The sequence below is a fragment of the Rhodanobacter sp. AS-Z3 genome (genome assembly GCF_029224025.1).
GTDB lineage: Bacteria > Pseudomonadota > Gammaproteobacteria > Xanthomonadales > Rhodanobacteraceae > Rhodanobacter.
In genome coordinates, this window is sequence record NZ_CP119392.1 from 395,001 (window position 1) to 452,671 (window position 57,671).

The following is a 57,671-nucleotide window of genomic DNA, read 5'->3' on the forward strand; positions in this document are numbered from 1 at the left end:
TTGGCGATGTCTGCGGCGGCGGGGAGGCGAATAATAGATGCTGTGGCGTTTTTGGCAAGCCCTTCTTCAAGAAAATTTTGCAGATATGGCGCAAGCCAATGATTGGGCAAGAAATTCTTCTTTCATCAGCCCGGCACTGTCAGCCACGACGGATGGACATACAGCGCGAGATCAGGCCTGGATCAGTCGAACTCGCGCAAAGTTGCGCTTGCCTACCTGCAACACGCCTTCGAATCCTGCATGAAACACGCGCTGCGCGTCCTCGACCACGTCGGCATCGATGCGCACCGCTCGCTCTTTTAGCTTTCGGCTTGCTTCAGAGTTGCTGGCCGTCAGCCCTGCAGCGGTAAGCAGCGCTGCCAGGCGAAGACCTTCGACCGGCACGGTCAGCTCGGTCTGCGGCAACAACGAAGTGTCGCCCTCGCCGCGAACCACGGCATGCCACCCGGCAATCGCCCGTTCGGCGGCGGCAGCGTCGTGGAAGCGCCCGGCCAATTCGCGCGCAAGACGAAGCTTGGCATCGCGGGGATTGAGCGCGCCACTGGCCACGTCCTGCTTCAGTGTATTGAGTTCATCCAGCGACACCTCGAAGCTGAGCAACTCGAACCAGCGCCACATCAAGTCATCGCCGATCTTCATGGTCTTGGTGACGATGTCGATGGCCGGCTCATTGATGCCGATGTAGTTGCCCAGCGACTTGGACATCTTGTTGACGCCATCCAGGCCTTCCAGCAGCGGCATGGTCAATACAATCTGCGGCGGCTGGCCATGGTGCTCCTGCAGCGCACGCCCCATCAGCAGGTTGAACTTCTGGTCGGTGCCACCCAGCTCCACGTCCGCCTTCAAGGCCACTGAGTCATAGCCCTGAACCAGTGGGTAGAGGAATTCGTGGATCGCGATCGGTTGTTGTGCGGCATAGCGCTTGGTGAAGTCATCGCGCTCCAGCATGCGGGCGACCGTGTGTTGGGCGGCCAGCCTGATCATGTCGGCGGCCGTCATCTTGCCGAACCACTCGGAATTGAAGCGCAACTCGGTCTTTTCGCGGTCTAGCACCTTGTAAACCTGTTCCGCGTAAGTTTCGGCATTGGCCAGCACATCTTCGCGGGTAAGCGGTTTGCGGGTGACGTTCTTGCCGGTAGGGTCACCAATCATTCCGGTGAAGTCACCGATCAGGAAGATCACCTGGTGCCCAAGGTCCTGAAACTGACGCATCTTGTTCAACAGCACGGTATGCCCGATATGCAGATCCGGTGCGGTCGGGTCGAAGCCGGCCTTGATGCGCAGGGGGCGACCGCGCTTCAGGCGCTCGACCAAGTCTTCCCGCTTGATGATTTCGTCGGCACCCCGCGAAATGGTGGCCAGCGCCCGGTCAAGCTCGCTCATGAAGTTGTTCTCTGCATTTGTGGATGAGACGCGCACGACATTGTGACGGTGCCGTCAACGTTAATTGTGTGTTAACAAGGAATGTGTTGCAAACCCTTGATGGGAAAGGCGTTGACGCCCTTTACACATCGCCGTTATGGTACGCGCAGTTTGTACTTTGTAACGTGGGTGATACAGCATGGCAGAAGAAAAGCAGGGTGCGCGGCAAAACCGCAAGCAGGCGATCTGCCGCAAGGCACAGCGCCGGCACTCCAACTTCTACGAACGGTGCGCCCATTGGTCGTTCAATCGTTCGGGCGAGATCGAGCCGATCCGCTGGCATCGCGAGCGTCTGGTGCTTGCTGGCACGGCCTTGCTGATCACGGCATTGTCCGGCTTCATCATGCCGGCTTGGGCCAGCGCGATGCGGCCCACGCCCACGCCGGAAATGCACTCGCTGCTCCCCCTTGCACTGCCGAAGGTGGCGCCATCCAGCATCGCCACCCCAACGGTGGATGACTGGCAAGTGGTGCGCGTGCAGCCGGGCCAGACGCTGTCCGACATCTTCAATGCCCGAGGCTTGGGCATGACTGATTTGCAGCGCATCCTGGACACCGCCGGCACGGCGAAGTCCGCCTTGCACAGCATTCGACCTGGTCAGGAGTTCGACTTCCTGCTGGGTAGTGACGGCAGCCTGAAAGGGTTTCGCTTCGATCAGGATCAAGCCAGCCGCGCCATTGTTCGCCTTGATGGCGATCAGCCGACACTGACGATTCAACACCGCGACATGGACCTGCGCGAACAGGTGGCGCACGGCGTGATCCGCAGCAGCCTGTATGCCGCTGGCGATCAGGCCGGTCTGGACGCGGCAATGATCGGCAAGCTCGCCGATCTGTTCAAATACGACATCGATTTCGTGCAGGACCTGCGCGAAGGCGACAGCTTCACGATGATTTACGATGACATCTACCGCGATGGTCAGCGCTACGGCCAAGGCAACATCATCGCTGCCGAATTCATCAACCAGGGCACGCGCTACACCGCGTATCGCTTCAAGAAGGCCGATGGCAGCTACGGCTGGTACAGCGAGGACGGCCGTCCGATTCAGAAGTCGTTCCTGCGCATACCGGTCGACTTCACCCGAATATCCTCGACATTCAGCACCGCACGCATGCATCCCGTTCTTGGCCGCATGCGCGCGCACAAGGGCGTGGACTATGCCGCACCGTCGGGCACTCCGATTCACGCAGCCGGCGACGGCGTGATCAAGTATCACGGCTGGGAGCGCGGCTACGGCAATTTTGTGCTGATCCAGCACAACAACACCATCAGTACTGCCTACGGCCACATGTCGCGCTTCGTGAAGGGTCAGCATGTCGGCGAACACGTGCGTCAGGGCGAAGTAATCGGCTACGTCGGCATGACTGGCCTGGCTACCGGCCCACACCTGCACTACGAGTTCCGCGTCAACGGGGTACAGCGCAACCCGCAGACGGTGACCCTGCCCAAGCCCGAGCCGTTGCCTGCCGTGCAAATGGCGCGGTTCAAGGCCGAGGTGGTCAAACCGCAAATGGCGAGACTGACTGCGCTGGACACACGCATCAAGCTGGCTCGTGCCAGCGCGCCCGCCAACAACGACAACTGAGCCATCACGAACCGTGGATGACGACGCCTCTGCGGTTTATATCGGGTTGATTTCCGGTACCAGCGCAGACAGCATCGATAGCGTACTGGTGAGCTTCCCGCGCGGGACGCCGCAGCTGCTGGCCAGCCATTCACACCCGTGGCCCAGCGCCTTGCGCGAACGCTTGCTGGCTTTGGCGCAGGGTGACACGGCAATCACGCTGGATACGTTTGGACGTCTGGACGTGGAAATCGGCCACGGCTTCGCCGACGCAGCATGCGCCCTGCTTGAAATCAGCGGCACCCCAGCGGCAGCCGTCCGCGCGATCGGCTCGCATGGCCAGACGCTGCGGCATCGCCCGACTGGCGACTATCCGTTCACGCTGCAACTGGGCGACCCCAGCGTCATCGCCGAGCGCTGCAGCATCGACGTGGTTGCGGACTTTCGCCGTGCCGATATTGCCGCAGGCGGGCAGGGCGCACCGCTGCTGCCGGCATTGCACGCGATGTTGCTGGCGAGGCCGGGCCATACGCGCGTGGTGTTGAACCTTGGCGGCATCGCCAACATCACCGTGCTCGGAGCCGATGGCAGCGTCCTTGGTTTCGACACCGGACCGGCCAATGGCTTGCTCGACGCCTGGTGCCTGCGCCAGCGTGGTGAATCGTTTGATCGCGATGGTGCTTACGCGACCAGCGGATATTGCGACGACGAGCTGCTCAATGCGCTGCTCGACGACGACTACTTTGCGCTGGCGCCGCCGAAGAGTACCGGCCGTGAGTACTTCCATCTGGAATGGCTGGCCACCCATTCCCGATTGGCGACGCTGGCCCCCAACGACGTGCAGGCGACCCTGCTTGAATTGACCGCGCGCAGCATCGCGCGGGCCATCGCGCGACATGCCACGGACGTCGACGAAGTGCTGGCGTGCGGTGGTGGTGTACACAATGGCGCACTGATGCGGCGCCTCACCGAGCTGCTGGCACCAAGCGTCGTGATGAGCACCTCGCGTTACGGCATCGATCCAGATTTTCTGGAAGCCACGGCGTTTGCATGGCTGGCGCGCCAGCGCCTGCTGGGACTTCCGGGAAACCTTCCATCAGTGACCGGCGCGCGTGGTTACCGCGTACTGGGTGCGATCTATTCCTCGCCAGCGGCAGGCTCGTCGTAACGAATTCGCTCTGGAGCAAACTGGGTCGCGCGGGTATGCACCAACGCATTCAGGGCCTCCTGGAAAACGCCCTGCTCGGCCGCCTCCCAATGTCCCTCGAGCATCGCCACGGTCTCGGGGTCGCGCTGGCTTTCGCTGAACTGGTGTGCGACCGAGAGACCCAGCCCACGGCGCAAAGCCTGCAACATCACATCATTGGTGGAACAGTGCCGATGCCTGGCCAAGGCATGAATACGCTCGGCAAGCAGTCCATCAATGTGCTGCACGATCATGTCCGGCACAAGCATCACTCCCTTTGCACAGGCCCTGTACCGCTGATACTCGCACGGTCAGCGTGGGACGATCACAACGAAAGCGCGAATTCGTGGGCTACTTCGCAATTTGGCTGTACGTGCCTGTCAGCGCCTGCTGGCTCAGCCGCCTTGTTCCGTAGCAAGCCGGACGCGCTCCTCGCCGCGAAAATGCCGCCATAGCCAGGCAAACAACATCATCGACGGCAGCACCGCCAGCACGGTAATCACGAAGTAGCCGCCGTAACCGGCAGCAGTCGCGATGCCACCGGCGAAGAACCCAAGCAACTTGCCGGGCAGATTGACCAGCGAACTGAGCAGGGCGTACTGGGTTGCCGTGTGCTTCCGGTTGACCAAGGATGACAGGAACGCCACGGTCGGCGGCCCCAGCATGCCCAGGGTCAGATTTTCCCCGGAAATCACCAGGGTCAGCATCAGCAGGTTGCCCGGATGCGCGATCAGCAGCAGGTACAAAAGGTTGCTGCAGCCACACAAAACGATGGTCACTCCCAACGGTCGCCACGCGCCCCAGCGGGCGACCGCCGCACCACCGATGAACACGCCGACGATACCGATCCAGATACCGTAGATTTTGGTGATCGTGCCGATCTCGGTCTTGGAGAAACCCATGTCGCGGTAGAACGGACTCATGATGCCGCCGATGGTCGCTTGCTCCGGCATCTTGAACAGCAGCAGAAACAACAAGGTCACGCCAGCCAGCACCCAGCCGTAGCGGCGAAAGAAGTCCGCAAACGGATCGATCACGCTTTCTCGCATGGCGTCACGCCAACCGTTGGCGCGTACTCTCAGCACGTCAGGCTCACGTGCCATCAGTGTTGTCACCACCGGCACCACCATCGATGCTGCCATCAGCGCGTACACCGTTGACCATGACAAGTGATCGGCCAGGATCAGCGCCACCGCACCGGCCAGCAACAGGCCGATCCGATAGCCCAGCGAGTAGGTTGCCACCAATGCACCCTGTGCCTCGATGGGCGCAATCTCGATTCGGTAGGCGTCCACGGCGATATCCTGCGTGGCACCGAAAAAGGCCACGACCAGGGTTGCCGCCACGAACGGGACGAGCATCGCCGGCGTCAGCAGTGCCATCGCCAGCAATCCGAGTACCACACCCAACTGCGCCATCAGCAACCAGCTGCGCCGCTGACCCAACCGCGAAAAGCCGGGGAGTCGCGCATGGTCCAGCAGCGGCGCCCAGACAAACTTGAACGCGTAGGTCATGCCGGCGCTGGCGATCATCGTGATGTCAGCCAGCTTGATGCCGTTTTCCTTCAGCCAGTAAGCCAGCGTGCCGGCCACAAGCAGAAACGGCAGGCCGGACGAAAAACCAAGCAGGAACATTGTCCATGCGGCAGGCTGCGCGAACGCACGCCATACCGACGGTTTGGCCGGCTGCGCCGATGCGCGATCAGTCGGCATAATCGACGATATACGGGGCATGGTCGGAGAAGCGCTGGTCGCGATAAACCGAACAGGCGCGCAAGCGATCGCGCAAGGATGGCGTCACGACCTGGTAGTCGATCCGCCAACCGACGTTGTTGGCGCGTGCCTGTCCACGATTCGACCACCAGGTGTATTCCACCGCTTCGGGCTTGATCGCGCGGAAGCTGTCGACCCAGCCGTGCTGGTGGAACAGCAGATCCAGCCACGCACGCTCTTCCGGCAGGCAGCCGGAGTTCTTCTGGTTGGACGACCAGTTCTTGATGTCGTTCTTCGTGTGCACGATGTTCCAGTCACCGCAGATCACGTAGTCGCGGCCGCTGTTCAGCCACTTCTCGAAAATCGGCGTGATCCAGTCCATCGCCTTGAATTTGAACTGCTGGCGCTCGTCACCGGACGAACCCGACGGAAAGTACAGCGACACCACGCTGAGGTTGCCAAAGCGCGCCTCGATGTAACGACCTTCATTGTCGAATTCGTCCCAACCCAACTCGGTCAGCACCTGATCCGGCTCACGCTTGGCGTAGATCGCCACGCCGCTGTAACCCTTCTTGCTGGTGGCGTCGCGGTAGAAGCAGTGATGCCCGTCGGGACGAAACATGGGGTCCCCAAGCTGGGTTTCCTGCGCCTTGGTTTCCTGCAGGCAAACCACGTCTGCATCCTGTGTCCGCAGCCAGTCGAACACGCCCTTGGTGGCGGCCGAGCGGATGCCGTTGGCGTTGAGGCTGATGATGCGCATGCTGGCTCCCGAAGCGAATGGCGCATCATAACAACCCCTACCGTGCCAGCCCCGAATGCGGCAGCGCGCGCTGCCCGGTCGACGCCGGGTTGTACCATGTCGCCCGCTGCACCTGCGTGCAGCACGTTGCCTTGAACCTGCCCCGCACGAGATGACCATGCACGCTTACCAACGCGACTTCATCGAACTCACCTTGCAACGTGAAGTGCTTCGCTTCGGCGAGTTCACCCTGAAGTCGGGGCGACTGAGCCCGTACTTCTTCAACATGGGCCGCATCGACTCGGGGGCCGCACTGGCCCAGCTCGGCCGCGCCTACGCGGCCGCCCTGGTCAACGCCGGTCTTGAAATAGACATGCTGTTCGGCCCGGCCTACAAGGGCATCGCACTGGCCGCCGCCACCGCGATCGCGCTGGCCGAGCAGCATCAGCGCGACCTGCCCTGGGCTTATAACCGCAAGGAGGCCAAGGAGCATGGCGAGGGCGGGGTGCTGGTCGGTGCACCGCTCAAGGGGCGCGTGCTGATTGTCGACGACGTGATGACCGCAGGCACCGCGGTACGCGAATCACTGGCCCTCATCCACGCGCACGGCGCCACGCCTGCCGGCGTGCTGATCGCACTGGATCGTCAGGAGCGCGGGCAGGGCGAACGCTCGGCCGCCCAGGAAGTGGCCGCCGACCATGGCATCCCGGTTATTGCGATCACCGGCCTCGATGACGTGCTGGCCTACGCCGGTGAGCAACCGCAACTGGCAGCTGAACACGCACGACTGCTGGCCTACCGGCAGCGCTACGGGGTTCAGCCATGAGTTCGCCCGGCCTCGATAGACTGTGCTGGCATCAACCACTGCAGCCTCTGCACCCCGCCGGGGCGATCGGCTAGCCAGTGCCGTCGGCACCGCTATACTGGCTGGAACGAGGAAAACTCATGCGTAAACCATTGCTCATCATTGCTGCCGTCGCGCTGACTGCGAGCCTTTCGGCATACGCGCAGAACACCAGCAGTTTCCGCTACAAATGGTACGACGGTCAGGGGCTCGCTCATTTCAGCGACAGCCTCAGCGCGGATGCGATGAAGTACGGCTACGAACTGGTCAACGACCGCGGGCTGGTGGTGCAGCGTGTCTCGCGCCAACTGAGCGCGGAGGAACGTGTCGCCGCGAACAAACTTGCGGCCGCGCAGGAGGCGAAGGATCGAGCAGCGCAGGAACGCGCCAACGCCGATGCCCAGATGCTGGCAGCGTATCCCGATGATGCGTCATACCAGATCTCGCTGCAGCAGGCACTGGACAGCTACGACCAGCAGATCCACACCACGCAAATCAATTTACGCACCCAGGAAAAGGCGCTGACCGACTTGCTTGGTCGCGCCGCTGATATCGAGAACAACAAAGAGTCGGTACCGAAATTGCTGGTCGACAACATCGCCAGCCAACGCAATGTGGTCGCCGCACTGCGCAACACCTTGCACCGGCAGCAGGACGCGCGTGGGCAGTCGGTGCAGGAGCAGATTCAGCTGATGGCACACTACCGCGAGGTCAAGGCGGCCCGGGAAAAGCAGCAATCCGCCGAGCAGTAACGCTGACCGTCACGGCCTGCGCGTCCGTGGCCCGAGATGAACCTCGAGGGCGCATCCCGCGCCCCCGGTGCAAAGGCCGTCGCGATCAGAACGGCAGCTTGATGCTGGCGTCCACCGCCAGCAGTTGTTTGCGAAATACCCCCTGAATACGAGCAAGCGCCTCGGCGTTGTCCGCCTCGAAGCGCAGCACCAGCACCGGCGTGGTATTGGACGCGCGGACCAGGCCCCAACCGTCAGGCCAGTCTGCCCGCAGACCATCGATGGTGATCAGCGAGGCGTCTTCAAAGACCGCCCGTTGGCGCAACTTGTCCATGAACTGATAGTGCTCACCCTCGGCCAGCTCGATCTTCAGTTCGGGTGTCGACACGCTCTTGGGCAAGGTCGCGAAAATTTCTTCCGGCTCCCGCCCATGCTGGTCGCCCGCGAGAATTTCCAGCAGCCGTGCGGCCGCGTAGATACCGTCGTCGAAACCGTACCAACGCTCCTTGAAGAAGAAGTGACCGCTCATTTCACCGGCCAGCTCGGCATTGGTCTCACGCATTTTTGCCTTGATCAGCGAATGACCGGTGCGCCACATCAACGGACTGCCGCCGGCATCCAGCACCTGACCCTTCAGGTGGCTGGTGCACTTCACATCGTAGATCACCGTGGCGCCAGGCTGGCGTGACAGCACGTCGCGGGCGAACAGCATCAGCAGGCGATCCGGATAAATGATCTCGCCTGATTTGGACACCACGCCCAGACGGTCGCCATCGCCATCGAACGCCAGGCCCAGGTCTGCGCCGGTCTGCCTCACCGAAAGAATGAGGTCTTCGAGATTGGCCGGGTCCGACGGATCCGGGTGATGGTTCGGAAAGGTGCCATCCACCTCGCAGTACAGCGGAATCACGTCGCAACCGACACCTTCCAGCACCTGCGGCGCAATCGCGCCAGGGATGCCGTTGCCGCAATCGACGACGATCTTCAGGCGGCGCTCGGCCAGTACGTCGGAAACGATCTTCTCGATGTAATCCGGTGCCACGTCGACCTGACGCAGGCCACCCGTGCCGCCACTACGCAGCGCACCGCTGGCAATGCGCTGGTAGAGATCCTGGATCGCGCCCTCGGACAAGGTTTCGCCGCCCACCACGATCTTGAAACCGTTGTAATCCGGCGGGTTGTGGCTGCCGGTGACGGCAACCGCACAACCGGTATTGAAACGGTAGGCGGCGTAATACACCACCGGCGTCGGCACCGCGCCAATATCAATCACGTCGATGCCCGCGGCGCGCAGACCTTCCGCCAGTGCACCGGACAGCTCCGGTCCGGATAGTCGGCCATCACGACCGACCACGATTTCACGCAGGCCTTTTTCGCTCATCAACGAACCGATGGATTGACCGAGCAGGCGCGCCACCTCCCGGCTCAAGGTCTTGCCAACCACACCACGGATGTCATACGCACGGAAAATGGCAGGGTCCACACCTATCGAGGCAGCCGCCGGCGGTGCCACCGGTGCCGGGGCAGGCGGTGCACGAACCGGCGCCACCACATCGGCGACGACCATCTCTTCCACCGGCTGCTCGTCATCAGCAATCACCGGGGAGCGCTGACGTTGCAAGCGGATCCAGTACAGGAAGCCGCCGCCCCCCAGACCCAACAGCGCCAGCAGCGCACTCAGCACCGGCGAGCGGGGCAACACGATGAAAGCGCGCGGAAGGCCAACACCCACACTGAACGCGCTACCGGCAACGGGTTTGCCGGAAAGCTCGGTCTCAGCGGAATTGGAGCCGTTGGAAAACAGCTGGATATAGCCGCTGTCATCACCTTGACGAAGTTCCAGGCGTCCACCGGCCGGTGAAATGGCATCAAAACGCTGCTTCATGGGCGCAAACGGCAACTCGACCCAAGCCCACGCCTGCGTCTGCTGGGGCAGACCCAGCGGGATCACCATGCTCAGGCGTCGGTCACCGCTGCCATAGGAAACGCTTTGCGCCGGCGGAAGGCCATCGGCACTTTGTGCCGCCATCAGTTGCGCGGCCTTGGCGTAACCGAATTCGCGGTAGTTCGCGCGCAAGACCTCAGCCAGATCGCCGCTGTACAACTCCAGTTTCTTCGCTTGCGGCAACTGCTGACGCAACGCGGTGGCCGATTGCGCCGGGTCGCTCATGACCGTGGCCGGGTCCACCTTGGCCAGCACCTCTTCGACCGAGTGGCGCTGCCTGGCGATTTCCTCGGACATGGCACGAACCGCCTGGTCCTGCGCCTGGTGGACGCGATCGATGGAATTACCTTCGTCGGCAATCAGCCAGGTCTGCCACACGCAGAACACGCCCAGCAGAAGCAGCACGGTGGCGCCAGCCAGTGGCAGCAAGGTCGACCAGTCGACCGTCAGGTTTTTCAGCCGCTCTTTTGAAGTATTCAACGCCATATCCCGCTCCCGCGGCTGAAACTTTCAGGTCGGCTCGATCCGTTCGAGCCGGCTTTTTGTCTTATTGGATGCCCGTGGAGCCGAACCCGCCTTCACCCCGCTGGCTAGGCGCAAAGTCCGCGACGATATTCAGTTGCGCCTGCACCACCGGTACCAGCAACAACTGGGCGATCCGGTCTCCCACCCCGATGGTGTACGACTCGCGCCCGCGATTCCAGCACGAAATCATCAAAGGTCCCTGATAGTCGGCATCGATCACCCCTACCAGGTTGCCCATGACCAATCCGTGTTTGTGGCCAAGGCCCGAGCGCGGCACGATCAACGCGCACCAATGCGGATCGCTGATATGAATGGCGATACCGCTGGGTACCAGCGCCGTTTCACCGGGCGCCAAGGTCAGCGGTTGTTCCAGTGCAGCACGCAAATCCATGCCAGCGCTGCCTTCGGTTGCCGGCTCGGGCAACGGAATGCTGTCGCCCATGCGGGGGTCGAGGATCTTCATGGCCACGTTGATTTTCATGCGCGAGCGGCCCGGTAACGTTCGGCCACGCACGCGATCAGCGCACGTGCCAGCTCGATCTTGGATGCACGCGGCAGTTCAACCGAGCCGTCGGCCCAATACAGCGTCAATGCGTTGTCGGCCGCTTCGAAACCCAGACCGTCGCCCACCTGATTCGCAGCAATCATGTCCAACCCCTTGCGCTGCAATTTGCCTTGCGCATATGTCGCCACATCATGCGTTTCCGCCGCAAATCCGACCAGGAACGGATGCCTGGCTTGCGCCGAAAGGCTGGCCAGAATGTCGGGATTTTCGCCCAGATGCAGCACCAGGTCGCCACCCTCGCGCTTCTTCAGCTTCAACGCGGACACTTCCTGCGGACGATAATCACCGACTGCCGCCGCACCGATATAGATGTCCGCTTGCGCCGCCGCCTCGATGACGGCTGCGTGCATCTGCGTGGCACTGCGCACGTCTACCCGGGCATTCACGCCGGCTGGCGTGGCAAGGCTGACCGGACCTGCGATCAAGCTCACCTCGGCGCCCGCCTCAACGGCTGCAGCCGCCACGGCGAAGCCCATTTTTCCGGAACTGCGATTGCCAATGAAACGTACCGGATCGATATCCTCATAGGTCGGTCCGGCACTGACCACCAACTTCAAGCCGGCCATCGACCGCGTCCCGAAAGATGCCACCAGCGCATCGCGCAGCTCGTAAGGCTCCAGCATGCGACCACTACCCACATCACCGCAGGCCTGATCGCCCACCGCCGGCCCCAGTAGCTGGGCACCGCGCTGGCGAAGGGTGGCCATATTTGCCTGCACCGCAGGATGCGCCCACATCTGCTGATTCATCGCCGGGGCCAGGTACAACGGTGCCGCGCTGGCCAGGCACAAGGTAGTCAACAAGTCATCGGCCATGCCTTGCGCCAACCGTGCCAGCAGGTCGGCACTGGCCGGTGCCACCACGATCCGCTCGGCCCAGCGGGCCAGCTCGATATGACCCATCGCCGCCTCGGCCTGGGCATCCCACAAACTCACCCGCACCGGCTGGCCAGACAAGGCCTGGAAGGTGGTGGGGCTGACGAAGTGGGTGGCTCCCTCGGTCATCACCACGCGCACCTCGGCGCCAAGGTCACGCAGGCGGCGAACCAGCTCGCAGGATTTGTAGGCAGCGATGCCGCCGGACACTCCCAGCAGTATGCGGCGTTGGGCAAGACTCATATGTAGGGCGGGCCTGACAGTCGGGCAGTGGCCTAGCTTACCGGATTCATCCCGGTCCACCGCTGCCTGGGCCAGGCCGGCTCCGGCAACGTCATGGCATGAGCATCCGCGACTGGCCCGAAGGCGAACGTCCCCGCGAAAAACTGCTGGCGCGCGGCAGCGCGGCGCTGTCCGATGCGGAACTGCTGGCGGTCTTGCTGGGCAGCGGCAGCCGTGGCAAGGATGCACTCGCATTGGGCCGCGAACTGCTGGCCAACGCGGGTAGCCTTGGCGCCTTGCTGAGCCGCCCGGAGCAGCAGATCCGCGCGGGTGGCCTCGGCCCGGCCAAGCGTTCACGCATTGCCGCGGCACTGGAACTGGCCCGGCGCAGTCTGGCCGAGCAACTGCTCGACAAGCCCAGTCTGGGAAATCCGCGCGACAGCGGCGACTACCTGCGCGCACGGCTGCGCCACCTGCCTTACGAGGTGTTCGGCTGCCTCTATCTGGACAATCGCCACCGTGTGCTGGCTTTCGAGGAACTGTTCCGTGGCACCGTCGACGGCGCCAGCGTGCACCCGCGCGAGGTGGTGCGCGCCTGCCTGCAACACAACGCCTGCGCGGTGATCTTCGCCCACAACCATCCATCCGGGGTGGCCGAACCCAGCGCGGCCGATCGTGCGATCACCCATGAACTGCGCGACGCGCTGCGACTGGTCGGGGTCCGCGTGCTGGATCATCTGGTGATCGGCAGTGGTGAGCCCGTGTCGATGGCAGCTCGAGGGCTGATCTGAAACCGGCGCCGGCCCAGCCACGCCACAACGAAACATCACGGTCGCCCGCATCGCGCTGGCGGACAGTTCGGCCCTGCCGACGATGGTGACTTCGTCCCTGTCGCAGCGCGGCGCGCCGGCCTACTACGGCCCCGGCGTTTCACAGCTGCCGCCAAGTCACCGAAACTTATGCACAAAGTGATGAAAGCGGCACTTGCCGGACACTTTCAGCAGGACAGGTGAAGTAGTGCCTACAACGCGTTGATATTCAACGAAATACTAAAGCTGCCATTGCATCAAGCGTGGGCGGCCGGCGATATCAGAGCGCGCCGGATCAGTTTCCCCACAGAGTTATCCACAGACTTGTTCGCTGCGTCGCGGCAAAAGCACGACCGCTATCGCCCGGTGGCAAGCTTCACCCCATACGGACGCGTTTCGCCGGCAGGGTGGTCTGTTAGGATTGGCGGTTCCATCACGAAACCGACCCCACCCGTGAAAGAACAGCTGCGCGAACTGGTGCTGCAGGCGATCAAGTCCCTGCAAGCTGATGCCACCCTGCCCACCGACCTGGAGCTGCCCGGCTTCGTGATCGAGCGTGCGCGCAGTCGCGAACATGGCGATTTCGCCTGCAACGTGGCGATGCTGTTGGCCAAACCCGCGCGCGCCAAACCGCGCGAACTGGCCGAGAAGCTGGTGGCTGCGTTGCCGGTCAATGAACTGGTGGCGAAGGTCGAGATCGCCGGCCCCGGTTTCATCAACTTTTTCCTCGCCGCTGGTGCGTATCACGCCGAAGTGCGCCGGATCATGAGCGAAGGCGAGGCTTACGGTCGCAACAGCAGTGGCGCTGGCAAGACCGTAGGCGTTGAGTTCGTCTCGGCCAACCCGACCGGTCCGCTGCATGTCGGCCATGGCCGCGCCGCGGCGATCGGTGACTGTCTCAGCCGGCTGCTCGATGCCAGCGGCTGGAACGTCAAGCGCGAGTTCTATTACAACGACGCCGGCGTGCAGATCGCGAACCTGGCGATCTCGGTACAGGCGCGGGCGCGCGGGATCACCCCCGATGACAGCGGCTGGCCAGAGAACGGCTACCGTGGCGACTATATCGCCGACGTGGCACGCGCCTATCTCGACCGGGAATCGGTAGTCGCCGACGGCGAAACCGTGGTCGGTGCCGGTGACGTGGACGATCTGGACGCGATCCGCCGCTTCGCCGTGGCCAGCCTGCGCCGCGAACAGGACCTCGACCTGCAGGCGTTTGGCGTCGGCTTCGACACCTACTTCCTGGAATCGTCGCTGTACAGCGACGGCAAGGTCGAGGAGACGGTGCGCGAACTGATTGCCCACGGCCATACCTACGAGGAAGGCGGCGCGCTGTGGTTGCGCAGCACGGACTTCGGGGATGACAAAGACCGTGTGATGCGCAAGTCCGACGGCAGCTACACCTACTTCCTGCCCGACGTGGCCTACCACCTGAGCAAGTGGCAGCGCGGCTATCAGCGCGCGATTACTGAACTGGGCTCGGACCATCACGGCTCGCTGGCCCGGGTGAAGGCCGGCCTGCAGGCGCTGGACGTGGGTATTCCCAAGGGCTGGCCGGAATACGTACTGCACCAGATGGTGACGGTGATGCGCGGCGGCGAAGAGGTGAAAATCTCCAAGCGCGCCGGCAGCTATGTCACCTTGCGGGACCTGATCGACGAGGTCGGACGCGACGCCACGCGTTACTTCCTGATCTCGCGCAAGAGCGACTCGCAGCTGGTATTCGACATCGACCTGGCCCGCTCGCAGTCGAACGACAACCCGGTTTATTACATTCAATACGCGCACGCCCGCGTCTGCAGCGTGCTGCGCCAGGCACCGGAGAAGGGCTTCACCGTTGACCTTGCCGATGGCCTGGCTCAGCTGGACCGGCTGGATACCGAGCACGAGCAGATCCTGCTGACCGAGTTGTCGAAGTATCCCGAGCTGGTGGAAGCCGCCGCAGCCAACCTGGAGCCGCATCTGGTCGCCGCGTGGTTGCGCGAGCTGGCCAATGCGTTTCACACCTACTACAACTCCTACCAATTCCTGGTCGACGATGCCGCGCTGCGCAACGCGCGTCTGGCGCTGGTGGTGGCGACCCGACAGGTGTTGAAGAATGGCCTGGATTTGTTGGGCCTGAACGCCCCGGAGAAGATGTAATGGCAGCACGCAAGGGCAAGAGTCGGCAGGCGGTACGCAACGGCAGCAAAGGGTTTCCCGGCTGGGGCTACGCCATCATCGGCCTGCTGGTCGGCGTGATTCTGATGGCCGTGATGATGCGCGGCAGCCTGCTTACCAGCCTGCGCAAGGCCGACGGTCCGCAAGCCAATCCACAGGCCACCGCCGAGCACGGCAGTGCCCCGGGCGTGCTTGAATCGGGCGCCGCCGATGCTGCACCGAAGAAACCGCAGTTCGACTTCTACTCGGTCCTGTCAGAGAAGGAAGTACGCATTCCCGACGCCGAAATCAGCGCCCAGGCGCGCGTCGAGCAGCAGCAGAAACAGACGGCGCAGTTGCAGGCACAGCAGGCGCAACAGACAGCACAGGCTGCCGCGCAGGCGAATGCGCCACAGGTCGTCACCCAGAACATCACTGCCGCGCCCGCCAGCGCCGTCACCCCGTCCGGCGGCGGCAGCGGCTACTTGTTGCAGGTGGGCGCGTTCCCGAATGCGTCGGACGCAGAAACATTGAAGGCGAAGCTGGCGCTACAGGGATTTGTGGCCAATGTGCAGTCGGTGAATATCGGTGGACAAACCTACCATCGCGTCCGCCTTGGCCCGTTCCGCTCAGCCACCGACCTGGAATCCACCAAGCAACGACTGGCCGGCGCCGGCATCAACGCCATCGCGCTGAAAGAAGGCCACTGAGCTCTCTCCACCCCTCAACGAAGTTCTGCACATGACAATCAAGACAGCATGGATCACCGGCGCCACCTCGGGCTTTGGCGCCGCTGCGGTGGAACGCTTCGTGGCGGGCGGCTGGCAGGTGATTGCCAGTGGTCGGCGCGCCGAGCGGCTGCAGGCGCTGGTGGATCGGCACGGTGCCGAACGCGTGCATGCCGTCGCCTTCGATATGCGTGATGAGGCAGCCATGCGTGCCGCGCACGCCGCACTGCCGGCCGCCTTTGCCAACATCGACCTGCTGGTCAACAACGCCGGCCTGGCACTGGGCACCGCGCCGGCGCAGCAGGCGGATCTGGCGCAGTGGAAACAGATGATCGACGTCAATGTCACTGCGCTGGTGACGCTGACTCACCTGCTGTTGCCGCAACTGGTCGAACGTCGCGGTGCGATCGTCAATATCAGTTCGATCTCCGGCAGTTACGCCTATCGCGGCGGCAACGTCTACGGCGGCACCAAGGCGTTCGTCACCCAGTTCTCGCAGAACCTGCGCACCGATTTGCATGGTACCGGCGTGCGGGTCACTTCGATCGAACCGGGCATGGCGCAGACCGAGTTCACCGTGGTGCGCACCGGCGGCGATCAGGCCGCCTCGGACAAGCTTTACGCCGGCGCACAGCCGATCACCGGCAACGACATCGCCGAGACGATCTGGTGGGTCGCCAACCTGCCGGCCCACCTCGATATTTGTCGGCTGGAAGTGATGCCGGTCAGCCAGTCGGCTGCCGGTCTGCAAGTGCACCGCGATTAGACGAACCGGCGGGCAGTGCCCGCCGAGCAGGCACCACCCGGATTGCCCGCTACTGCATGAACCAGCCGTGGCTGACCACGATCGACTGACCGGTCAGCGCGGCTGACGGAAAGGTCGCCAGATACAGCGCGGTCTGCGCGATGTCTTCGAGCGTGGTGAAGGTGGCATCGACGGTGTTCTTCAACATCACGTTCTTGATCACCTCGTCTTCGCTGATGCCCAACTCCTTCGCCTGCTCGGGAATCTGCCGCTCGACCAGCGGCGTGCGCACAAAACCCGGGCAGATCACATGCGAGCGCACGTTGTGCGGCGCGCCCTCTTTCGCCAGTGTCCGCGCCAGTCCCAGCAAGCCGTGTTTGGCGGTGACGTAGGGTGCCTTCAGCATCGACGCTTCATGCGAATGCACCGAACCCATGTAGATCACGATGCCGCCGCGATCATCCTTGTACATGTGCTGCAACGCCGCCTTGGTGGTGAGGAAACCACCATCCAGATGGATCGCCAGCATCTTCTTCCAGTCGGCGAAGGCGAGCTGGTCGATCGGATTGATGATTTGCACCCCGGCGTTGGAAATGAGGATGTCCAGATGGCCAAACGTGGCGACTACCTGGTCGGTGCCGGCATTGACCGCATCCTCGTTGCTGACATCCATCGCAATGCCGATCGCCTTGCCACCGGCGGCATTGATTTCCGCAGCGACCTGGTCAGCCGCCTGCTGATTGATATCGGCAATCGCCACGCTGGCGCCCTGTTTCGCGTACAGCTCGGCAATCGCCTTGCCGAGGCCGCTGGCCGCGCCGGTAATCAGGGCGACCTTGCCATTGAGACTCGTCATGCGTTGCTCCTTCTCGGAAATGGGCAAGGCGCGGCCTTGTGGCCGCGCCGGTTCCGCTCATTGTAGGCGCCGCCGTGCGACGCACCATCAGACCTTGGGGCAGGGGTCAGCCCGCGTCTTCGGCCAGATAGGTATATGCGGTGAGCCCACCATTCAGCGCGTCGTACAACTGGCTGGCCTCGGCGCCACTCACTCCGGCGCTGGCAATACGTTCCCGGTAGCTCTGCCGCAATACTTCCAGGTCATAGCCGACGTAGTCGAGCATCAGGTCGGTGGTGTCGCCGCGGCGCACATGGGCAAACGTATAGCCATCACCGTCGACGCGCACGTTCACCGCATCGGTGTCGCCGAACAGGTTATGGATGTCGCCCAGCGTCTCCTGGTAGGCGCCGACCATGAAGATGCCCAGCCGATAGCTCTCGCCGTCTTTGAGCGAATGCAGGGGCAGGCTGACGTCGACGCCATCGGCGTCCACGTAATGGTCGATACGGCCATCCGAATCGCAGGTGAGGTCGACGATCACGCCGCGCCGCGTCGGCTCTTCGTCCAGCCGCGCGATCGGCGCGATCGGGAAAATCTGGCCAATCGCCCACACGTCCGGAATCGACTCGAACACCGAGAAGTTGACGAAGTATTTGTCGACCAGCTTCTCGTCCAGTTCGTCCAGCGCCTGCCGGTGCGAGCGCTCGGCCGGCAGCAAGCGGGTGCGCACGGCACGAGTGATCGCGTAATACATCTCGTCCAGCCGCGCGCGGTCGGCTAGCGCCAGCTGGCCCAGCGCGTACAGCGTCTGGCCTTCGCTCAGGTGATGCTGCGCTTCGTGGAACAGTTCCAGCGCGGGACGACGATCCAGTTCCTCATACGTTTCACGCAGCCGGCGCAGCACGGCCGGTTCGTCGGCACATGGCGGTGGGATCGCGCCATCGGGCACTTCTTCCACCTCGGTCACGTTGACCACCATCACCGCGTGGTGCGCGGTCATCGCGCGGCCGGCTTCGGTGAGGATGTGCGGCGCGTCCAGCCCTTCGGCGACGACTGCCTCGGCCAGCGACTGCACGATGGTCGAGGCGTACTGCTCGATCGAGTAGTTGATCGAGTTGTGGCTGCGCGAGCGCGAACCTTCGTAGTCCACGCCCAGGCCACCGCCGACGTCGACGATTTCCAGCGGCACACCCATCCGACGCAGCTCGACGAAATAGCGCGTCGCCTCGCGCATGCCGTTGGCGATGTCGCGCACGTTGGAAATCTGCGAACCCATGTGGAAATGCTGCAACTTCAGCGTGTGCTTGAGGCCAGCCGCATCGAGCCGCTCGATCAACGTCAGTACCTGATTCGGCGACAGCCCGAACTTGCCCTTGTCGCCACCAGTGTTCTGCCATTTGCCGGCGCCGATCGAGGCCAGCCGCACGCGCACGCCGAGCAACGGCTCCACGCCCAGCGCCTTGGCCTCAGTGAAAACATGGTCCAGCTCGGACAACTTCTCGATCACGATGTGCACGCGCAAGCCGAGCTTCTTGCCGATCAGCGCCAGACGGATATATTCGCGGTCCTTGTAGCCATTGCAGATCACGATGGAACCGGGCCGCGCCATCGCCAGCACCGCCATCAGCTCGGGCTTGGAGCCCGCTTCCAGGCCGAAACCATGGGTGCCGGCAGCGACCAGTTCACCGGCCACGCCGCGCTGTTGGTTGACCTTGATCGGATAGATCGAGGTATAGCCGCCAGCGTAGCCATGCTCGTCCATCGCTTGCGCGAACGCGCCCTGCAGGCGCGCCAGACGGTCGGCGAGGATGTCGGGAAAACGCACCAGCAGCGGCAGCCGCAAGCCTTCGGCGCGCGCGCGATTGACAATTTTCGGCAGTGACAACGCCGGGCCATGCGCGCCGCGCGGGCGCATTACGATATCGCCGGCAGCATCGACGTCCACATAGCCGTCACCCCAGTGGGGTACGGCGTAGGTGTGGCGGGCAGTGTCGGTAGTCCAGGGGGTCGCCATGCGAGAAATCTCCTCGATGAGTAAGGATGATGTCGTCGCAGCGGCGAGCCTTGACGTCTTGCTCAACTGTGGAGCACAAGCCCGAGCGACCGGAAGCCTCGCACGCCGCGGGGCCGATCAGGCTGGTCGGTCACCGACGCCAGGCGCCCGCGTAACCAGCGGTCATTGTAATAGGCCGATGTGAGGAAGGGGTGGCCGACGGTCCTGTCGGCACGTTCACGGCGGTTGTCGCTACAATACGCAGTCTTGCTTTCCCCCTCCCGGCACGTCAGGAACGTCCACCATGTCGCAGCAACTTCCCTCGAACGAAACCAGCTGGTTCACCGAAGCGCACCAGACATCCGGTTCGTCCATCGGTTTCCGCACCGAGCAGCTGCTGCATGCAGAGAAGACCCCGTTCCAGACCATCGAGATCCACAAGACCACCGACTGGGGCAACCTGATGGTGATCGATGGCTGCGTGATGCTGACTACCCGCGACAACTTCTTCTATCACGAGATGATGACGCACCCGGCGCTGTTCACCCATGCGCGCGCCAAGCGCGTGGTGATCATCGGTGGCGGCGATTGCGGCACGCTGCGCGAGGTGCTCAAGCATGAAGAAGTCGAGCACGCCGTGCAGGTGGAAATCGACGAGCGCGTGACGCGGCTGGCGGAGCAGTACTTCCCGGAGTTGTGTGAGTCGAACACCGACCCGCGCGCCGAACTGCTGTTCATCGACGGCATCAAGTACATGGCGGAAATCGAACCGGAATCCATTGACCTGGTCATCGTCGACTCGACCGATCCGGTCGGTCCAGCCGAAGGCCTGTTCAACGCCGCGTTTTACGCCAGCTGCTACAAGGCGCTGCGCCATGGCGGCCTGCTGGTGCAGCAGAGCGAATCGCCGCTGGCGCATATCGACCTGATCAAGTCGATGCGTTCGGCCATGCGTACCTGTGGCTTCAGCGCGGTGAAGACGCTGCCGTTCCCGCAGCCGTGCTATCCCACCGGCTGGTGGAGTTGCACGATGGCGCGCAAGGGTGGCGATCTGTCCGGCTTCCGCGAACGCGGCGCGATCAGCAAGAACTTCCCGACCCGCTATTACAACGCTGAAGTACACAAGGGTGCGTTGGCCCAGCCAGAATTCATGCGCGAAGCGCTAGGCGAGTAGGCCGAGCGGGGAACGGGGAACAAAAGCATACGTTGCACGGCTCTGGCTGTTCCCTGCGACCGAAGGAAGTCCCCTTGCGGGATGCCCGGCGCTCAAAACATCTTCGAGCGCACCTTCGGCAACAGCACCAGCAACAAGGTCGCCAGCGGCCCGCCCAGAATCGACAGGAAGAACCACAGCAGACCGCTGCGGTTCTTGCCTTGTGCCAGCGCGGCATTGATCAGGGCCAAGGTGCCCCAGCCGGCTACCCAGGGCGCGCCATCGGCCCACGTCGAAAGATGATTCACAGCGCGTCTCCCGAACAATGGTCATGGAGGCGCAGTTCCGCGCCGTGTAGCTCCCATCCTATCAAGGCAGATCAAAGCCGCGCACGTTTTGTGTCGCCATGGATCAGCGTGGCTTAATGTAACGGCGCTATGCTCAGCGCTTTGATTGCGGAAGCACGCCATGCTGCACGCACTGCGCCACCTTGCCCTCGCCTGCTCACTATCGTTGTTGGCGGCACCTGCCGTGGCCGCGAAAACCAAGCCGACCGAGAAGTCAGCCGCGCCGAGTGCCGCCGCCCAAACGCGCGACAAGGCTCAGCTGGTGTTCCAGCGCGACCTGGTCAGCGTCCTGGCACCCGGCGGCGATCCAGCCCGGCTGCTGGGGGCGGCACTGCTCGCCCGCCCCTTGTTCAACCAGCCGCCGGCCAACAGTTTTCATCGGCTGATCGAGCGCGCTGCACTGGCCGAGGGTGCTGGCGCTGCCACCAGCTGGGTGGGTCTGGCCGATTGTGACATTCATGCCGATGACTGTCCGAACAGCGCCGCGCTGGACAAATTGCTGACCCAGGCGCCGGACAACGCCGCCGTCTGGCTGGTCAAGCTGGGCGCCGATGCGCGCGCCATGAAACAGGATGACGCCCGCGCAGACCTGGCCAAGGCCGCAGCGGCGAAGCTCTATGACGATTACGCCGGCAGCAGCCTGCAGGCACTGGCGACCTCGGTCGGTACCCTGCCACCACCAGCCGATACGCTGGACCCGGCGCATGCAGGCGGCGCGGTGGGCATGCAAACCGTGCTGGTGTTCGGACTCGCCAGCAGCCAGCCGCAACCGAGCCTGCCACTGGTGGCAAAGCTCTGCGAAAACGCCGACGAGGACAGCTCGATCAAGTCCGATTGCCTGGCTCTAGCCAAGACCCTGGAGTGGGGTTCCAGCCCACTGGCCCGATCACTGGGCCTGCACCTGCGCGAAGTGTTGTCCGACGATCCCGCCGCGCAGCAAGACGCGAAGAACGCCCGTCGCACCCTGATCTGGCAGGTACAGAGCTTCACCCAGTTGCTGGCGCGCGCACCGGACGACGCGGCACTGTCCCAACGGTTGCTGGCGCTGGCCCGCCAAGGCGGCACCCAGATGAGCCTGCAACTGGCGGCGCTGCGCGAAAACCAGATCCCGGTCGATCCACCGGCGGACTGGCAGCCGCGCAAGGCGAAGTAGAGCGAAGCGGCGATCCGCTGATCGCGCTGGTGCCTGAGTGGTCCCAGCGCGAGCGCTGAACCTCGCTATTCAATCCTCGTCACTCACTTCACTTTTCGGGATTCCCCTTTCGCGCCATGCCCGTTAGGCTGGGATCACCTTCCGTGGCAAGGGTGATCCGATGCTTACGACGCTGGTGGCAAGCAGCAAGGGCGGTTGCGGCAAGAGCACGCTGGTGACGCAATTGGCGTCGCACTGGGCGCAGGCGGGGCAACACACGGCCATCGTCGATGGCGACCGGCAGCATTCCAGCTTTCATTGGGCCGAGCTTCGGCCAGACAATGTTCCCGGCGTGCTGGGGCTGGAAGGCGGCCGACGCGGGCTGCAGCGGGTGCCACCCGACACCCAGCAATTGTTGATCGACACCCCGGCCGGCTCCACCGAACGCGATCTCGAGCCCTACCTGGAACTGGCCAACGTCTTGCTGGTCCCGGTGTTGCCATCCTCGTTCGACCTGGATGCCACGCTGCGTTTCCTCGACGAATTGCGTTCGATCAACCGTATCCACCGCGGCAAGCTGCCGGTGGCACTGGTCGCCAACCGGCTGAAGCCGTGGACTCACGCCAGCCAGGATGCGGTCACCCAACTTACCGAGCAATCGCCGTTCCCGGTCGCCGCCCAGCTGCGCGACAGTCAGGCGTATGTGCTGCTGACCAGCCTGGGCAAAGGTATCTTCGACTACCAGTCCGAACAGGTGCGCAGCCACCAGCAAGACTGGAAAGCCCTGCTGCGCTGGATCAAGCGTCATCAATAAAGCCCACTCCCCTCATGCTTCCCGCGCACCTCGCGCATCCACCGCTGGAGTTCCCCCATGCACGAACTGATCCTGTTGCGTCACGCCGAAGCGGTGCCGATAGAAGCCAGCGGCGACGGTGACCAGCAACGCCCCTTGAGCCGCCGCGGCGAGCAGGAGGCCCAGGCTGCCGGGCTGTGGCTGGCCACGCACAAACTGCGACCCGACCGGGTGTTGTGCTCACCGACACGGCGCACCGACGAAACCACCCGACTGGCACTGGCCGCCATCGACAATGCGCCGGTGCCGCAGCCCGCGGAAGAAATCTACGACGCCTCGCCCGGCGAATTGCTGGCCCTGCTTGATCAACACAACGACGCCGACACGGTGCTGCTGGTCGGCCACAACCCGGGTATCGAGCGGCTGGTTGCGCTGCTGGTCGAAGGGCGTTCCGACGAATTCCGCGGCATGCCGCCCGGCGCGCTGGCGGTGCTGCACCTCAACGGTTCGCTGGAGCCGGGGAACGCGCGACTGGACGCGTTCTGGTCGCCCTGACCCTTCGCGCAGACTGACATGCCCGAGCTTTCGCTACGCTCGGGTCAGCCGACAGCTTGCTGACAAGCGCGATCACCGCCGCAGCACGTATCATTCGGGCATGCCTGTCCTGCGCCAACTCACTTTTCCCTTGCTGCTGGCACTGCTGTTGCTGCAGGGCTGCACCCTGTCACGCGCGCAAATCCGCCGCGCCGACGCGGTGGTTGCCGCCACCACCAACCGCAGCAGTAGTTGTGACCAAGCCGACCATTGCGCCACGCCATCACCGCTGCGGGCGGCGGCTGCAGCGGCCATGGCCGCGTCCACCGCAAAGCAGCCGGTGCATGTGGTCACCTTGCTCGACGACAGCGAACCGGCGCTGGCCGCACGAATCAACCTGATCCGTGCGGCCCAACACTCGATCGACGTGCAAACCTATATCTGGGACCAGGACGACGCCGGCCAGTTGATGCTCGACGAGCTGGTGCACGCCGCGCGGCGCGGCGTACAGGTGCGCATTCTCGCCGACCAGCTGTTTTCACTGGGCAACGTCGACCTGCTTGATCGGCTTTCGCGGATCAGCCCCAACCTCAACGTGCGGCTGTACAACCCGACCTTCCACAAGGCACGCACGCAGCCGCTGGAATTCGCCGCCGGCGTGCTGTGCTGCTTCATGCAATTCAACCAGCGCATGCACAACAAGCTGGTGCTGGTGGATGACCTGATCGGCATTACCGGCGGGCGTAATTACCAGGACCGCTACTTCAACTGGGACGACAGCTTCGATTATGTCGACCGCGACGTGATGGTCGGCGGTCCGGCCGCACGCGAGATGGCAGCGAGCTTCACGTTGTTCTGGAACCACAAGCGGGCGGTGCCGCTGACCCATCTGCGTGACGTCAACCGCAGCATTCTGGACGACCGCACACCGCCGACCTGGCCGGCACCGAAGTACCGGCGGCCACAGCGGGTAGCCCAGCTGCAACAGGCGGCCGAGGACCCGGCGTGGTTGAAGGCGTGGCTGGTCGACCCGACACTGCGCGTGGGCAAGGTCGACTTCTTCAGCGACCTGCCGGCAAAGACCGACGAGCCGGACAGGCAGCGCGCGCACGAGTTCACCCTGCACATCATGCGCATGGTCGGCGCAGCCAGGCGAGAGGTGCTGCTGCAGACGCCGTATCTGGTGATGAGCAAGCGCGCACAGCACATCTTCCGTGTATTGCATCGCCAGCCCGAGCCGCCACGAGTTATCGTGTCGACCAATTCACTGGCGTCCACCGATGCGTTTGCGGTGTATGCGATGTCGTACAAACACCGCAAGCGCTACCTCAAGAAATTCGGTTTCGAAATCCACGAGATCAAGCCGCAGGCGCCCAGCGCCGTGGCAGCCAACGAGCTGGCCAATCAGGACAGTGTCGCGGCCGTCTTGACAGCGAACGCAGTCAGTCCCGGCAGCCGGTCGCTCGAGCGTTTCCACCTGCTCGGCAGTCACGGCAGCAACAATCGGCCGGCACCCTTGCAGAGCGAAGGTCGGCGCTTTGGACTGCATGCGAAATCCATCGTGGTCGACGATGCGTTCGCGATGGTCGGTTCGCACAATTTTGATCCGCGCTCTGACCACTACAACACCGAGGCCGGGGTGATCATCTACGACCATGCGTTTGCCGATCAGCTGCGCGACAGCATCATGCTCAACGTGCAGCCGGGAAATGCCTGGGTGGTGGCACCACGGCTGGCGAAAGTGCCGGTATTGAGCGGTATCAATGAAGCTATCGGCGCGGTCTCCGAAAGCCTGCCGCTGTTCGACTTGTGGCCGTTTCGGTATGCCACCAGCTACGAACTGAAGCCCGGTTGCCAGCCGATGCGTGCCACCGATCCGAACTTCTACGCCTGTTACGAACCAGTCGGTGATTTCCCCGACGTGGCGGTGTCGCCGAAGTTGATCATCACCCGGCTGGTGACGGCGTTCGGGGCGGGCGTGAAGGGCGTGCTGTAGGAGCCCCTGGTGGCCGATGCTTTTATCCCACAAGCCGACTTCGTTCGGGCGCAGCTAGCGGAAGAGCATCGCCCACAAGGTGGGCTCCTACCCATCAAGGCAGCCGGGAAACCCCGTCACCGCGCGAGGAGAAGCGCATCGGCAGTTCGCCGGCGAAACCGTTCGGATAATCTGTCGGCACCGCGAACCGCCAGCCGCGCACGCTGCGTAGCGCGTGCTCGTCGAGCACCGGATCGCCACTGGACTGGCTGATGCGGGAGCTGCTCACCCGTCCGCCACCATCAATATCCACATGCATCACCACGCGGCCATCCAGATGGCCGCGCAACACGTCCCACGACTGCGAATTATCCGACGGCGTGGCCAGCGGGATCAGTTCCGGAGTGGCCGGCGTGGCCGGCGGCGCGGGTTCTTCGGATACCGGTCGATACGTCGGTCGACGGGATGCACGCTCCGCGCGTGCCGCTGTGCGTGAATGCCTTGCCGGCGCAGTGACCGGCAGGTGGTTGCCGGCAAGATACCGCTGTGGCGGACCCGGCCACACTTCAGTCAACGTGCTAAGCCAGCCGGTGCCAACGATACCGATGGCCAGGGCCAGCAGGCTGAGGCTGCTGGTGACGCGCAAACGCAACACGTCAGCCGTCCGCGATCACGGCCGCTCGAGAATCGCAGTCACGCCCATACCGCCAGCGGTGCAAATCGAGATCAGCCCGCGACCCGAACCTTTTTGTTCGAGCATCTTCGCCAGCGTGGCGACCAGTCGCGCACCCGTGGCGGCGAACGGATGGCCTACCGCCAGACTGGAGCCATGCACATTGAGCTTGGCCGGATCGATCGCACCCAGCGGCGCCTCCAGGCCAAGCCGCTGTTTGCAGTAGTCAGCCGACTCCCACGCACGCAGCGTGCACAGTACCTGCGCCGCGAACGCTTCGTGGATTTCGTAGTAGTCGAAGTCCTGCAAGCTCAGCCCGTTGCGCGCCAGCATGCGCGGCACCGCAATGGTCGGCGCCATCAGCAGGCCTTCACCGTGGACGAAGTCCACCGCCGCCACTTCGGCATCACGCAGATAGGCCTGCACGGTCAGCCCGCGCGCCGTCGCCCATGCATCGGTACCCAGCAGCACCGCGGCAGCACCGTCGGACAAGCCGGTGGAATTGCCGGCGGTCAGCGTGCCGTTGCCGGAGCGCTTGTCGAACGCCGGCTTCAGCGAAGCCAGCTTGTCCATGCTCGAATCCGGGCGCAGGAAGCCATCGCGCTTGAGGCCGCGGAATGGCACCAGCAAATCATCGAAGAAACCCTCGGCGTAAGCCGCGGCCAGCTTGTGGTGGCTGTCCAGCGCCAACTGGTCCTGCGCCTCGCGGCTGACCTGCCATTCCTTCGCCATCTGCTCGCAATGGTCGCCCATCGACTTGCCGGTGCGCGGCTCGGCCACGCCCGGGAACGACGGCTTCAGTTCGCTGAAGGAGAACCCGCGCAGGGCGGCTTTCAGCTTGTCCATCGGCGTCTTCGCGCGGTTCATCGCCAGCAGGCGCTTGCGCAAACGGCTGCCGTAAACGATCGGCACGTCCGAGGTGGTGTCCGATCCGCCGGCAATGCCGGCCTCGATCTGCCCGACGGCGATCTTGTTGGCGATGATGATGGTGTTGTCCAGCGAGGTGCCGCAGGCGCGCGCGGTGGTGATGCCCGGCGTGGTCGGCGCCAGCCCGGAACTGAGCAGCGCCTCGCGCGCCAGGTTCCAGTCCGAGGCGTGCTTGATCACCGCGCCCATCGCCACTTCACCCAGCTCCACGCCGTGCAGGCCGAAGCGTTCGACCAGTGCGCCAAGCACTTTCACCGACATGCCGAAATTGCCGACATCGGCATAAGCCGTGTTGTTGCGGCAAAACGGAATGCGTACACCGCCGATGATGCCGACGCGCTTCTGCGTGTTTTCCATGCTCAAAACAGTCCACCACTCAAGTTAAGTCAAGGCTAACCCGCCCTGCCGTGCGGCGAAAGCCCAAAACGCTGAATGGTAGAATCGTGCTCTTTGTCGAATGGACGCAAATCCCGTGGAAGTGCAAACGCTGCTCGCCCTGCCTGTCGTGCTGGCGCTGGAACCGGTCGAAGGCGAGCCGCCGGCGCGATTGACGCTTTCTCGCGACGAAGCCGCCGAACTGGCCGCACTGGTCGCTGCCGACCTGCACGCGCTGGTGCCGCAGGTGGAGGCGGCGCGGCTGGCACTGGCCGGCGCGCTGTTCGATCAGGTCGAATTGCTGCGTCCCGGCTTCCCGATCTGGGCCACGCTCGACGAGCTGGCCCGCCGCGTACCGCGTGGACATCTTCAGAACGTGGTGGCGTTCGGCAGCCACGACGGCCACATGCCGGCGCAGCCGCTGGAGCCTTCGGCGATCTACGCCGGCGGCCCGATGCGGTTATTGCCGATGAGCTTGCTGGCGCCGGCAGAACTGGCCGAGGAACTGTCCGAACAGCTGGAAATTCAGCTGGTTGGCCGCGGCGAAGCCGGCGCGCTGACGGCCGACTGGCTGATGCGCACGCTGGGCATCCGGCTGGAACATGTGCGTTACCTCAGTCGCAACGACTTGCTGGCGCTGACCTGCGTGCAATACGAACACGTCAATCTCGCGCCGCTGTGGGCGCTGCTGGAAACGGCCCTGCTGACCCCGGAGCGCGAAGAATCGACCATGAGCGCACGCGGACTGGCGCTGCGCTATGCGGACGGCAAAGTGCTGGCGCAGTCACCGTCGCAGTGGCTGGCCGGGCAGGCTGGCGACACGGCTGAGCGCGCGCACGGGCTGGCCGGTATCGTGTTCGAACTGCGCCAGTACGCGGCCCTGCTGGACGGCCATCAGCTGCCGCTGCAATTGCAGCCCGGCCTGGCGCTGGCGGTGGAAGCCTGCGACGGTTATCTGCTGGAAACCCTGGCCGAAGCCGACCCCGGTTACGACCCACCAAGCCTGTTCGGTCACGAAGCGCCGGGCCTGGGCGTGGTGGCGATCAGCGTGGCCCAGCGCGGTGCGCATGCGCAACCACGCTTGCTGGCACACGCCTGGCCACTGCAACCGCAGGCGTTGGGCAAACTGCTGGCTCGGCTGAGCGCGCGTTACGGCATCGCCGGTGATTTACATGCGCTGGGTCGGATCATGCTGGATGAACAAGGTCGGCTGACGGCGCCGGCAACGGTTCTGCACTAGCCGGTTTTCGCCCATCACGATGCAAGTGCTGAACCCGACGACGCGGTCATCTGGGCAAACCGTGCAACTCGGTGCATGATGGAACCGCGCCACAGGGGGCGCCACGCTGACGGAATGACCATGCGGCCGCACAAGCCTGCCGAGGTATCGCCTTCGCTGCAAAACCGGCCAGGCTGGCCGGAGCAGGTGCTGCGCGACGCCCCCGTTCTGCTCGCCTACCTCGACCTCGACGAGCGCTTCCGTTTCGCCAACGAAACCCATCGCAGCTGGCTGGGTATTGATCCTGAGCAGCTGCTCGGTCGCCGGCTGGTCGAGGTGATCGGCCATCGCAACCACCAGCGGGCCGGGCCGGCGCTGACCACAGCCTACGCCGGCCAACTCGCCAGTTACGAGGGCGAACTGTACAACGGCAGCGAGCGACGCTACGCCCACGGCAACTTCCAGCCCGACTTCGACGACGACGGGCGCGTCTGCGGCATCTTCACCGCGCTGGTCGACATCACCGAACGACGCAACCTGGAGTTGCAGCTGCACGAGAGTGAGCAGCGCTTCTTCAGCGCGTTCCAGCATGCGGCGATCGGCATGGCCCTGACCAGCCCGGACGGCCGGCTGCTGCGCGTCAACACAGCGGTGTGCCAGATGCTCGGCTACGCCGAACAGGAGCTGCTACGCAAGGACATCGTCCAGCTGAGCCACCCCGAGGACATTGCCGAAGACGAAGCGATGATGGCGCAGTTGCTCGCCGGCACGCGTGACTCCTACCAGCTGGAAAAGCGCAACTTCCACAAGGACGGCCATGTGGTGCACATCCAGCTCAGCGTGTCGCTGGTACGCGAAGCCACCGGTGCGCCGTTGTACTTCGTCTCGCAAGTGCAGGACATCAGCCAGCGCAAGGCGTTCGAGGAAGCGCTGCATCGCGAGCGCGAACTGGCCGAGGTGACCTTGCGCTCGATCGGCGACGCGGTGATCACCACCGACCCGCACATCTGCATCACCTCGCTCAACCCGATTGCCGAGGCGATGACCGGCTGGAGCAGCGCCGAAGCCCGTGGCCGGCCGATCGAGGAAATTTTCCAGCTGTTTGACGCGGAAGATGGCCGCAGCGTGGCCAACCCCCTGCGCGCCGCCATCGAACAAAACGCCATTGTCGACCTGGCCGGCAAGACCATGCTGCGCCACCGCCACGGTTTCGACACGCCGGTAGAAGATTCCTCGGCGCCGATCCACGACCATGCCGGCAACGTGATCGGCGGCGTGCTGGTATTCCACGACGTCAGCGAAAATCGCTCGCTGGCCTTGAAGATGATCCACCTGACCCAGCACGACACCTTGACCGGCCTGCCCAATCGCAGCCAGTTGCCCGGCCACGTCGAGCGCGCCATCGCCACGGCCAGCCGCCGCCAGCAGCGGGCAGCCTTGCTGTATATCGATCTGGACAATTTCAAGCGGATCAATGAACTGATTGGTCCTGCTGCTGGCGACCAGGTCTTGCGCAGCTTCGTCAGTCAACTGCAGCGCGGGCTGTCCGGCGATGAGTTGTTGATCCGCTACGGCGGCGATGAGTTCGTGGTGGTGCTGCCACACGTGGACAGCGCCGGCGAGGTGGCGCGCCTGTGCCAGACGCTGATCAACCACGGCGAACAGACACGCGTTGCCGGCCTGCCCGGCGAGTCACTGCACCTCAGCATCGGCGTCAGTATTTTTCCGGACGACGCGAGCAACGCCGACGAACTCTTGCAGCACGCCGAGACCGCGATACTGGCTGCCAAGGTACAAGGCCAGCATGGCTATCGCTTTTTTACGCCGTCGATGGACGAGCGTGCGCGCGCACACCGACGCCTCGAAACCGGTCTGCGCCAGGCGCTGTCACGCAACGAGCTGAAGCTGCATTACCAGCCCAAGGTGGACGCCCACAGCAAGCGCATCGTCGGCGCCGAGGCCTTGCTGCGCTGGCAAGTGAACGAACGCGACTATTCGCGCCCGGACGAATTCATTCCGGTGGCGGAAGACACCGGACTAATCCTGCCGATCGGCACCTGGGTGCTGCGCCAGGCATGCCGCCAGGCCCGCATGTGGCAGCAGGCCGGGCAGCCGATTCCCATTTCCGTGAACGTGTCGCCGCTGCAGTTCCAGCATGCCGAGTTCTACAGCTGGCTGGATGACGTGCTGGAGGAAAGCGGACTGGACGCCAGCCTGCTCGAACTGGAACTGACCGAGCGCATGGTGATGTCCGGTGGCGAAGCCACCACCCGGCTGTTGCAGCGAATCCGGCAGCGCGGCGTGCGCCTGTCACTGGACGACTTCGGTACCGGTTATTGCAGCCTGTCTTATCTGAAGCACTTCCCGATCGACGCGCTGAAAATCGATCGCATGTTCGTGCGCGACATCACCACGGATCACGACACCGCCACCATCACCAGCGCAATCATCGCGATGGCACGCAGCCTCAACAAGGACGTGATCGCGGAAGGCGTGGAAACCCACGAGCAAGGCAGCTTCCTGCGGCATGCCGGTTGCTCACAGCTGCAGGGCTATTTGTACGGCGTGCCGATGCCGGCGGCGGAGCTGCAGAAGCTGCTCGCCAGGCCAGCACAAGAGCCATAACGGTCATGGCGGACAGTGTCCGCCCTGCGAGGCACCGACCCCACGGAAACGGCGAACCATTGCCGCCTTGCGAAGCTGCTGAGGCGCAGGGCAAGCACTGCCCGCCGGCTGTTCTCACGCGCCGCCCGAGCAGCGGGCCATTGCCAGGCTACGCCGGCAGCGGCATCTCGTACATGAAGTAATGGCAACGCTGCATGCCTAGTCCCTCGTACGTAGCCTGGGCGTGCCGGTTCTCCGTTTCAACATACAAGCGCAGGCCCACCGCGCCCGACTGCGCGGCACGTTGTTCCACCTCGGCATACAGCGCGCGGAAGACACCCGCGCGACGCGCGGCAGGCACCACGTAAACACTTTGTACCCACCAGAAGTCGCCACAGCGCCAGTCGCTCCATTCGCGCGTCACCAGCAGGCTGCCGACCGGCTCGCCATCGCGTTCGGCCACCAGATAAAAGCCGCGCTGGGCCTGCTCGAAGACGCCGTTGACCCCGCGCGTGAGCGTCGCCAGGTCAAGTTTCTTGTGCTCGGTTTCCCACGCCATGGAGGCATTCCACTCGACCAGCGCAGCGAGATCGGCGGGCAGGGCGGGGCGAATCGTCAAGGGCACGGCGTGACTCCGGTCAGTTGGGTTGGCCCATCGTAGCGTGCATGTCCTTCACATGAGCGCGCGTAGCCTTGAGCGGAACGACGGCGGCAGCGATCCGACGTGTCAGCCCTGCACCGCCGGCTCCGCGCCGTGGCGCCCGTCATCGTTCCCCGGCCACGCCACAAGGAACTCTTCGGTTGAATATCGGCAATTTCCTCGACCTGCTCAAGCTGCGTCGGTTGAACGCATTCCGGCGCCGACGCGCTGCCGCACGCAGCCGACCGGAGCAGGAGCCCGCCTTGCGCGCCGAACTGTTCAGCGCCGAGCAGATGGAACGGCACGGCCGCGCGCTGGCTGCTCAGCATCGACTCAGTGCACGACGCAACGCGGATTTGCTGCTGGCGCGACTGGCCGACAATGAAGCGGTGCTGGCGCATACCTGCGAGCGGCTCACCCACGCCACCCGCAAGCGGTTGCGGATCACCCCGGCAGGCGAATGGCTGCTGGACAACTTCTATCTGATCGAAGAGCAGATCCGGATCGCCCGGCGGCATCTGCCCAAAGGCTATAGCCGCGAACTGTCGCGGCTGGCGCAGGGGCCGTCGGCCGGTCTTCCGCGCGTTTACGACATCGCCCTGGAAATCATTTCGCACGGTGATGGCCGGGTCGATACACAGAGCCTGCAGCGCTTCATCCACGCCTATCAGGAAGTCTCGCCGCTGAAACTGGGCGAGTTGTGGGCCATTCCGATCATGTTGCGGCTGGCCCTGATCGAGAACCTGCGCCGGGTGGCCGCCCGCGTGATGGCCGATTGGCGCTATCGCGGCCAGGCCGCGCGCTGGGCCGACAACCTGGTGGCCACCACCGAACGCGATCCCAATTCGGTCGTGCTGGTTGTCGCCGACATGGCCCGTTCGGAGCCGCCGATGAACGGCCCGTTCGTGGCCGAGATGGCGCGGCGGCTGCAAGGTCAGAGTCCGGCACTGGCACTGCCATTGAGCTGGATCGAACAGCGGCTGGCGGCATCGGGACAAAGTATCGAACACTTGGTGCAGGCCGAAGCGCAGCAGCAGGCCACCAATCAGGTCACCATCAGCAACAGTATCGGCAGCCTGCGCACGCTGGCGGCGATCGACTGGCGCGACTTCACCGAACAATCCAGTCTGGTCGAACACAGTCTGCGCAATGACCCGGCCGGCATCTACGCGGCGATGGATTTCGCCACCCGTGACCGCTATCGCCACGTGGTCGAATCGATCGCCCGCCAGCACAAGTTGACCGAGCAGGCGGTCGCCGATGCCGCCATTGCGCTGAGTACCGCCGCCACCGAGCCCGCTTCGCTGGCGCGCCATGTCGGCTACTTCCTGATCGACCACGGTCGCCGCGAACTGGAACAGCATCTGCGCATCCGGCCGCGTGCGAGGGTACGCATACGGCGCGCGTTCGATCGCGCACCGCTGCCGATCTACCTCGGTGTACTGGTCTTGCTCACACTCGGCTTTGCCGAGCCGCTGATCGCCGCTGCGGCACAGGATCGTCTGCCGCTGTGGACCTTGATCGCGATCGCCATACCGGCGGTGATCCTGGCCAGCCAACTCGGACTGAGCCTGCTCAACTGGCTGGCCACGCTTTCCATCGCGCCGCAGCCGTTGCCGCGGATGGACTATTCGCGCGGCATCCCGGCACCCGCGCGCACCCTGGTGGCGATTCCCAGCCTGTTTGCCAGCCCGCAGGATGTGGAAGAACTGGTCGAAGCGCTGGAAGTTCGCTTCCTCGGCAATCGCGACGAACACCTGCATTTCGCCCTGCTGACCGACTTCACCGACGCTGACAGCGAGACGCTGCCCGGCGACGAAGCGCTGCTGCAACTTGCGCAACGGCGTATCGAGGCGCTCAACGACCGTTACGCCAGCGCTGCGGCGGACCGCTTCTTCCTGTTCCATCGGCCACGGCGCTGGAATGCGGCCGAGCAAGCCTGGATGGGCCACGAGCGCAAGCGCGGCAAGCTGGCGGACCTCAACACGTTGCTGCGCGGCGGCGGCAGCAATGCTTTCATGCGCGTGGTCGGCGACATCGCCTCACTGCCGCCCGTGCAATACGTGATCACCCTGGATACCGATACCGAACTGCCGCGCGATGCGGCCAAAGCGTTTGTGGGCACCATCGATCATCCACTCAATCGCGCGGTGTACGACCCGGAACAACGGCGCGTGGTCAGCGGCTACGCGATCCTGCAGCCGCGCGTGGGGATCAGCCTGCCCAGCACCGCGCGTTCGCGCTACGCGCAGTTGTACGGCAGCGATGCCGGCATCGATCCGTATACCCAGATGGTTTCAGACGTCTATCAGGACGTGTTCGGCGAAGGCTCGTTCATCGGCAAAGGCATTTACGCCGTCGATGCATTCGAGCGCACGCTGGATGGCCGCTTTCCGGAAAACCGCATCCTCAGCCACGACCTGGTCGAAGGCTGCCATGCACGCTCGGGTCTGCTCAGCGACGCGCAATTATTTGAAGCGTATCCCTCGCGCTACAGCGCCGACGTCAAGCGCCGGCATCGCTGGATTCGCGGCGACTGGCAACTGTTGCCATGGCTGCTGCCATGGGCGCCCACTGCGCGTGACGGTTGGCAACGCAACGCGCTGACCGCGTTGTCGCGCTGGAAAATTCTGGACAATCTGCGCCGCTCGCTGGTGCCGGCGGCGGTCGTCATCCTGCTGCTGCTCGGCTGGCTGGTGATCACACCGGCACTGTCCTGGACGGTAGCCGTGCTGGCGATGGTGCTGGTACCACCGCTGTTGTCGGCGTTGCTGGACCTGGTGCAGAAACCGCGCGACGTGGAGCTCGACCAGCACCTGCGCGCAGGCCTGCATGCCGGCATGCAGCACTTCGCGCGCATGACACTCGGCTTGGCATGGTTGCCGCACGAGGCTTACTACCATCTTGATGCGATCCTGCGCACGCTGTGGCGCATGGCGGTCAGCCATCGACACCTGCTGCAGTGGCAGCCATCGCTGGATGTGGAACGACGCAGCAGCAACGCCGCGTCGGTCTGGCGCCTGATGTGGATCGGTCCTGCGCTGGCGCTGCTGGTGGCAGCCGTGTTGGTGCTGCATCGACCCGTGACGTTGTGGCTGGCCGCGCCGCTACTGCTGTTGTGGCTGGCGTCGCCTGCACTGGCCGGCTGGATCAGCCAGCCGCGCACCGAAGACACGTTCGTGCCGGATGCCAGCCAGCAGCGTTTCCTGCGCACGCTGGCGCGGCAAACCTGGTCATTCTTCGATGTGCACGTGAACGCGGATGATCACTGGCTGCCGCCGGACAATCTGCAGGAACAACCCGGCCCGGTCGTTGCGCATCGCACGTCGCCAACCAATATCGGCATGGCCTTGCTGGCCGGACTGGCCGCGCACGACTTCGGTTTTCTTGGCAGTGCGCGCCTGCTGGAACGCACCCGGTTGACTCTCACCACCATGCAGCGGTTGCCGCGTTATCGCGGTCACTTCTACAACTGGTACGACACGCAAAGTCTGCAACCGCTGGCACCGTTGTATGTGTCGTCGGTGGACAGCGGCAACCTGGCCGGCCACCTGCTCACCCTGGCGCCGGGACTGCTCGAACTGGTCGAAGCACCGGTGTTCGGTACGCCACTGCTGCAAGGTCTGCTCGATACGCTGGAATTGCTGCACGATGTGCTTGATCGCCGTGTTGTCGGCTCGCTCGATCCGCTGCGACAAGCGTTGCACGACGCGATTGCCACACCACCAACGACGAGCGCTGCGGTTCTGCTGCTGCTCGCCACGTTGCGCGACCATACGGACGCGCTGGCCGGGTCACTCGACCTGCCCGCCGACAGCGATGGGTACTTCTGGCTGGACGCGCTGTGCAACCAGGCCGACGAGTTGCACCGTGATGCCGCACTGCTTGAACTTGACCCGCCAGCGGACGAAGAGGTTGGCTTCAGCGGCATTCCCACGCTGCAGCAACTGGCTCGTATCGAACCGTTGTGCTGGCCGGATGCGGCCGATGCCGAGGGAGTGCGCGAACGCGCTGTTGCACGCATCGCCTTGATCGAGCAGTTGGCGCACCTGGCCGTCGAACTGGCACAGATGGATTACCGCTTCCTGTATGACAGCACGCGAGACCTGTTGTCGATCGGCTACAACGTCGACCAGCATCGGCGCGATGCGAGCTTCTACGACCTGCTGGCCTCGGAGGCGCGGCTGGCCAGTTTCGTGGCCATCGCGCAGGGCCAGTTGCCCACCGACAACTGGTTCGCACTGGGCCGCTTGTTGACCACCGTGGGCGGCGAGCCGGTGCTGCTGTCGTGGACCGGCTCGATGTTTGAGTACCTGATGCCGAACCTGGTGATGCCCGGTTTTGAAGGCACCCTGCTCGACCAGACCTGCCGCGCGGCGGTGGCGCGGCAAATCGAATACGGCAATCAGCTCGGTATTCCGTGGGGCGTTTCCGAATCCGGCTACAACACGCTGGATGCACACTTCACCTATCAATACCGCGCGTTCGGTGTACCCGGACTGGGGCTGAAGCGCGGCCTCGGCGACGACGTGGTGATTGCGCCCTATGCCAGCGCGCTGGCGATGATGGTGGCGCCCGCGGCGGCCACGAAAAACCTGCAGCGGCTAAGCGAAGCCGGCGCACGCGCGCGCTACGGTTTGTACGAAGCGATCGACTACACCCCGGCACGCCTGCCGCTGGGCCAGGACGCCGCCATCGTGCGGCAGTTCATGGCCCACCACCAGGGCATGAGCCTGCTGGCGCTGGGTTACACCCTGCTCGATCGGCCGATGCAACGGCGCTTTGAATCCCACCCGCAATTCCGCGCCAGCAGCCTGTTGCTGCAAGAGCGCGTGCCGCGCACCGCCGCCGAATACCTGCACGCCAGCGGCTTCCCCGAACGCGACGGCGGCAGCCACGCCGCCGAGACGCGGCTGCGCGTATTCACCGACCCCGATCGCGCCTTGCCCGCCGTGCAACTGCTTTCCAACGGTCGCTACCACGTCATGCTCAGCAGCGGCGGCGGTGGCTACAGCCGACGCGGCGAGCTTGCGCTCACGCGCTGGCACGAAGACGTCACCCGCGATCACTGGGGCACGTTCTGTTATCTGCGCGATGTCAGCAGCAACGCTCATTGGTCTACCGCGTTCCAGCCGACCTGCACCAAGACCGAATTGTTCGAGGCGATTTTCTCCGAGGCCCGTGCCGAGTTCCGCGTGCGTGAGCGTGAGTTCGACGCCCACACCGAGATCGCGGTGTCGCCGGAAGACGATGTCGAGTTGCGCCGCACCCGCGTGACCAACCGCAGCCGCACGCGGCGCACCATCGAGCTGACCAGCTATGCGGAAGTAGTACTGGCGCCACCGATTGCCGATGCGCTGCATCCAGCCTTCAGCAAATTGTTCGTGCAGACCGAACTGGTGCCCGAACTGCAGGCGATCGTGTGCACCCGACGGCCTCGTTCGGCCGGCGAACACATGCCCTCGATGTTCCACCTGCTGGCCGTACACGACGCCAAGATCGACGAGATTTCCTACGAGACCGATCGCGCGCGCTTCATCGGTCGCGGCCGCAGCACCGCCAATCCGCAAGTGCTCGACCTCGATCACGCACAACTGTCGAACAGCGAGGGCTCGGTGCTCGACCCCGTCATGGCGATCCGCTGTCGCATCACCCTGGAACCCGACCAGACCGCCATCGTCGACTTCGTCAGCGGCATCGCCGAGCAACGCGAGGGTTGCCTGCAATTGATCGGCAAATATCGCGACCGTCCGTTGGCCTCACGCGTGTTCAACCTGGCCTGGACGCACAGCCAGGTGCTGCTGCGCCAACTCAACGCCAGCATCACCGACGCGCAGTTGTACGAACACATGGCCACCAGCATTTTGTATCCGAACCCCAGCCTGCGTGCTCCGGCGGGGGTACTGCGCGCCAACCGTCGTGGCCAATCGGGCCTGTGGGGCCAATCCATCTCCGGTGACCTGCCGATTGTTCTGCTGCAAATTGCCAGCCCCTCGCGGATCGAGCTGGTGCGCCAGTTGGTGCAGGCGCATGCGTACTGGCGGCTGAAAGGGCTGGCGGTGGATCTGGTGATCTGGAACGAAGACCGCGCCGGCTATCGGCAGGAACTGCAGGACCAGATCATGGGCTTGATCGCCTCGGGCAGCGAAGCAAGCTTGCTCGATCGGCCCGGCGGCATCTTCGTGCGACCGTCACAGCAGCTGTCCAGCGAAGACCGCGCCGTGATGCTGGCCAGCGCGCGGCTGATCCTCGGTGACGCGCGCGGCAGTCTGGCCGAACAGATCGGTCGACGCCAACCGCAGTCGCACGCAGCACGTTTCGAAGCGTCACGTGCGTTGCGCCACGATGACTCCGACCTCACGGATGTGCCATCCCTGCAACTGGTCAATCCACACGGCGGCTTCAGCCTTGATGGCCGCGAGTACGTCATCGTGCAACGGCCCGGCGATCCCACGCCGGCGCCATGGTGCAACGTACTGGCCAATCCACACTTCGGCACGGTGATCTCCGAAAGCGGCAGCGCCTATACCTGGGCTGAGAACGCCCACGAGTTCCGCCTCACGCCATGGCATAACGATCCGGTCAGCGACGGCAGCGGCGAAGCGCTGTACCTGCGCGACGAGGAAACCGGCCAGGTGTGGTCACCCACGCCGTTGCCACGCCGCGGCAGCGGCACGTATATCACCCGCCACGGCTTTGGCTACAGCGTGTTTGAACATGTCGAAAACGGCATTCACTCCGAACTGTGGATCTACGTGGCGCTGGACGCTTCGGTGAAGTTTTCGGTGCTGAAGTTGCGCAACAATTCCGGCCAGCCGCGCCGACTCAGTGTGACCGCCTATGTCGAGTGGTTACTCGGTGACCTGCGCGAAAAGACGTCCATGCACGTGGTCACCGGTTCGGACCCGGCCAGCGGCGCGGTGTTCGCCCGCAATGCCTACAACACTGAATTCCCCGATCGCGTGGCCTTTTTCGATGTCGACGATGCCGCACGCGGCATTGACGGCGATCGCAGCGAATTCCTCGGCCGCAACGGCAGCATGCAATCGCCCGCCGGGCTCGAACGGGCGCATTTGTCCGGCCGGCTGGGCGCCGGACTGGACCCATGCACCGCCCTGCAATCGCACGTCAGCCTGGAAACCGGCGGCGAACGCCAACTTATTTTCCGCCTTGGGCTGGGGCGCGACGCCGCCGACGCCGGTGCACTGGTGCAGCGCTTCCGTGGCAACGGCAGCGCCGCCGACGCGCTGGACAAGGTTCGCGCGCATTGGTCACACACGCTGGGCGCCGTGCAGGTACACACACCCGATCCCGCGCTCGATGTGCTCGCCAACGGCTGGCTGCTGTACCAGACGATCGCCTGCCGCATCTGGGCACGCAGCGGCTATTACCAGTCCGGTGGCGCGTTCGGCTTCCGCGACCAGTTGCAGGATTCCATGGCCACCTTGCACGCTGCTCCCGAGCTGTCGCGCGCGCAACTGCTGCTGTGTGCCGCCCATCAGTTCGTCGACGGTGATGTGCAGCACTGGTGGCACCCACCACTGGATCGCGGCGTACGCACCACCTGTTCAGACGACTACCTGTGGCTGCCGCTGGCCACCGCCCGCTACGTACTGGGCAGCGGTGACAGCGGCGTGCTCGACGAGCACGTGGGCTACCTCGAAGGCCGCCCGCTGCAACCGGGCGAAGAATCCTATTACGACCTGCCTCTGCCATCCGGCCTGCACGAGACGCTGTATCAGCACTGCATGCGGGCGATCGAACACAGTCTCGGCCAGCGCGGCGAGCGCGGGCTGCCACTGATCGGCGGCGGCGACTGGAATGACGGCATGAATCGGGTCGGTGAAGCCGGCCGCGGCGAAAGCGTCTGGCTCGGCTTCTTCTCCGGCGAAGTGCTGACCCGCTTTGCCGAAGTCGCGCGTTTGCGAGGCGATGAAACCTTCGCGCAGCGCTGTGAAGTTGAAGTCAGCCGGCTGCAACGTGCCCTGGAACAACACGCCTGGGACGGCGCCTGGTATCGCCGCGCGTGGTTTGACGATGGCACGCCGCTGGGCTCCTCCGCCAATCAGGAATGCCGCATCGATTCCATCGCGCAAAGCTGGTCAGTGCTATCCGGCATGGCACCGCCAGCGCGGCGGCAGCAGGCGATGGATTCGCTCAACCAGTATCTGGTGCGCCGTGATGCCGGGCTGGTGCAGTTGCTCGATCCACCCTTCGACAAATCACCGATGGACCCGGGCTACATCAAGGGCTACGTACCCGGCGTGCGCGAAAACGGCGGGCAGTACACGCATGCGGCGATCTGGGCCACGATGGCCTTCGCCGAACTCGGCGACAGCGCCCGCGCGTGGGAACTGCTGCGCATGATCAACCCGGTCAGCCACGGCACCGACGCCGCGTCGGTGGACGTCTACAAAGTCGAACCGTATGTAGTCACTGCCGACGTCTACGCCCTCGCTCCGCACATTGGTCGTGGTGGCTGGAGCTGGTACACCGGCTCCGCCGGCTGGATGTACCGGCTGATTGTCGAGTCGCTACTCGGCCTGCGGCTGGAAGGCAGCAAGCTGCGCTTTGCGCCGGTGTTGCCGCCAGAGTGGGACGGTTTCCAGATGGACTATCGCCACCGCGATACGCTGTATCGGATCGAGCTGAGGCAGAGCGCGTGCGGTACCCCGGCCGTAGTGTGGCTGGATGGCGTAGTGCAAGCTGAAGGCTACATTCCACTCGTCGACGACGGTGCCCAGCACGAGGTGAATCTCAACTGGCCAAGAACAAGGTGATCTGGTCGGGGCGCTGTCCTTCCCAACGTCATCAGCGATCCAGCGGACTCAACACGCCGTGGCCACCACGATTGAGCACGTGCGTGTAGATCTGCGTGGTCGCTACGTCCTTGTGACCGAGCAGCTCCTGGATGGTGCGGATGTCGTGACCCGCTTCGAGCAGGTGGGTAGCGAATGAGTGACGGAGCGTGTGGCAGGTGGCCGGTTTGACGATGCCCGCACTGATCCTGGCTGCACGCACGGCCCGCTGAAGCCCGGACTCATCGAGGTGATGACGACGCAAAGCGCCACCAAGCGGATCGCGTGAAAGCTGGCCTGACGGAAAGACATACTGCCAACCCAACTCTCGCGCTGCGGACGCGTACTTCCGAGCCAACGCATAGGGCAACCAGACCGAGCCGTGACCTTCAAGCAGGTCTTGCCCATGAATCACGGCAACGCGTTCCACCTGCGTTCGCAGGGAATCGGTCAAACGCAGCGGCAACGGTACATGCCGATCCTTACCGCCCTTGCCATCTCTGACGCAAATCTGATTGAGGTCGAAATCCACGTCCTTGACGCGCAGACGGACGCACTCCATCAGGCGCAGACCAGAGCCGTACAACAGCGATGCCATCAAGGCGAACCCACCATCCATTCTGGCCAGCAAATGCGTCACTTCATCGCGCGAAAGCACCACCGGCACCCGCTGCGGCCGCTTCGCCCGCACCACGCTTTCCATCCACGGCAAGTCAATCGACAGAACCTCACGGTACAGAAAAAGCAGTGCCGAAAGTGCCTGGTTCTGGGTCCCCGCGGCGACCCGTCCCTCAACCGCCAACGCGCTCAAGAACCCCTCTACCTCCGTAATGCTCATATCGCGGGGATGCCGCTTGCCATTGGCCAGAATGAACCGTCGAATCCACCCCACATAGGCCTGCTCTGTGCGAAGGCTGTAATGCTTCAGCCGCAACCGCGCGCGCACCTGATCCAACAACCGCGGGCTTTTTGCGTCCGTTACACCCTCATTTCCGCCTGCGTAACTCATACACCCTCAGAAGTGTCGGATAACACAGACAGCCTGCCCCCATGTCCCCGCCGGAAATGCCGCGCAAACCCCTGATCTGATGTAAGTATTCCCCGCTTGTACGGTCAGTACGCGGCCTGCATACTTGGCGCAACACCCCACTTTTGGGGTCTACTAAGCGTTAGTTGTCATGGGGAGATCGCACATGTCCAACTTTTTCGCGCGCCAAGGGGGCGCGTACATCAACGAGGTCAATCGCGGCCTTGGTGCGCTACTTGGCATCGCGACGGGCGTGCTCGCTGATGGCCAGCTCTCCGATGCGGAGATTCGATTCCTTGATGACTGGCTCAAGAACAATTCGGCTATTGCGACCACGTGGCCCGGTGACGTAATCCATGCCCGTATAAAGTCCGTCTTAGCCGATGGGCGAATTTCAGAAGACGAACGAGCGCACCTCGTGACTTCGTTACAGCAACTCGTCGGTGGCACTTTGGCCGAGCTTGCAGCATCAACGCACGTCACCCAGCTTCTCCCTTATGAAGAGCCTGCCATCTCATACCCCAACAGTACCTTCTGCCTCACCGGAGATTTCGTCTTCGGCCCGCGCAACATATGCGCACAAACTATTAGTGGGCTTGGGAGCATCGTTAAGTCTGGGGTATCAAAAAGGATACAGTACCTAATTGTAGGTGGCCTTGGTAGCGATGAATGGAAGCACGGAAGCTTTGGCACCAAGGTTGAGAAAGCAATGGAACTAAAGAATAGCGGAGCATGTATTGCTATCGTCCATGAGGATTATTGGGCAAACTGTCTGCCGCGCAGCAACTAACAATTCGTTCAAGGCGGACGGCTTCGCCGCCGCTCAACTCAAGCGTTAGAGGTCACATGAGAGCTCTGGGCACATTGACGATAGTTGCGCTTCTTTCTGCCTGCAGCGCGCCTACAACTCGACCAATCTCCGTAAACACAGATTACTGCTATAGCAGTACTGACGGACTTCGTTACAACCATTTCAATTTGCATCTCCAGCCAGGCGGCCGCTACACGATCATGTTGCAAGGTGACATCGGCATTTGGGGGGAGGCTTCCGGTTTGTGAGCTCAAGAAGGGCACGACATTATCTTGTCTGAGACTTCTGACAAAGGTGTCATCGGCTTCCCAAAACACTTCAAAATCCAAAGCGACGATTCACTAAAGTTCGCTTATCAAGGTGCCGGCTACTCAACCGGAGGCACAGACCTGCTGCCCCGCAAGTGTGACCTCTAACCACTCGTCCAAGCGGACGTGCGAAAAAGCCGCACGCCGCTTAACTCCAGCGTTAGGCCTCACAAACGAAATCTATGACCAACCAAGTTGACGACAATTTCTACAACCGTGCAGATGGATACATTGCGCTAGCTAACGAACATTGCTTGTCTACTGGCAAGGGTAAAGTTAGTGCGTCGTTTCTCTATGGCGCCGCCAGATTCAATGCTTACGTTGGAGCTATCAATTCCGGTTCACTTCAGCGCATGACGGAAGAAAAAGAAAACATTGTCAGCTACTACTTGAAAGAGTACGAAGATATGCTCCGCGAGAACCTCACTGACTACATCGAAAATTACGACGACTACATGGCAACACCGAGCGGCGGTGAGGCCTAACAATTCGTCCAAGCGGACGTGCGAAAAGCCGCACGCCGCTTAACTCAAGCGTTAGCCATAAGGAAGGGAACACGACATGTTGGCATTGGATACCGCTCTTGCAGTGGCTTTGGGAATACTGGGTGGCGCTTTGGCGCATATCACATGGTTGCTTAAGTTTGGCAAATCTCTCGCGCAGCGCGACAAAACTCCGCCCATGGGCAAAAAGGCCAAGCGACTACGAATATCCCTAATGTTTCTCTCGGTGGGCTTTGGTGGCGCGGCTGGCTTCATCGTCGCGCTTGTCGTAGATAGCAATCACTTGGCTCTCTCTGTCCTTATTACAGCATCTGTTTTAGGCGGCTTAGGTAGCGGCGCTCTAGTTCGCTTCTTAGGGCTGCATGGCGCGAGTGGCTAACAATTCGTCCAAGCGGACGTGCGAAAAAGCCGCACGCCGCTTAACTCCAGCGTTAGGCCCCAAGAGACACATCCATGTATCGTGAAGCTGCGGAAGCAATCAATCGTGGTCTGAGCCTTGGCGCCAGGCTACTGCTTGGTTCATTCTCCGCGCTGTTTGGCATTGTCATGATGCTCACCGCGCAGCCTACAGATAATGCAATATTTTTTTACCTTATAGGTGCCTTCTTCTTGCTCATCGCGGTTGCATGCGTTACTCGGGGGCGCGTGCGGCAGTTTATTGGTAGCGTCGTTGGTTGCGTCATGTTTGCTCTTGGAGTCTGGTACCTTGTCACCGAGTTTTTCCGCTGCGTTTATTGGTCCGACTCGCGTGCCCAGCCATCTGCTCTAAATGCATGTCTGTATCTTGCATTCATTGGTATACCAGGTGCGGCTTATGCCTATCGCGCGCGCTTCGGTTTACGGGGCAAGGCCTAACCACTCCGTAAGAGACTTCCCGTCAACCCCGGGCACATGATGCTTTTGCCCTGGGCTTTCAGGCGACTGCCGGTAGTGCTTGTGTCCGGTGTGGCGTAGTACGTGTCAATGCCAAGCGGGTAAGACGAGTGTCAGGCTGCTTTTCCGTAATCGGTCTTGTTGAGTCAATGCCGCCGACTCGGACCTGTGTATAAACCGCACCCAAAGACCTCTTTCATTCGTCGGACTGTCCGATGCCCGGTGATCGACCGGAACATCGTTTGGACGTCCATCTGGTTAGTCAGGTTCTCTCTGGGTCGGCCTGAACCGTTGTCTACTACTCGGCGCTGACGATGAATCAAATCGGGTTGTTAGACGGTCTGCTCCGTACGGGTTTGCCGATGCATGGGATGGTTGAGGCAGGCGCACGGATCGTAGTCGGCGTCATGTGCCAGCATCGCCCAGATCTGTCGGGCGTGTTTGTTGGCTATGGCCACGATGACTTTGCCGAACAACATCCGCCCGTCGAGTGAGCGTATCCATAGTTGCTCGGGCGTCGCCTTCTCGATGGCCACTGCCTGGGCCCGTTGCAAGCTACTGCGTGCTCCCTGGACCAATAGCGTGCGCAGGTACGCATCGCCGCGACAGGTGATCTCCCCCAATCGTGCATGCCCTCCGCTGGAGTGTTGTGCCGGCACCAGCCCCAGCCACGCCGCCATCTGTCGTCCCTGCTTGAACTCTCGGGCGTTGCCGACGGTGGCCACCACTGCATCGGCAGTGATCGGCCCGATACCGACGATGGCGCGTAGCCGCACGCATTGCTCGTCATCTCGCGCGTGCGCTTCGATGCGTGCATCGCACGCGTCGAAGTGCGTGCGCAACTGCGCCCAGTGGTCCGCCACGTCGCGGATCAGTTCCTTGAACTCGGCCGGCAGACCGGCCTGCGCATCCAGATCGGCAAGAAGGCGGCGCAGCGCCACGTCACCCTGCGCCACGATCACTCCAAACTCAGCCAGCAGACCGCGAATCCGGTTGCCAATGGCCAGCGACTCGACCTTGTAGCCCTCGCGCACCCGATGCCACGACAACCGCACCTGCTGATCGACCGACTTGATTGGCACAAAGCGCATGTTGCCCTGGCGTGCCGCCGTGGCGATCGCTTCGGCGTCGGCGCGGTCGTTCTTGGTCTTGCGTCCCTTGCGGAACGGCTTGACGAACTGCGCCGCGATGATCCGCGGCTCAAGGCCGTATTCCAGGCATCGCCGCGCCCAATGGTGTGCCCCGCTGCAGGCTTCCATCGCCATTACCGTGCCTGCCGGCAGCTGGGCCAGCCACAGACCAAACGGCTCACGCCGCAGATCCTGCCGTCGCAGCACATGGCCGACGCCATCCACTTCACACGCTGCAAACACGCTCTTCGCCAAATCCACGCCGATGGTTATAGTGCTCATGGAGACTTCCTCTTCTGCTGACGGTTGTGTCGCAACACCATCATGGTCCTCGAGGCCGAAAGGGGAGGAAGTCTCTTTTTACTCATTCGAGTCGGACGGCTTCGCCGCCGCTCAATTCCAGCGTTAGGCCTCAAGGAGAGAGATATGTCGGAAGTCCGGTCTCAGGAAAACGCGGTGCCAGCTTTGGTGGCTGGCTCTATCATCGTCGGCGGTGTCACTGCTGGTCATTTCTTGATTGGTATTTGTTTTGCCGCAGTAGCATTTCTTGGCCTGGCCCTGCGTGCACAGCCGCGTACGCGTATTGTCGGTAGCTTGCTATTTCTTGCCGTGGTTCTGGGGTTCGCTTCTGCGATACTTTTCACTACGGGGCTTTCGCTCGGCAAGAACATGGCGATCCGGGATGCCGCACATGCGCAAGGTTCACTCGGCACTTTCGTGCAGTGAGATCTGACCACCCATCCGAGGCGTAAGGCTTCGCCGCCGGCTAATTCCAGCGTTATGCCGCAGAAAGACATCCATGCAAATTGAAGCGAAGAAGATCAGCCTGAGCAGGCAACTCTGCCTATGTGCTTTGATGTGTGGCGTTGCTGTTGTCGTCATAGTTCTTTTTCATAGTCAGCCCTACATACCGTCGCTCATTGGTGGTCTGCCCGTCTTCTATCAAATTCCTCTTGGCGTCGCGCTTGGGGGTCTTTTCTGGGCAGCGTCTGCAATGGGTTACAAATACACGGTAAGCCGCCAGTCAACCCAGTACACGGTTGAGAGCTATAGCCGTCTAGACCTTCGCGGCTGGAATCCTCTTTGGATTGCGCTTGCCGCTGGCTTTGGCGAAGAACTACTGTTCCGAGGTGCACTGCAACCGCTCCTTGGAATTTGGGTTACTTCGGCGCTGTTTGTACTTGTGCACGCGCGTGCCTATCGCTTCAGCAAGTTCAACAAACGGATGCTTGTTCAAGCACTCTGCATTTTTGCCACAAGTGTCTTTTTTGGCTTTCTCGCGCGCTATGCTGGCCTGGTCGCTGCCATGATCGTTCATGCAGCAATTGATGTTGTCGGTCTCTACACCATTCGTCGAGTGACACATGCGCAAGTGCCGGCTGCAGCATGACAACTCGTTCAAGGCGGACGGTAGACTTCCAGCGTTATAGTGCACAGGAGAGTTCGCGATGAACACCCAGAGAATCCTGCGTGGCCTTGCTGCGGCTGTGGCATGCGGCCTCCTGATTGGGGGGCTGGCATCACTCGCCAAAGTCACCGTCAATCCCGTGCTGCCATCGGTTGTTATCGGCTTCGTCGCAACAGCAATCGGTGCCTTCATAGCGCGTCGGGGTTTTGTTCTGCCCGCGCTCGGCTTGTGGTTCGCGGAGTGGCTTCTTGTCGTGTACGTCGTCTACTTCATCGCCGCGCCGACGGGTCAAGCGTCCCTCTTGGCCATTATTCAACGCAACCTGCTCAGCATCGCGTTGTCCGCACTGGCAGTGGCAATCGGTGCGTTGGTTGGGCAATCTCTTTCCAGACGGGCGCAGCGGAGCGCGCCAGCAATCTGAGATCTCATTCGACGCGGACGGCTGCGCGGCCGGCTGATCCCAGCGTTAGGCATCACAGAGTGAAGAGGAGGAAGCCACATGAGCGAGACATCCACACTTCTCAGTGCCATTGGAAGCCTTGCCTGGCCAATCATTTTTGCAGTTACGCTCTTTCACTTTCGAGACTTAGCAAGATCAATCATCCAAGCTTCGCTGGGCAGAGTGCGGCAAGGTGACGAAATCAGGGTTGGCATAGTCACCATTGGAAAGGCTGCTGGACAGCTTCAGGTTCCCATAGAAGGCCAACGGCTGACAGACAACCACTTCGCGCTAATCCATCGAAGTTGGCGATCCGAGAAACATGATGCGGCGCACGGCAGGCCCATGTATCGATTTCACGTCATCGTCTTTGGTACGCCGGAGGCATTGGCGCAAGTTGAATACGTCGTGTATCGCCTGGAAGACGCGTATCCAACGCCGGTCCAAATCGGAGGCACCCTTTCCACCAACTTTGAACTGAACGAGTTGGCGAACGGCTATTCCCTCATTCGAGCGGAGGTGTACGTTGAAGGCCAGGCGCAGCCCGTTCGACTGTCACGGTTCATTGATTTGACGGATGCATCACCGCCACTAAAGGGCACGTACCAAAACATGGCCGCCCGTGCGTGATGCGTAATCCCTGCTTCAAGCGCGCTGGAGGCTTCCGCCGCTCAATTCCAGTGCTAGAGCTCGGAACTTAGCTCTGTGCGATTGCTTCTACACCTGCCGCTGGCGCTCACCGCGATACGTGCCTTGCTGGCGCCGGTGCTGGTTTTGCTGGCCATGGCATGGCCCGATCGACTTCTGCTCGGGATCGTACTTGTCACAGGCTTTCTTTCGGATGTTTTCGATGGTGTCATGGCCCGGAGGCTGGGAGTGGCAACAGCCACGCTGAGACGCCTCGACAGCCTTGCCGATTCAGTGTTCTATGTTTGCGCCATGTTCGCCGCCTGGCATCTGCATGAAGGCCAGGTTCGCGATTACCTGATTCCTTTGGGCGTATTGCTGGTCGTCGAATTGAGCCGATACGCGTTTGACTACGCCAAATTTCGGCGCGAGGCCAGCTATCACATGTGGTCTTCCAAAGTGTGGGGCCTGGCACTATTTGCCGGCTTTTTCTGCTTGCTCGCTCTCGGTCGGGGCGGCTGGCCCGTCGCGCTCGCGATCTACCTCGGCATCGTGGCTGACCTGGAGGGGTTTGCGATATCGATGACGCTGAAGCAGTGGCAGACCGACGTGCCTTCGCTCTATCACGCTATCCAGCTGCGCCGGGCTGAGGTCTGACCGTCAGGCAGATACTAGGTGGGATGTTCGACTGGGGCGCATCAGCCTTGCGGCTGGGCCTGACTCGTTGGTGCTGGGCTGACCCAGCGTGAACAAGAAGGCCAACAATAGGCAAGGTCGGCAAGAATGGAAGAGCTTGGAAATCCTGCCATTTCGTCACAAGATGGAAGGCCATCGGAATCGCGCAGCACTTCACGCTGCTCTGGTGCTGATGCTATGCCATGTGTTGCATCAAGCCCTCGGCGTTTTCGCCTGGGCGCAATAATCTGGCGTCTGTGCATGGCCGCTCTTTCAGAAAGGTCTACGGCGTCGGTACTCAATCAAGGCAACAGGTTTCCATGAAGTGGATAGCAACCACATGGCTATGGTTTCGACGGCTCGTCTGCTTCCTGTTTGCTGTGCTACTGGCGGGCGGAGCTTGTCACACGGGCTGGAGCTACTTTCGTGGAGCAGTGCCTTTGACGGACGTGCTCTATAGTCTCGCGGCGGTAGGTGTCGCTGTTTGGCTGGTGTGGCTCGGCATCTATGGTGCCTCAACGGGTAGCAGTGGCTTGTTCATCGTCGACGCAGAGGCATCACGGCAGTTACATAAAGCAAGGAAGCACCGTTATGGTTGGCGTTGGTAACCTCAGGCGGGTCTTGCGTTCGGCAAAAGCGCTTGGTTGCAAGCGTCTGTTCACGGGCTTTTTTGGCTCTATCCATGGCATACGGCAACTTGGCGTCGGCGCTGTTATTGTTACGATCGACAGCATCACATTGGCAGCTATCGATCAATTCCAGCACCAGAGGTGACAGGGATGTTCACAACAGTCGACACGCTGGTTTCGCAATATGCGCTGCCCAAGTCAGTGGCTCGCGAAATCATCGCTGAGCAAACCCAAACCGCCCTGCGTACGCGCTGGCAAGTCTGGCTCTGGGTGGCCGTCGTGGTCGTTCCCGCTGGGTGGTTTTTTTTCCACATGCGCATGGACGATCGATTGGCGGCGTTCTGGTTGCTTTTGGCGGCGTGCATGCTCTGGTTTGCGCTTGGTTCTTATTTGGCAACCGCATCCATCCATCTTGCTGCGCGAGCCAAAGCTGCCCGCATGGCGGGGAAGAACGGTTAGCAACCGTCAAGGGCACTGCTGTGCCGCTGCTGCAATCCCAAGTAGGTGACCATGGTAACGTCCGCGCGATTTGCAGCACTCTTGGGTTTGTCACTTGTCTTCCCGGCAGTTCTGTTTGTGCTGGTTGGCATGTGCCACGGCGGCAATGCATTTCGGGGACTTCTTGCCAATTACCTGTATATGGCAGCGCCGCATCTTATTGCCTGTGCCAGCGGCTGCTGGCTCCAGGATCGCCATGCGGCGGTGCTGCTCATGCTGGGCGCGCTCAACGTTCTACTGGCTGCGTTTCAGTGGTGGATTCTGTTCGCCGTTGCCCCGCGAGAGTCCGGTTTGGCCTGGTTGCTGTATATACCGCTTTGGGTGGCAGCCTTGGTTGTCTTCGGCGTGGTGCTGTTTTTAGTCCGACGGAAGCGAACAAAGGGGGCTCTTCCCGCCTGATCCAAGATCGGGTCTGCTGGCGTTTGCAGCAGGTGGACGGCAGCGACACCGCGCACCGCCTGCGTCAGGCTTTCAACAGAAAGTGGGATGCCACGATTCAACCATTCAAAACGTGGTTGCCGTCTACTCAGCGGTGCGGGCTGCGGACTGTTCCTCGCCACATACCTCGACAAGCACTCAGCAGGTTCTGCAATCGGTGTAAGGTTTTTCGCTATTTGGTGGCTCGCTGAGGGTGCGGGCAGCACGCCGTTTTCGATAAGCTATGGGTTGGCTGCGGCTGCGTCTCGGTTACAGCGGGTGAACGGCGCCACCTGGCCATGGCACGAGAGCCACACAGTGTGGCTTTCACGCATAGGGCTCACGCGTCTGGTCATTCCCATCGCAAAGTCCAGGGAGCATCACGAAATGACTTCTGTTGTTGTCAAAAACAGGCGGTTTCTCATCGCGTCCGTCGGTTGTGGCTTGGCTGGATTGTGCGGGCTATGCTTTGGCGAGGGTGCTTTGCATATGTTCAAGCAGGTACCTGTCTGGTCTTGGCCAGTTGCGCTCCTCGTCTCGGTGGTTTTGTTGGTTGTCGCTGCAGTACTTGTTCCGGCCGCGATAAGCCTGGAAAGCTCGGATGAACCCAGGCGGCGTGCCTGAGCCAATACAACGCACGCTCACTCGTTTGTCGCGGCGAGACCAGACTAGATGGCTACGGCAACACACCGCAGCCGACTCTGGATTGAATGGATTGTTCACACAGGGAGTATTACGCAGATGAATCCGGTTCCACGCACCGCCATGGCCTTTCTTCTCGCCACGCTGCTCAGCGCGGCAAGCTATCCACTGACGTCCGGTAGCGTCATCGCAGCGCTTGTCCTTGCGGCCTTCGTACTGGTTGCATTGGCCGTTGGCGCCAACGTCAAGGAGATTCGCGCCGAGGGGAAGTCCATGGGCTTCACTAGCGGTCGCGTATTGCCTATTGCCGGGCTGAATTTCGCAGCCCTTTTGACCCTTGCCGCCGTTTCGATAGCCTCCGCGCACGCTATCTGGCTGGTGCTGGTAGCCTGATTTTCAGGTAAAGCCGCTACGCAATGCAGAGACTTCGCCAGGCATCACGACGCAGGCACGCCGACACCTGCCCGCACTGTTTGCCTTGCTGGCGCTCGCCTTTGTCGCAGCACTACTTATCCATGAGCATTTGGAGGTCGAACACTCCCGAAGCCCCGCTGCTGACGCTTGATTCAGGACACGCTGCCACTCAACCATGCCATCCAAGTGCAGAACCGCATGAACGCAGACATCACCGCATGGGATGTTCAGCTTGACCAGCTTGTTGACGGATGGTGCGAGCGGCGCGCATGTCGACCGCTGCGTTAAATCCTGCCGTGCTATCCGAGAACCAGTGGCCTCACCGATGAATGGGCTTCGCTTGCCTTGCGCCTGAAGACCATTCGCATCCAGTACCCCGAAGATCTCGCCAGCGATGCGCTGGATCGGCTGACCGAACTGCAGCACCTTGCGGAAGCCATGGTGTATCGATGAGCAGGCGGGCTGAGCCGGCATCCATGCCGTCACGTGAACGCGTCTTTGCCAATCGACTGACGTTTTTCCCCGCATGAAGCTCACCGTCGAGGACGGCTACATCGTTGCCGACGGCGGTCACATCTGGGCGGGTCACGCGGTGCTTGAGGCGATACAGGTCGGTGTTCGCGTGTATGTCATCTACGACTACATGGACTTCCCTCGCCAGCACCCCGCGCGCAATTTTTTTGCCCATGATCTTGCCGGAAACACCTTGTGGCGTGTCGCCGACATTGGCGGCGGTGCGGTCGACGCCTACACGCACTTCATCAGCGCGCAGCCGCTGACTGTCTTCAATCTTGCCGGTTGCGAGTGCATTATCGACGAGGCAAACGGCCAGGTCCTCAGCACTCGGTTCACTCGCTAGCGCGGTGCGCCACCCACGTACGACACGCGGCTTCGTTGCCGTTTCACGCAGGCGTCAGGCGTCATGAATCCAGCCAAGGTCGTGCGTTCGCGCATACGCCAGTTCACGGATCTGCCGAACATCGGTCCCGCTTCGGCGCGGGATTTTGTCTTGCTTGGTTTCAGTGAACCGGCGCAATTGATCGGTGCTGATCCACTGGTGATGTACCACGCGCTTTGTGCTGCCACGGGATCGCGCCAGGACCCCTGCGTGCTCGATGTGTTCATGTCGGTGACGCACTTTCTTTCTGGTGGCGAGGCCGAGCCATGGTGGCATTTTACCGCGCAGCGCAAACGGCAGTACACAGCGCTGGACAATGCTGCGGCCGAACCGAAAGCGGCAGTGCGGCCACGCGATGGCGTCGGCGAGACTTACGTGGAAACTTGTCCGGGGGTCGAGATCCCGTCGCACGCCGCCCAGCCCGCCGTCGGCACGACGCGCGTGCGCGATAAGCGATGAGTGCCGGAACACGGCTGCGCCGCTTGTCAGTCACCATGACCTGCAAGTTCCTGCGCATGATGACGACACGCGCGTCACGGGTTTTTATGCATCAACTTAACCTGTCAGCGTGCACGCTTTGCAGGTAGATTTGATCTTCGACGTGCAGGCATTGCCTGAACACGCCGTACCCGCCGCCACGCAGGCCACCTGATGACTCAGGCGCCGCCCGCCCCAAGGAGAACCTCACCTCATGCCGACACCTCGTTCGGATGCCCTGGTCTTTTTCGGCGCCACCGGCGACCTGGCGTACAAGAAGATCTTCCCCGCGTTGCTGGCGATGATGACGCGTGACGGGCTGGACCTGCCGATCATTGGCGTGGCGCACTCTGGCTGGAACCTGGAGCAGTTGCGCGAACGCGCGCATGAAAGTCTGACCGAGGCGGCAAAGCACGGCGGCGGCCAGCTCGACGAAGCAGCCTTCAAGAAGCTGGCGGCACGGCTCAACTACGTCGATGGTGACTATAACGATCCGGCGACCTTCGCCGAATTGAAGCAGGCACTGGGCACGGCGAAGCGGCCGCTGCACTACCTGGCAATACCACCGAGCCTGTTTGGTGTGGTTGCCAAGGGACTGAAGCAGGCGGGTTGTGCGGACGATGCGCGGATCGTGGTGGAGAAGCCGTTCGGTCGTGACCTGGCCTCGGCACGTGCTTTGAACCAGACCTTGCATGCCGTGTTTCCGGAATCGGCGATCTTCCGCATCGACCATTACCTGGGCAAGGAGCCGGTGCAGAACCTGTTGTACTTCCGCTTTGCCAACACCGTGCTCGAACCGGTATGGAACAACCGCTATGTCGACCGCGTGCAGATCACCATGGCCGAGGAATTCGGCGTGGATGGGCGTGGCGGATTCTATGAAGGCGTCGGTGCCATCCGCGATGTATTGCAGAACCACCTGCTGCAGGTGACCTCGCTGTTGGCGATGGATGCGCCGATCGGCAACGACCCGGAGGCGCTGCGCGCGGAGAAGCTGCGCTTGTTTCGCGCGATGCGTCCGCTCAATCCGGCCGAGGTGGTGCGTGGTCAGTTCAAGGGCTACCGGCAGGTCGATGGCGTGGCGGCGGATTCGAATGTGGAAACCTTCGTAGCCTTGTGTCTGCACATCGACACCTGGCGCTGGGCCGGCGTGCCGTTCTATATCCGTACGGGCAAGAAGCTGCCGCTGACCACCACCCAGGTGCTGGTGGACATGAAGCCGCCACCGCTGTCGGTGTTCGATCCGATTGGCGAACCGCAATCGAACTACTTCCGCTTTCGGCTCAGCCCCGAGGTGGTGATCGCCGAAGGCATGCGGGTGAAGAAGCCGGGCGAGGAAATGACCGGCGAGGCGGTGGAGCTGGTGGCGCGGCATGATTCGGGCCCGGAGATGTCACCGTACGAGCGCCTGCTCGGCGATGCGATCCGAGGCGACAACGGCCTGTTCACCAGCGACGAATGCGTCGAGGCGGCGTGGGCCGTGGTCGACCAGGTGCTGACGCATGAGGCCCCGGTGGAGTTCTACGAGCCCGGCAGCTGGGGTCCGGATTCCGCTGCCGGCATTGTCAGTGACGATGAGGGCTGGCACGACACCCAGCCGGAGCAGAGCCCGCCATGCTGACCGATCACCGCTCCGAAGCTGCCGCCGTGGTGTTTCTGCTGGACGTGGACAACACCTTGCTCGACAACGACCGCTTCGGCGCCGACCTTGCCAGCACGCTGGATGCAGCGTTCGGTGAAACCGAGCGCAAGCGCTATTGGGCGATTTACGAAGAGCTGCGCCAGCTCACCGGTTTTGCCGATTACCTGGGCGCGCTGCAACGCTTCCGCAGCGGTCTGGACAGCGATCCGTCGTTGCTGCAGATGTCGCATTACCTGTTGGAATATCCGTTCGCCGAGCGGCTTTATCCGTATGCGCTGGAGACCGTGGCGCACCTGCGCTCGCTGGGTACCACCGCGATTCTTTCTGACGGCGATGTGGTGTTCCAGCCGCGCAAGATCCAGCGTGCCGGCCTGTGGCAGGCGCTGCGTGGCGAGGTTCTGGTCTACGTGCACAAGCAGCAGATGCTGGTGGGCATGCAACAGCGGTATCCGGCCGCGCACTACGTAATGGTCGACGACAAGCCACACATTCTGGCGGACATGAAGCGGCAGCTTGGCCGCAAGCTGACCACGGTGTTCGTGCAGCAAGGTCACTACGCCGCTGCGGCCAGTAGCGAAACGATCAACCCCGCGCCGGACATCACCATCGCGTGCATCGGTGATCTACGCAGGCGTAAGCTTGAAGACTTCCTGCCGACGGCGCCGGTCATTCGCCTGGCGGCAGATTGAACCCCCCATTCCCCCGTTGCAACCCGACATGGAGCACACATGAAAGCGACTCGCCAACTGCACGAACTCGGCCAAAGCCTGTGGCTGGACAACATCACCCGCACCCTGCTCGATGACGGCACGCTGGCGCGCTACATCGCGGAAGATTCGATCACCGGGCTGACCTCGAACCCCAGCATCTTTGACGCGGCGATCAGCGGCGGCGATGCCTATGACGCCGGCATTCACGCCAAGTCACTGGCGGGCCTGCAAGGCGAAGCGCTGTTTACCGAGCTGGCGCTGGAAGACCTGCGCCGCGCGGCCGACCTGTTCAAGCCGGTCTTCGAAGCGACTCATCACGTAGACGGCTGGGTATCGATGGAGGTCTCGCCGCTGCTGGCCGCCGATACGGCTGGCTCGATTGCTGCGGCGAAGGCCATCCATGCGCAGGGCCGGCGCGACAACCTGTTCGTGAAAATTCCCGGCACCCCCGCAGGCGTGCCGGCGATCGAAGAGGCGATCTTCCTCGGCATTCCGATCAACGTGACCCTGCTGTTTTCCTGCGCGCAATACCAGGCCGTGGCGGACGCTTATATGCGTGGTATCGAACGGCGACTGGAAGCGGGGCTTGACCCCAAGGTCGGTTCGGTCGCCTCGCTGTTCATCAGCCGCTGGGACGTAGCCAGCAACAAGCAGTTGCCGGACGAACTGCACAACACGCTGGGTATTGCCGTGGGCCAGCAGACCTACCTCGCCTATCGCCAGGTGCTGGCGTCAGCGCGCTGGCAGAAGCTTGCCACGGCCGGCGCGATGCCCCAGCGCCTGTTGTGGGCCAGCACCGGCACCAAGGATGCGAGCGCGTCTGACACCCTGTATATCAGCGCGCTGGCAGCGCCCGACACCATCAACACCATGCCGGAGAAAACCCTGCATGCGTTTGCCGATCATGGTGAGCTGCACGGATCCATGCCGGTCGACGGCGGCAATGCGGATGCCATGCTGGCCCGCATCAGCAAGGCGGGTGTGGACATCGACAAGCTGGCCCTTACCTTGCAGCAAGAGGGTGCCGAGTCGTTCGTGAAATCGTGGCATCACCTGCTCGATGGCATCGCCGACAAGACCAGCCAGCTCGCCGAGAAGTCCAACGGAGCCGTGCTGAAATGAGTCAGGGCGCCTTGACCCGCCTGCCGCAATGGCAGGCTTTGCAGCAGCACTTTGCCGAAGTCGGTGACAAGCATCTGCGTGAACTGTTTGCCGCCGATCCCAGGCGAGGTGAAACACTGGCCGTGGAAGCGGTCGGACTTTATCTGGACTACTCCAAGCAGCGGGTAACCGCCGATACACTGCGCCTGCTGTGCGAACTGGCTGGCGCACGCCAGTTGCCGCAGCGGGTCGAGGCGATGTTCAGCGGTCGCAAGATCAACACCACCGAGGATCGCGCGGTGCTGCATGTGGCACTGCGTGCACCGCGCGGCGAGCAGATTCTGGTCGACGGCCACGACGTGGTACCCGACGTGCATGACGTGCTCGACCGCATGGCCGCGTTCTCGGAAAAGGTACGCAGCGGCGCGTGGAAGGGCCACAGCAGCAAACCGATCCGCAACGTCATCAATATCGGCATCGGCGGCTCGGACCTCGGCCCGGTGATGGCCTACGAAGCCCTGCGCGATTACAGCCAGCGCGAGCTGACGTTCCGCTTCGTCTCCAACGTGGACGGCACCGACTTTGCTGAAGCCGTCCGCGATCTGGACGCCGCAGAAACACTGTTCATCGTCTGCTCGAAAACCTTCACCACGCTGGAAACGCTGACCAACGCGCACGCTGCGCGGGCATGGAGCGTGGCAGCGCTGGGCGAAGAGAGTGCAGTGGCCAAACACTTCGTCGCGGTATCTACCAATGCCGAAGGCGTAGCGAAGTTCGGCATCGACACCGCCAACATGTTCGGCTTCTGGGACTGGGTGGGCGGTCGCTACTCGATGGATTCGGCGATTGGCCTGTCCACCATGCTGGCGATCGGCGCCAAGGGATTCCGCGACATGCTGGCCGGCTTCCATGCAATGGACGAACACTTTCGCCATACGCCGCTGGAGCACAATCTGCCGGCAATCATGGGCCTGCTTGGGGTCTGGAACAGCAATTTTCTGGATGCCGCCACGGTCGCGGTGCTTCCCTACGAGCAGTACCTGAAACGTTTTCCCGCCTACCTGCAGCAGTTGACGATGGAGAGCAACGGCAAGCACGTTACGCTGGACGGCACCCGCGTCAACTACAACACCTGCCCGATCTACTGGGGCGAGCCGGGCACCAACGGGCAGCATTCGTTCTACCAGTTGATCCATCAAGGCACGCCTATCGTGCCATGTGACTTCATCGGTTTTGGTCAGCCACTGAACCCGTTGCCGGCGCAAGGCGGTGGCGATCAGCACGATTTGCTGATGGCGAACCTGATTGCCCAAGGCGAGGCGCTGGCATTCGGCAAGACGGTTGAAGAAGTGCGTGCCCAAGGTACGGACGCGGCGCTGGCACCGCATCGCACGTTCGACGGCAATCGTCCCAGCACCACCATCCTCGCCGCCAAGTTGACACCCCATGTACTCGGCACACTGATCGCACTGTATGAGCACAGCGTATTCGTGCAGGGCGTGATCTGGGGCATCGACTCGTTCGATCAGTGGGGTGTGGAACTGGGCAAGCAGCTGGCCAAGACCACCATTGCCGAGCTGACCGCGAAAGACGAACCGTCACTTGCCCACGACAGCTCGACCAATACCTTGATACGTCGCTATCGCCAGTTGCGAGATGGCCAGCCCTGACGGTGTCGTCGAAGCGCAGC

49 protein-coding genes and 1 pseudogene (1 of these 50 only partly in view) are annotated in these 57,671 nt (G+C 62.6%); 34 read left to right on the forward strand and 16 right to left on the reverse strand.

Going from position 1 to position 57,671, the window contains the following annotated elements:
• Nucleotides 1–110: the 5' portion of a hypothetical protein gene (locus PY254_RS01695; protein WP_281013757.1), read on the reverse strand. The gene continues 154 nt to the left of window position 1, outside the view; only the first 110 of its 264 coding nucleotides appear in the window; its start codon is at nt 108–110; its stop codon lies beyond the left edge, outside the window.
• A gap of 61 nt (nt 111–171) precedes the next feature.
• Nucleotides 172–1,383, reverse strand: coding sequence for a tyrosine--tRNA ligase (gene tyrS / locus PY254_RS01700; RefSeq protein WP_281013758.1), 1,212 nt, complete (start codon nt 1,381–1,383; stop codon nt 172–174).
• 178 nt (nt 1,384–1,561) lie between these two features.
• Between tyrS and PY254_RS01705 the strand changes: the two genes are divergently transcribed.
• Both PY254_RS01705 and PY254_RS01710 read left to right on the forward strand, forming a co-directional pair.
• The gene (locus PY254_RS01705; RefSeq protein WP_281013759.1) at nt 1,562–3,007 is read left to right on the forward strand and encodes an OapA family protein; all 1,446 of its coding nucleotides are present in this window, start codon (nt 1,562–1,564) and stop codon (nt 3,005–3,007) included.
• A 13-nt stretch (nt 3,008–3,020) separates the two neighbouring features.
• Nucleotides 3,021–4,154 carry an anhydro-N-acetylmuramic acid kinase gene (locus PY254_RS01710; protein ID WP_281013760.1) on the forward strand — a complete coding sequence of 378 codons (1,134 nt, stop codon included), beginning with the start codon at nt 3,021–3,023 and terminating at the stop codon, nt 4,152–4,154.
• Here the strand turns inward: PY254_RS01710 and PY254_RS01715 are convergent.
• From PY254_RS01715 to PY254_RS01725, 3 genes are all read right to left on the reverse strand, one after another.
• Nucleotides 4,124–4,426 (reverse strand): hypothetical protein, encoded by a 303-nt coding sequence (locus tag PY254_RS01715; protein ID WP_281015129.1) that lies wholly within the window; start codon nt 4,424–4,426, stop codon nt 4,124–4,126. The genes PY254_RS01710 and PY254_RS01715 overlap by 31 nt on opposite strands.
• A gap of 141 nt (nt 4,427–4,567) precedes the next feature.
• A complete protein-coding gene (locus PY254_RS01720; RefSeq protein ID WP_281015130.1) occupies nt 4,568–5,806 on the reverse strand; it encodes an AmpG family muropeptide MFS transporter in 1,239 nt (412 codons plus the stop codon).
• A 67-nt stretch (nt 5,807–5,873) separates the two neighbouring features.
• Entirely contained in the window at nt 5,874–6,644 is a 771-nt protein-coding gene (locus tag PY254_RS01725) for an exodeoxyribonuclease III (RefSeq protein WP_281013761.1), read from the reverse strand.
• 157 nt (nt 6,645–6,801) lie between these two features.
• Between PY254_RS01725 and pyrE the strand changes: the two genes are divergently transcribed.
• Nucleotides 6,802–7,449 carry an orotate phosphoribosyltransferase gene (gene pyrE / locus PY254_RS01730; RefSeq protein WP_281013762.1) on the forward strand — a complete coding sequence of 216 codons (648 nt, stop codon included), beginning with the start codon at nt 6,802–6,804 and terminating at the stop codon, nt 7,447–7,449.
• Between the two features lie 119 nt (nt 7,450–7,568).
• Nucleotides 7,569–8,219: a DUF4124 domain-containing protein gene (locus tag PY254_RS01735; protein ID WP_281013763.1), complete on the forward strand. Its 651-nt coding sequence runs from the start codon at nt 7,569–7,571 to the stop codon at nt 8,217–8,219.
• Nucleotides 8,220–8,304: 85 nt separating this feature from the next.
• Here PY254_RS01735 and PY254_RS01740 read toward each other — a convergent pair whose 3' ends face one another.
• From PY254_RS01740 to coaBC, 3 genes are all read right to left on the reverse strand, one after another.
• Nucleotides 8,305–10,629 carry a phosphomannomutase/phosphoglucomutase gene (locus PY254_RS01740; RefSeq protein ID WP_281013764.1) on the reverse strand — a complete coding sequence of 775 codons (2,325 nt, stop codon included), beginning with the start codon at nt 10,627–10,629 and terminating at the stop codon, nt 8,305–8,307.
• 61 nt (nt 10,630–10,690) lie between these two features.
• Complete coding sequence (gene dut, locus PY254_RS01745; RefSeq protein ID WP_281013765.1) at nt 10,691–11,149, reverse strand: dUTP diphosphatase; 459 nt, start codon at nt 11,147–11,149, stop codon at nt 10,691–10,693.
• The gene (gene coaBC, locus PY254_RS01750; protein ID WP_281013766.1) at nt 11,146–12,351 is read right to left on the reverse strand and encodes a bifunctional phosphopantothenoylcysteine decarboxylase/phosphopantothenate--cysteine ligase CoaBC; all 1,206 of its coding nucleotides are present in this window, start codon (nt 12,349–12,351) and stop codon (nt 11,146–11,148) included. The genes dut and coaBC overlap by 4 nt, the downstream gene beginning before the upstream one ends.
• Nucleotides 12,352–12,449: 98 nt before the next feature.
• Between coaBC and radC the strand changes: the two genes are divergently transcribed.
• From radC to PY254_RS01770, 4 genes are all read left to right on the forward strand, one after another.
• Nucleotides 12,450–13,121, forward strand: coding sequence for a RadC family protein (gene radC, locus PY254_RS01755; RefSeq protein WP_281013767.1), 672 nt, complete (start codon nt 12,450–12,452; stop codon nt 13,119–13,121).
• Between the two features lie 471 nt (nt 13,122–13,592).
• Nucleotides 13,593–15,281: an arginine--tRNA ligase gene (gene argS, locus PY254_RS01760; RefSeq protein ID WP_281013768.1), complete on the forward strand. Its 1,689-nt coding sequence runs from the start codon at nt 13,593–13,595 to the stop codon at nt 15,279–15,281.
• Entirely contained in the window at nt 15,281–15,988 is a 708-nt protein-coding gene (locus tag PY254_RS01765) for an SPOR domain-containing protein (RefSeq protein WP_281013769.1), read from the forward strand. The genes argS and PY254_RS01765 overlap by 1 nt, the downstream gene beginning before the upstream one ends.
• Before the next feature lie 31 nt (nt 15,989–16,019).
• The gene (locus tag PY254_RS01770) at nt 16,020–16,772 is read left to right on the forward strand and encodes an SDR family NAD(P)-dependent oxidoreductase (RefSeq protein ID WP_281013770.1); all 753 of its coding nucleotides are present in this window, start codon (nt 16,020–16,022) and stop codon (nt 16,770–16,772) included.
• A 49-nt stretch (nt 16,773–16,821) separates the two neighbouring features.
• Here PY254_RS01770 and PY254_RS01775 read toward each other — a convergent pair whose 3' ends face one another.
• Both PY254_RS01775 and speA read right to left on the reverse strand, forming a co-directional pair.
• Nucleotides 16,822–17,607: a 3-hydroxybutyrate dehydrogenase gene (locus PY254_RS01775; protein WP_281013771.1), complete on the reverse strand. Its 786-nt coding sequence runs from the start codon at nt 17,605–17,607 to the stop codon at nt 16,822–16,824.
• 106 nt (nt 17,608–17,713) lie between these two features.
• Entirely contained in the window at nt 17,714–19,603 is a 1,890-nt protein-coding gene (gene speA / locus PY254_RS01780) for an arginine decarboxylase (RefSeq protein WP_281013772.1), read from the reverse strand.
• A 283-nt stretch (nt 19,604–19,886) separates the two neighbouring features.
• Here speA and speE point away from each other — a divergent pair, with 283 nt between their 5' ends.
• Nucleotides 19,887–20,756, forward strand: a complete 870-nt coding sequence (gene speE / locus PY254_RS01785; RefSeq protein WP_281013773.1) for a polyamine aminopropyltransferase — start codon at nt 19,887–19,889, stop codon at nt 20,754–20,756.
• Between the two features lie 92 nt (nt 20,757–20,848).
• On the opposite strand, the gene PY254_RS01790 is transcribed toward speE, so the two are convergent.
• Entirely contained in the window at nt 20,849–21,043 is a 195-nt protein-coding gene (locus PY254_RS01790) for an antitermination protein NusB (protein WP_281013774.1), read from the reverse strand.
• Between the two features lie 160 nt (nt 21,044–21,203).
• On the opposite strand from PY254_RS01790, the gene PY254_RS01795 reads away from it, so the two are divergent.
• From PY254_RS01795 to PY254_RS01810, 4 genes are all read left to right on the forward strand, one after another.
• Entirely contained in the window at nt 21,204–22,235 is a 1,032-nt protein-coding gene (locus PY254_RS01795; RefSeq protein WP_281013775.1) for a hypothetical protein, read from the forward strand.
• Nucleotides 22,236–22,395: 160 nt separating this feature from the next.
• Nucleotides 22,396–23,028, forward strand: a complete 633-nt coding sequence (locus PY254_RS01800; protein WP_281013776.1) for a nucleotide-binding protein — start codon at nt 22,396–22,398, stop codon at nt 23,026–23,028.
• Between the two features lie 57 nt (nt 23,029–23,085).
• On the forward strand, nt 23,086–23,562 hold the full coding sequence (locus tag PY254_RS01805; protein ID WP_281013777.1) for a SixA phosphatase family protein: 477 nt from the start codon (nt 23,086–23,088) through the stop codon (nt 23,560–23,562).
• Nucleotides 23,563–23,662: 100 nt separating this feature from the next.
• Nucleotides 23,663–25,537 carry a phospholipase D-like domain-containing protein gene (locus PY254_RS01810; protein ID WP_281013778.1) on the forward strand — a complete coding sequence of 625 codons (1,875 nt, stop codon included), beginning with the start codon at nt 23,663–23,665 and terminating at the stop codon, nt 25,535–25,537.
• 94 nt (nt 25,538–25,631) lie between these two features.
• Here PY254_RS01810 and PY254_RS01815 read toward each other — a convergent pair whose 3' ends face one another.
• Both PY254_RS01815 and PY254_RS01820 read right to left on the reverse strand, forming a co-directional pair.
• Nucleotides 25,632–26,171, reverse strand: a complete 540-nt coding sequence (locus PY254_RS01815; protein ID WP_281013779.1) for an energy transducer TonB — start codon at nt 26,169–26,171, stop codon at nt 25,632–25,634.
• 15 nt (nt 26,172–26,186) lie between these two features.
• Nucleotides 26,187–27,473 (reverse strand): acetyl-CoA C-acetyltransferase, encoded by a 1,287-nt coding sequence (locus PY254_RS01820; protein WP_281013780.1) that lies wholly within the window; start codon nt 27,471–27,473, stop codon nt 26,187–26,189.
• 115 nt (nt 27,474–27,588) lie between these two features.
• Between PY254_RS01820 and PY254_RS01825 the strand changes: the two genes are divergently transcribed.
• Nucleotides 27,589–28,731 (forward strand): hypothetical protein, encoded by a 1,143-nt coding sequence (locus PY254_RS01825; RefSeq protein ID WP_281013781.1) that lies wholly within the window; start codon nt 27,589–27,591, stop codon nt 28,729–28,731.
• 120 nt (nt 28,732–28,851) lie between these two features.
• Entirely contained in the window at nt 28,852–31,335 is a 2,484-nt protein-coding gene (locus PY254_RS01830) for a sensor domain-containing protein (RefSeq protein WP_281013782.1), read from the forward strand.
• Nucleotides 31,336–31,483: 148 nt separating this feature from the next.
• Here the strand turns inward: PY254_RS01830 and PY254_RS01835 are convergent, their stop codons facing one another.
• Nucleotides 31,484–31,939, reverse strand: coding sequence for a GNAT family N-acetyltransferase (locus PY254_RS01835; protein ID WP_281013783.1), 456 nt, complete (start codon nt 31,937–31,939; stop codon nt 31,484–31,486).
• A gap of 176 nt (nt 31,940–32,115) precedes the next feature.
• On the opposite strand from PY254_RS01835, the gene PY254_RS01840 reads away from it, so the two are divergent.
• Nucleotides 32,116–40,734, forward strand: coding sequence for a glycoside hydrolase family 94 protein (locus PY254_RS01840; RefSeq protein WP_281013784.1), 8,619 nt, complete (start codon nt 32,116–32,118; stop codon nt 40,732–40,734).
• Between the two features lie 31 nt (nt 40,735–40,765).
• On the opposite strand, the gene PY254_RS01845 is transcribed toward PY254_RS01840, so the two are convergent.
• A complete protein-coding gene (locus PY254_RS01845; RefSeq protein WP_281013785.1) occupies nt 40,766–41,761 on the reverse strand; it encodes an integron integrase in 996 nt (331 codons plus the stop codon).
• Between the two features lie 184 nt (nt 41,762–41,945).
• On the opposite strand from PY254_RS01845, the gene PY254_RS01850 reads away from it, so the two are divergent.
• The 4 genes from PY254_RS01850 (at nt 41,946) to PY254_RS01865 (ending at nt 44,256) form a co-directional block, all read left to right on the forward strand.
• Nucleotides 41,946–42,569, forward strand: coding sequence for a BRCT domain-containing protein (locus PY254_RS01850; RefSeq protein WP_281013786.1), 624 nt, complete (start codon nt 41,946–41,948; stop codon nt 42,567–42,569).
• 511 nt (nt 42,570–43,080) lie between these two features.
• Nucleotides 43,081–43,383 (forward strand): DUF3144 domain-containing protein, encoded by a 303-nt coding sequence (locus tag PY254_RS01855; RefSeq protein WP_281012993.1) that lies wholly within the window; start codon nt 43,081–43,083, stop codon nt 43,381–43,383.
• Between the two features lie 76 nt (nt 43,384–43,459).
• Nucleotides 43,460–43,780 carry a hypothetical protein gene (locus PY254_RS01860; RefSeq protein ID WP_281013787.1) on the forward strand — a complete coding sequence of 107 codons (321 nt, stop codon included), beginning with the start codon at nt 43,460–43,462 and terminating at the stop codon, nt 43,778–43,780.
• Between the two features lie 74 nt (nt 43,781–43,854).
• Entirely contained in the window at nt 43,855–44,256 is a 402-nt protein-coding gene (locus PY254_RS01865; RefSeq protein ID WP_281013788.1) for a hypothetical protein, read from the forward strand.
• 350 nt (nt 44,257–44,606) lie between these two features.
• Here PY254_RS01865 and PY254_RS01870 read toward each other — a convergent pair whose 3' ends face one another.
• Nucleotides 44,607–45,686 (reverse strand): IS110 family RNA-guided transposase, encoded by a 1,080-nt coding sequence (locus PY254_RS01870; protein WP_281013790.1) that lies wholly within the window; start codon nt 45,684–45,686, stop codon nt 44,607–44,609.
• Nucleotides 45,687–45,830: 144 nt separating this feature from the next.
• Here PY254_RS01870 and PY254_RS01875 point away from each other — a divergent pair, with 144 nt between their 5' ends.
• The 14 genes and pseudogenes from PY254_RS01875 (at nt 45,831) to pgi (ending at nt 57,651) form a co-directional block, all read left to right on the forward strand.
• Entirely contained in the window at nt 45,831–46,130 is a 300-nt protein-coding gene (locus tag PY254_RS01875) for a hypothetical protein (protein ID WP_281013791.1), read from the forward strand.
• A 73-nt stretch (nt 46,131–46,203) separates the two neighbouring features.
• Complete coding sequence (locus PY254_RS01880; protein ID WP_281013792.1) at nt 46,204–46,794, forward strand: CPBP family intramembrane glutamic endopeptidase; 591 nt, start codon at nt 46,204–46,206, stop codon at nt 46,792–46,794.
• Between the two features lie 58 nt (nt 46,795–46,852).
• Nucleotides 46,853–47,233 carry a hypothetical protein gene (locus PY254_RS01885; RefSeq protein WP_281013793.1) on the forward strand — a complete coding sequence of 127 codons (381 nt, stop codon included), beginning with the start codon at nt 46,853–46,855 and terminating at the stop codon, nt 47,231–47,233.
• Between the two features lie 78 nt (nt 47,234–47,311).
• Entirely contained in the window at nt 47,312–47,881 is a 570-nt protein-coding gene (locus PY254_RS01890; protein ID WP_281013794.1) for a pYEATS domain-containing protein, read from the forward strand.
• Nucleotides 47,882–47,962: 81 nt separating this feature from the next.
• On the forward strand, nt 47,963–48,535 hold the full coding sequence (locus PY254_RS01895; protein WP_281013795.1) for a CDP-alcohol phosphatidyltransferase family protein: 573 nt from the start codon (nt 47,963–47,965) through the stop codon (nt 48,533–48,535).
• A 797-nt stretch (nt 48,536–49,332) separates the two neighbouring features.
• A complete protein-coding gene (locus tag PY254_RS01900; protein ID WP_281013796.1) occupies nt 49,333–49,641 on the forward strand; it encodes a hypothetical protein in 309 nt (102 codons plus the stop codon).
• Between the two features lie 45 nt (nt 49,642–49,686).
• Entirely contained in the window at nt 49,687–50,079 is a 393-nt protein-coding gene (locus PY254_RS01905; protein ID WP_281013797.1) for a hypothetical protein, read from the forward strand.
• A gap of 759 nt (nt 50,080–50,838) precedes the next feature.
• The gene (locus tag PY254_RS01910) at nt 50,839–51,132 is read left to right on the forward strand and encodes a hypothetical protein (RefSeq protein WP_281013798.1); all 294 of its coding nucleotides are present in this window, start codon (nt 50,839–50,841) and stop codon (nt 51,130–51,132) included.
• A 547-nt stretch (nt 51,133–51,679) separates the two neighbouring features.
• Nucleotides 51,680–52,012 carry a DUF7957 family protein gene (locus PY254_RS01915; RefSeq protein ID WP_281013799.1) on the forward strand — a complete coding sequence of 111 codons (333 nt, stop codon included), beginning with the start codon at nt 51,680–51,682 and terminating at the stop codon, nt 52,010–52,012.
• A 63-nt stretch (nt 52,013–52,075) separates the two neighbouring features.
• Nucleotides 52,076–52,351 (forward strand): annotated as a pseudogene (locus PY254_RS18095) (helix-hairpin-helix domain-containing protein); the annotation flags it as partial.
• A 391-nt stretch (nt 52,352–52,742) separates the two neighbouring features.
• A complete protein-coding gene (zwf, locus tag PY254_RS01925) occupies nt 52,743–54,149 on the forward strand; it encodes a glucose-6-phosphate dehydrogenase (RefSeq protein ID WP_281013801.1) in 1,407 nt (468 codons plus the stop codon).
• Entirely contained in the window at nt 54,143–54,859 is a 717-nt protein-coding gene (locus PY254_RS01930) for an HAD family hydrolase (protein WP_281013802.1), read from the forward strand. Before zwf ends, PY254_RS01930 begins: the two co-directional genes overlap by 7 nt.
• Nucleotides 54,860–54,898: 39 nt before the next feature.
• On the forward strand, nt 54,899–56,002 hold the full coding sequence (gene tal, locus PY254_RS01935; RefSeq protein ID WP_281013804.1) for a transaldolase: 1,104 nt from the start codon (nt 54,899–54,901) through the stop codon (nt 56,000–56,002).
• Nucleotides 55,999–57,651, forward strand: coding sequence for a glucose-6-phosphate isomerase (gene pgi, locus PY254_RS01940; RefSeq protein WP_281013805.1), 1,653 nt, complete (start codon nt 55,999–56,001; stop codon nt 57,649–57,651). Before tal ends, pgi begins: the two co-directional genes overlap by 4 nt.
• Nucleotides 57,652–57,671 lie beyond the last annotated feature (20 nt).

Excerpts from the sequence above, each read along its gene's own strand:
- tyrS (WP_281013758.1), bottom strand. The coding sequence starts at position 1,383 with ATGAGCGAGCTTGACCGGGCGCTGGCCACCATTTCGCGGGGTGCCGAC.
- PY254_RS01705 (WP_281013759.1), top strand. The coding sequence starts at position 1,562 with ATGGCAGAAGAAAAGCAGGGTGCGCGGCAAAACCGCAAGCAGGCGATC.
- PY254_RS01715 (WP_281015129.1), bottom strand. The coding sequence starts at position 4,426 with ATGATCGTGCAGCACATTGATGGACTGCTTGCCGAGCGTATTCATGCC.
- PY254_RS01720 (WP_281015130.1), bottom strand. The coding sequence starts at position 5,806 with ATGTTCCTGCTTGGTTTTTCGTCCGGCCTGCCGTTTCTGCTTGTGGCC.
- PY254_RS01725 (WP_281013761.1), bottom strand. The coding sequence starts at position 6,644 with ATGCGCATCATCAGCCTCAACGCCAACGGCATCCGCTCGGCCGCCACC.
- pyrE (WP_281013762.1), top strand. The coding sequence starts at position 6,802 with ATGCACGCTTACCAACGCGACTTCATCGAACTCACCTTGCAACGTGAA.
- PY254_RS01735 (WP_281013763.1), top strand. The coding sequence starts at position 7,569 with ATGCGTAAACCATTGCTCATCATTGCTGCCGTCGCGCTGACTGCGAGC.
- PY254_RS01740 (WP_281013764.1), bottom strand. The coding sequence starts at position 10,629 with ATGGCGTTGAATACTTCAAAAGAGCGGCTGAAAAACCTGACGGTCGAC.
- dut (WP_281013765.1), bottom strand. The coding sequence starts at position 11,149 with ATGAAAATCAACGTGGCCATGAAGATCCTCGACCCCCGCATGGGCGAC.
- coaBC (WP_281013766.1), bottom strand. The coding sequence starts at position 12,351 with ATGAGTCTTGCCCAACGCCGCATACTGCTGGGAGTGTCCGGCGGCATC.
- radC (WP_281013767.1), top strand. The coding sequence starts at position 12,450 with ATGAGCATCCGCGACTGGCCCGAAGGCGAACGTCCCCGCGAAAAACTG.
- PY254_RS01765 (WP_281013769.1), top strand. The coding sequence starts at position 15,281 with ATGGCAGCACGCAAGGGCAAGAGTCGGCAGGCGGTACGCAACGGCAGC.
- PY254_RS01770 (WP_281013770.1), top strand. The coding sequence starts at position 16,020 with ATGACAATCAAGACAGCATGGATCACCGGCGCCACCTCGGGCTTTGGC.
- PY254_RS01775 (WP_281013771.1), bottom strand. The coding sequence starts at position 17,607 with ATGACGAGTCTCAATGGCAAGGTCGCCCTGATTACCGGCGCGGCCAGC.
- speA (WP_281013772.1), bottom strand. The coding sequence starts at position 19,603 with ATGGCGACCCCCTGGACTACCGACACTGCCCGCCACACCTACGCCGTA.
- speE (WP_281013773.1), top strand. The coding sequence starts at position 19,887 with ATGTCGCAGCAACTTCCCTCGAACGAAACCAGCTGGTTCACCGAAGCG.
- PY254_RS01795 (WP_281013775.1), top strand. The coding sequence starts at position 21,204 with ATGCTGCACGCACTGCGCCACCTTGCCCTCGCCTGCTCACTATCGTTG.
- PY254_RS01800 (WP_281013776.1), top strand. The coding sequence starts at position 22,396 with ATGCTTACGACGCTGGTGGCAAGCAGCAAGGGCGGTTGCGGCAAGAGC.
- PY254_RS01805 (WP_281013777.1), top strand. The coding sequence starts at position 23,086 with ATGCACGAACTGATCCTGTTGCGTCACGCCGAAGCGGTGCCGATAGAA.
- PY254_RS01810 (WP_281013778.1), top strand. The coding sequence starts at position 23,663 with ATGCCTGTCCTGCGCCAACTCACTTTTCCCTTGCTGCTGGCACTGCTG.
- PY254_RS01820 (WP_281013780.1), bottom strand. The coding sequence starts at position 27,473 with ATGGAAAACACGCAGAAGCGCGTCGGCATCATCGGCGGTGTACGCATT.
- PY254_RS01830 (WP_281013782.1), top strand. The coding sequence starts at position 28,852 with ATGCGGCCGCACAAGCCTGCCGAGGTATCGCCTTCGCTGCAAAACCGG.
- PY254_RS01845 (WP_281013785.1), bottom strand. The coding sequence starts at position 41,761 with ATGAGTTACGCAGGCGGAAATGAGGGTGTAACGGACGCAAAAAGCCCG.
- PY254_RS01850 (WP_281013786.1), top strand. The coding sequence starts at position 41,946 with ATGTCCAACTTTTTCGCGCGCCAAGGGGGCGCGTACATCAACGAGGTC.
- PY254_RS01855 (WP_281012993.1), top strand. The coding sequence starts at position 43,081 with ATGACCAACCAAGTTGACGACAATTTCTACAACCGTGCAGATGGATAC.
- PY254_RS01860 (WP_281013787.1), top strand. The coding sequence starts at position 43,460 with ATGTTGGCATTGGATACCGCTCTTGCAGTGGCTTTGGGAATACTGGGT.
- PY254_RS01865 (WP_281013788.1), top strand. The coding sequence starts at position 43,855 with ATGTATCGTGAAGCTGCGGAAGCAATCAATCGTGGTCTGAGCCTTGGC.
- PY254_RS01870 (WP_281013790.1), bottom strand. The coding sequence starts at position 45,686 with ATGAGCACTATAACCATCGGCGTGGATTTGGCGAAGAGCGTGTTTGCA.
- PY254_RS01875 (WP_281013791.1), top strand. The coding sequence starts at position 45,831 with ATGTCGGAAGTCCGGTCTCAGGAAAACGCGGTGCCAGCTTTGGTGGCT.
- PY254_RS01880 (WP_281013792.1), top strand. The coding sequence starts at position 46,204 with ATGCAAATTGAAGCGAAGAAGATCAGCCTGAGCAGGCAACTCTGCCTA.
- PY254_RS01885 (WP_281013793.1), top strand. The coding sequence starts at position 46,853 with ATGAACACCCAGAGAATCCTGCGTGGCCTTGCTGCGGCTGTGGCATGC.
- PY254_RS01890 (WP_281013794.1), top strand. The coding sequence starts at position 47,312 with ATGAGCGAGACATCCACACTTCTCAGTGCCATTGGAAGCCTTGCCTGG.
- PY254_RS01900 (WP_281013796.1), top strand. The coding sequence starts at position 49,333 with ATGTTCACAACAGTCGACACGCTGGTTTCGCAATATGCGCTGCCCAAG.
- PY254_RS01910 (WP_281013798.1), top strand. The coding sequence starts at position 50,839 with ATGAATCCGGTTCCACGCACCGCCATGGCCTTTCTTCTCGCCACGCTG.
- PY254_RS01915 (WP_281013799.1), top strand. The coding sequence starts at position 51,680 with ATGAAGCTCACCGTCGAGGACGGCTACATCGTTGCCGACGGCGGTCAC.
- zwf (WP_281013801.1), top strand. The coding sequence starts at position 52,743 with ATGCCGACACCTCGTTCGGATGCCCTGGTCTTTTTCGGCGCCACCGGC.
- PY254_RS01930 (WP_281013802.1), top strand. The coding sequence starts at position 54,143 with ATGCTGACCGATCACCGCTCCGAAGCTGCCGCCGTGGTGTTTCTGCTG.
- tal (WP_281013804.1), top strand. The coding sequence starts at position 54,899 with ATGAAAGCGACTCGCCAACTGCACGAACTCGGCCAAAGCCTGTGGCTG.
- pgi (WP_281013805.1), top strand. The coding sequence starts at position 55,999 with ATGAGTCAGGGCGCCTTGACCCGCCTGCCGCAATGGCAGGCTTTGCAG.